At 55.2% G+C, this 57,671-nt stretch carries 54 protein-coding genes and 1 tRNA gene (2 of these 55 running past the window's edge); 18 read left to right on the top strand and 37 right to left on the bottom strand.

The features are described from left to right. Positions 1-1,234 carry the 3' portion of a MobV family relaxase gene (gene mobV / locus ACWI0H_RS19885; protein WP_485874327.1) on the top strand. 137 nt of this gene lie to the left of the window's left edge, so only the last 1,234 of its 1,371 coding nucleotides appear in the window; its start codon lies beyond the left edge, outside the window; the stop codon is at positions 1,232-1,234. Positions 1,235-1,246: 12 nt separating this feature from the next. Beyond that, positions 1,247-1,468 (top strand): helix-turn-helix transcriptional regulator, encoded by a 222-nt coding sequence (locus ACWI0H_RS19890; protein WP_485874328.1) that lies wholly within the window; start codon positions 1,247-1,249, stop codon positions 1,466-1,468. 136 nt (positions 1,469-1,604) lie between these two features. Here the strand turns inward: ACWI0H_RS19890 and ACWI0H_RS19895 are convergent, their stop codons facing one another. From ACWI0H_RS19895 to ACWI0H_RS19905, 3 genes are all read right to left on the bottom strand, one after another. Then, a complete protein-coding gene (locus tag ACWI0H_RS19895; protein ID WP_485874329.1) occupies positions 1,605-2,330 on the bottom strand; it encodes a hypothetical protein in 726 nt (241 codons plus the stop codon). Between the two features lie 11 nt (positions 2,331-2,341). Then, on the bottom strand, positions 2,342-3,241 hold the full coding sequence (locus tag ACWI0H_RS19900) for a hypothetical protein (protein ID WP_298969083.1): 900 nt from the start codon (positions 3,239-3,241) through the stop codon (positions 2,342-2,344). A 351-nt stretch (positions 3,242-3,592) separates the two neighbouring features. After that, positions 3,593-3,669, bottom strand: a tRNA-Arg gene (locus tag ACWI0H_RS19905). A 145-nt stretch (positions 3,670-3,814) separates the two neighbouring features. Here ACWI0H_RS19905 and ACWI0H_RS19910 point away from each other — a divergent pair. The 3 genes from ACWI0H_RS19910 to ACWI0H_RS19920 are packed head-to-tail and all read left to right on the top strand — an operon-like array spanning position 3,815 to position 6,594. Next, entirely contained in the window at positions 3,815-4,810 is a 996-nt protein-coding gene (locus ACWI0H_RS19910) for a TRAP transporter substrate-binding protein (RefSeq protein WP_485874330.1), read from the top strand. Next, entirely contained in the window at positions 4,811-5,335 is a 525-nt protein-coding gene (locus ACWI0H_RS19915; protein WP_485874331.1) for a TRAP transporter small permease, read from the top strand. Continuing rightward, positions 5,332-6,594 carry a TRAP transporter large permease gene (locus ACWI0H_RS19920; RefSeq protein WP_485874332.1) on the top strand — a complete coding sequence of 421 codons (1,263 nt, stop codon included), beginning with the start codon at positions 5,332-5,334 and terminating at the stop codon, positions 6,592-6,594. Before ACWI0H_RS19915 ends, ACWI0H_RS19920 begins: the two co-directional genes overlap by 4 nt. An 82-nt stretch (positions 6,595-6,676) precedes the next feature. Here the strand turns inward: ACWI0H_RS19920 and ACWI0H_RS19925 are convergent, their stop codons facing one another. Beyond that, positions 6,677-8,470, bottom strand: a complete 1,794-nt coding sequence (locus ACWI0H_RS19925; protein WP_485874333.1) for a methyl-accepting chemotaxis protein — start codon at positions 8,468-8,470, stop codon at positions 6,677-6,679. A gap of 429 nt (positions 8,471-8,899) precedes the next feature. Between ACWI0H_RS19925 and ACWI0H_RS19930 the strand changes: the two genes are divergently transcribed. After that, on the top strand, positions 8,900-9,826 hold the full coding sequence (locus ACWI0H_RS19930; RefSeq protein ID WP_485874334.1) for a YihY/virulence factor BrkB family protein: 927 nt from the start codon (positions 8,900-8,902) through the stop codon (positions 9,824-9,826). Positions 9,827-9,911: 85 nt separating this feature from the next. Here ACWI0H_RS19930 and ACWI0H_RS19935 read toward each other — a convergent pair whose 3' ends face one another. Further along, positions 9,912-10,619: a GntR family transcriptional regulator gene (locus tag ACWI0H_RS19935; protein WP_176303885.1), complete on the bottom strand. Its 708-nt coding sequence runs from the start codon at positions 10,617-10,619 to the stop codon at positions 9,912-9,914. Between the two features lie 439 nt (positions 10,620-11,058). Further along, positions 11,059-12,360 carry an IS1380 family transposase gene (locus tag ACWI0H_RS19940; protein ID WP_444676419.1) on the bottom strand — a complete coding sequence of 434 codons (1,302 nt, stop codon included), beginning with the start codon at positions 12,358-12,360 and terminating at the stop codon, positions 11,059-11,061. A gap of 155 nt (positions 12,361-12,515) precedes the next feature. Between ACWI0H_RS19940 and ACWI0H_RS19945 the strand changes: the two genes are divergently transcribed. The 3 genes from ACWI0H_RS19945 (at position 12,516) to ACWI0H_RS19955 (ending at position 16,303) form a co-directional block, all read left to right on the top strand. Further along, entirely contained in the window at positions 12,516-13,280 is a 765-nt protein-coding gene (locus ACWI0H_RS19945) for an SDR family oxidoreductase (protein ID WP_176303886.1), read from the top strand. Positions 13,281-13,363: 83 nt separating this feature from the next. Then, positions 13,364-14,356 (top strand): TRAP transporter substrate-binding protein, encoded by a 993-nt coding sequence (locus ACWI0H_RS19950; protein WP_176303887.1) that lies wholly within the window; start codon positions 13,364-13,366, stop codon positions 14,354-14,356. Positions 14,357-14,437: 81 nt separating this feature from the next. Continuing rightward, positions 14,438-16,303, top strand: a complete 1,866-nt coding sequence (locus ACWI0H_RS19955) for a TRAP transporter large permease (RefSeq protein ID WP_485874335.1) — start codon at positions 14,438-14,440, stop codon at positions 16,301-16,303. Between the two features lie 60 nt (positions 16,304-16,363). On the opposite strand, the gene ureG is transcribed toward ACWI0H_RS19955, so the two are convergent. The 18 genes from ureG to ACWI0H_RS20045 form a co-directional block, all read right to left on the bottom strand. Then, positions 16,364-17,020 carry an urease accessory protein UreG gene (gene ureG, locus ACWI0H_RS19960; RefSeq protein WP_035555244.1) on the bottom strand — a complete coding sequence of 219 codons (657 nt, stop codon included), beginning with the start codon at positions 17,018-17,020 and terminating at the stop codon, positions 16,364-16,366. 45 nt (positions 17,021-17,065) lie between these two features. Then, positions 17,066-17,797, bottom strand: coding sequence for an urease accessory protein UreF (locus ACWI0H_RS19965; RefSeq protein WP_485876282.1), 732 nt, complete (start codon positions 17,795-17,797; stop codon positions 17,066-17,068). After that, on the bottom strand, positions 17,787-18,320 hold the full coding sequence (gene ureE / locus ACWI0H_RS19970; protein WP_485874336.1) for an urease accessory protein UreE: 534 nt from the start codon (positions 18,318-18,320) through the stop codon (positions 17,787-17,789). Before ureE ends, ACWI0H_RS19965 begins: the two co-directional genes overlap by 11 nt. A gap of 155 nt (positions 18,321-18,475) precedes the next feature. Further along, positions 18,476-20,191 carry an urease subunit alpha gene (gene ureC / locus ACWI0H_RS19975; RefSeq protein ID WP_485874337.1) on the bottom strand — a complete coding sequence of 572 codons (1,716 nt, stop codon included), beginning with the start codon at positions 20,189-20,191 and terminating at the stop codon, positions 18,476-18,478. Further along, positions 20,188-20,508, bottom strand: a complete 321-nt coding sequence (locus ACWI0H_RS19980) for an urease subunit beta (RefSeq protein WP_101146931.1) — start codon at positions 20,506-20,508, stop codon at positions 20,188-20,190. The genes ureC and ACWI0H_RS19980 overlap by 4 nt, the downstream gene beginning before the upstream one ends. Positions 20,509-20,546: 38 nt before the next feature. Beyond that, entirely contained in the window at positions 20,547-20,849 is a 303-nt protein-coding gene (gene ureA / locus ACWI0H_RS19985; RefSeq protein WP_298968613.1) for an urease subunit gamma, read from the bottom strand. A gap of 27 nt (positions 20,850-20,876) precedes the next feature. Further along, positions 20,877-21,761 carry an urease accessory protein UreD gene (locus tag ACWI0H_RS19990; RefSeq protein ID WP_485874338.1) on the bottom strand — a complete coding sequence of 295 codons (885 nt, stop codon included), beginning with the start codon at positions 21,759-21,761 and terminating at the stop codon, positions 20,877-20,879. A 228-nt stretch (positions 21,762-21,989) separates the two neighbouring features. After that, a complete protein-coding gene (locus ACWI0H_RS19995; RefSeq protein WP_485874339.1) occupies positions 21,990-23,351 on the bottom strand; it encodes a diguanylate cyclase in 1,362 nt (453 codons plus the stop codon). A 136-nt stretch (positions 23,352-23,487) separates the two neighbouring features. After that, positions 23,488-24,195 (bottom strand): urea ABC transporter ATP-binding subunit UrtE, encoded by a 708-nt coding sequence (urtE, locus tag ACWI0H_RS20000; RefSeq protein ID WP_485874340.1) that lies wholly within the window; start codon positions 24,193-24,195, stop codon positions 23,488-23,490. Next, positions 24,195-25,031 carry an urea ABC transporter ATP-binding protein UrtD gene (gene urtD / locus ACWI0H_RS20005; RefSeq protein ID WP_290701871.1) on the bottom strand — a complete coding sequence of 279 codons (837 nt, stop codon included), beginning with the start codon at positions 25,029-25,031 and terminating at the stop codon, positions 24,195-24,197. The genes urtE and urtD overlap by 1 nt, the downstream gene beginning before the upstream one ends. Then, a complete protein-coding gene (gene urtC / locus ACWI0H_RS20010) occupies positions 25,028-26,197 on the bottom strand; it encodes an urea ABC transporter permease subunit UrtC (protein ID WP_485874341.1) in 1,170 nt (389 codons plus the stop codon). Before urtC ends, urtD begins: the two co-directional genes overlap by 4 nt. A 3-nt stretch (positions 26,198-26,200) precedes the next feature. Next, positions 26,201-27,820 (bottom strand): urea ABC transporter permease subunit UrtB, encoded by a 1,620-nt coding sequence (urtB, locus tag ACWI0H_RS20015; protein WP_485874342.1) that lies wholly within the window; start codon positions 27,818-27,820, stop codon positions 26,201-26,203. A 108-nt stretch (positions 27,821-27,928) separates the two neighbouring features. Continuing rightward, positions 27,929-29,290, bottom strand: coding sequence for an urea ABC transporter substrate-binding protein (gene urtA / locus ACWI0H_RS20020; RefSeq protein ID WP_485874343.1), 1,362 nt, complete (start codon positions 29,288-29,290; stop codon positions 27,929-27,931). A 412-nt stretch (positions 29,291-29,702) separates the two neighbouring features. Next, positions 29,703-31,232, bottom strand: a complete 1,530-nt coding sequence (locus tag ACWI0H_RS20025) for a tripartite tricarboxylate transporter permease (RefSeq protein ID WP_485874344.1) — start codon at positions 31,230-31,232, stop codon at positions 29,703-29,705. Next, positions 31,232-31,684, bottom strand: coding sequence for a tripartite tricarboxylate transporter TctB family protein (locus tag ACWI0H_RS20030; RefSeq protein ID WP_290701859.1), 453 nt, complete (start codon positions 31,682-31,684; stop codon positions 31,232-31,234). Before ACWI0H_RS20030 ends, ACWI0H_RS20025 begins: the two co-directional genes overlap by 1 nt. Next, complete coding sequence (locus tag ACWI0H_RS20035) at positions 31,684-32,676, bottom strand: Bug family tripartite tricarboxylate transporter substrate binding protein (protein WP_485874345.1); 993 nt, start codon at positions 32,674-32,676, stop codon at positions 31,684-31,686. Before ACWI0H_RS20035 ends, ACWI0H_RS20030 begins: the two co-directional genes overlap by 1 nt. Positions 32,677-32,876: 200 nt before the next feature. After that, positions 32,877-33,608 (bottom strand): response regulator, encoded by a 732-nt coding sequence (locus ACWI0H_RS20040; protein ID WP_485874346.1) that lies wholly within the window; start codon positions 33,606-33,608, stop codon positions 32,877-32,879. Between the two features lie 55 nt (positions 33,609-33,663). Next, positions 33,664-35,337, bottom strand: a complete 1,674-nt coding sequence (locus ACWI0H_RS20045; RefSeq protein ID WP_485874347.1) for an ATP-binding protein — start codon at positions 35,335-35,337, stop codon at positions 33,664-33,666. Positions 35,338-35,460: 123 nt separating this feature from the next. On the opposite strand from ACWI0H_RS20045, the gene ACWI0H_RS20050 reads away from it, so the two are divergent. Further along, complete coding sequence (locus ACWI0H_RS20050; RefSeq protein ID WP_485874348.1) at positions 35,461-36,207, top strand: DUF481 domain-containing protein; 747 nt, start codon at positions 35,461-35,463, stop codon at positions 36,205-36,207. Between the two features lie 27 nt (positions 36,208-36,234). Here ACWI0H_RS20050 and ACWI0H_RS20055 read toward each other — a convergent pair whose 3' ends face one another. From ACWI0H_RS20055 to ACWI0H_RS20070, 4 genes are all read right to left on the bottom strand, one after another. Next, on the bottom strand, positions 36,235-36,981 hold the full coding sequence (locus ACWI0H_RS20055; RefSeq protein ID WP_101146832.1) for an outer membrane protein OmpK: 747 nt from the start codon (positions 36,979-36,981) through the stop codon (positions 36,235-36,237). A gap of 73 nt (positions 36,982-37,054) precedes the next feature. After that, on the bottom strand, positions 37,055-37,825 hold the full coding sequence (locus ACWI0H_RS20060; RefSeq protein WP_101146833.1) for an ABC transporter permease: 771 nt from the start codon (positions 37,823-37,825) through the stop codon (positions 37,055-37,057). Positions 37,826-37,885: 60 nt separating this feature from the next. Then, complete coding sequence (locus ACWI0H_RS20065; protein ID WP_101146834.1) at positions 37,886-38,668, bottom strand: ABC transporter ATP-binding protein; 783 nt, start codon at positions 38,666-38,668, stop codon at positions 37,886-37,888. Positions 38,669-38,670: 2 nt separating this feature from the next. Further along, positions 38,671-39,729 (bottom strand): ABC transporter substrate-binding protein, encoded by a 1,059-nt coding sequence (locus tag ACWI0H_RS20070; RefSeq protein ID WP_232774920.1) that lies wholly within the window; start codon positions 39,727-39,729, stop codon positions 38,671-38,673. A gap of 391 nt (positions 39,730-40,120) precedes the next feature. Here ACWI0H_RS20070 and ACWI0H_RS20075 point away from each other — a divergent pair, with 391 nt between their 5' ends. After that, positions 40,121-41,674 (top strand): BCCT family transporter, encoded by a 1,554-nt coding sequence (locus ACWI0H_RS20075; protein WP_485874349.1) that lies wholly within the window; start codon positions 40,121-40,123, stop codon positions 41,672-41,674. Positions 41,675-41,699: 25 nt separating this feature from the next. Here ACWI0H_RS20075 and ACWI0H_RS20080 read toward each other — a convergent pair whose 3' ends face one another. Next, on the bottom strand, positions 41,700-42,521 hold the full coding sequence (locus tag ACWI0H_RS20080; protein WP_485874350.1) for a flagellin N-terminal helical domain-containing protein: 822 nt from the start codon (positions 42,519-42,521) through the stop codon (positions 41,700-41,702). Between the two features lie 74 nt (positions 42,522-42,595). Then, the gene (gene folK, locus ACWI0H_RS20085; RefSeq protein ID WP_101146838.1) at positions 42,596-43,042 is read right to left on the bottom strand and encodes a 2-amino-4-hydroxy-6-hydroxymethyldihydropteridine diphosphokinase; all 447 of its coding nucleotides are present in this window, start codon (positions 43,040-43,042) and stop codon (positions 42,596-42,598) included. A gap of 173 nt (positions 43,043-43,215) precedes the next feature. On the opposite strand from folK, the gene ACWI0H_RS20090 reads away from it, so the two are divergent. Next, entirely contained in the window at positions 43,216-43,962 is a 747-nt protein-coding gene (locus ACWI0H_RS20090; RefSeq protein WP_336273487.1) for an SDR family NAD(P)-dependent oxidoreductase, read from the top strand. A gap of 122 nt (positions 43,963-44,084) precedes the next feature. Here the strand turns inward: ACWI0H_RS20090 and ybiO are convergent, their stop codons facing one another. The 5 genes from ybiO to trhO form a co-directional block, all read right to left on the bottom strand. Then, the gene (gene ybiO / locus ACWI0H_RS20095) at positions 44,085-46,472 is read right to left on the bottom strand and encodes a mechanosensitive channel protein (protein ID WP_485874351.1); all 2,388 of its coding nucleotides are present in this window, start codon (positions 46,470-46,472) and stop codon (positions 44,085-44,087) included. 119 nt (positions 46,473-46,591) lie between these two features. Further along, positions 46,592-47,023 (bottom strand): YqaA family protein, encoded by a 432-nt coding sequence (locus tag ACWI0H_RS20100; protein WP_485874352.1) that lies wholly within the window; start codon positions 47,021-47,023, stop codon positions 46,592-46,594. A gap of 16 nt (positions 47,024-47,039) precedes the next feature. Further along, on the bottom strand, positions 47,040-47,861 hold the full coding sequence (locus ACWI0H_RS20105; RefSeq protein ID WP_101146842.1) for an IclR family transcriptional regulator domain-containing protein: 822 nt from the start codon (positions 47,859-47,861) through the stop codon (positions 47,040-47,042). Between the two features lie 147 nt (positions 47,862-48,008). Then, entirely contained in the window at positions 48,009-48,830 is an 822-nt protein-coding gene (locus ACWI0H_RS20110; protein ID WP_485874353.1) for an enoyl-CoA hydratase, read from the bottom strand. A gap of 87 nt (positions 48,831-48,917) precedes the next feature. Next, a complete protein-coding gene (gene trhO, locus ACWI0H_RS20115; RefSeq protein ID WP_336269361.1) occupies positions 48,918-49,871 on the bottom strand; it encodes an oxygen-dependent tRNA uridine(34) hydroxylase TrhO in 954 nt (317 codons plus the stop codon). 185 nt (positions 49,872-50,056) lie between these two features. Between trhO and ACWI0H_RS20120 the strand changes: the two genes are divergently transcribed. After that, the gene (locus ACWI0H_RS20120) at positions 50,057-50,746 is read left to right on the top strand and encodes a pirin family protein (RefSeq protein WP_339883300.1); all 690 of its coding nucleotides are present in this window, start codon (positions 50,057-50,059) and stop codon (positions 50,744-50,746) included. A gap of 84 nt (positions 50,747-50,830) precedes the next feature. Here the strand turns inward: ACWI0H_RS20120 and serA are convergent, their stop codons facing one another. Further along, positions 50,831-52,075 carry a phosphoglycerate dehydrogenase gene (gene serA / locus ACWI0H_RS20125; RefSeq protein ID WP_339883052.1) on the bottom strand — a complete coding sequence of 415 codons (1,245 nt, stop codon included), beginning with the start codon at positions 52,073-52,075 and terminating at the stop codon, positions 50,831-50,833. A 250-nt stretch (positions 52,076-52,325) separates the two neighbouring features. Here serA and ACWI0H_RS20130 point away from each other — a divergent pair, with 250 nt between their 5' ends. The 5 genes from ACWI0H_RS20130 to ACWI0H_RS20150 all read left to right on the top strand — a co-directional run bounded on the left by ACWI0H_RS20130 (position 52,326) and on the right by ACWI0H_RS20150 (position 57,036). Beyond that, positions 52,326-52,616: an exodeoxyribonuclease VII small subunit gene (locus ACWI0H_RS20130; protein WP_101146847.1), complete on the top strand. Its 291-nt coding sequence runs from the start codon at positions 52,326-52,328 to the stop codon at positions 52,614-52,616. Next, positions 52,610-53,503 (top strand): farnesyl diphosphate synthase, encoded by an 894-nt coding sequence (locus ACWI0H_RS20135; RefSeq protein ID WP_485874354.1) that lies wholly within the window; start codon positions 52,610-52,612, stop codon positions 53,501-53,503. The genes ACWI0H_RS20130 and ACWI0H_RS20135 overlap by 7 nt, the downstream gene beginning before the upstream one ends. A gap of 76 nt (positions 53,504-53,579) precedes the next feature. Continuing rightward, the gene (gene dxs, locus ACWI0H_RS20140; protein ID WP_485874355.1) at positions 53,580-55,505 is read left to right on the top strand and encodes a 1-deoxy-D-xylulose-5-phosphate synthase; all 1,926 of its coding nucleotides are present in this window, start codon (positions 53,580-53,582) and stop codon (positions 55,503-55,505) included. Between the two features lie 58 nt (positions 55,506-55,563). Continuing rightward, positions 55,564-56,328, top strand: coding sequence for a co-chaperone DjlA (gene djlA / locus ACWI0H_RS20145; RefSeq protein ID WP_101146850.1), 765 nt, complete (start codon positions 55,564-55,566; stop codon positions 56,326-56,328). Between the two features lie 84 nt (positions 56,329-56,412). After that, positions 56,413-57,036, top strand: coding sequence for a glutathione S-transferase family protein (locus tag ACWI0H_RS20150; RefSeq protein WP_101146851.1), 624 nt, complete (start codon positions 56,413-56,415; stop codon positions 57,034-57,036). Here ACWI0H_RS20150 and trhA read toward each other — a convergent pair. Next, positions 57,033-57,671, bottom strand: the 3' portion of a protein-coding gene (gene trhA, locus ACWI0H_RS20155) for a PAQR family membrane homeostasis protein TrhA (protein ID WP_485876284.1). It continues 39 nt past the right edge of the window; only the last 639 of its 678 coding nucleotides appear in the window; the start codon falls outside the window, past its right edge; its stop codon occupies positions 57,033-57,035. The genes ACWI0H_RS20150 and trhA overlap by 4 nt on opposite strands.

A 57,671-nucleotide genomic window follows, 5' to 3' on the forward strand; every position in this document is an offset into this window, starting at 1 on the left:
TGAAGACTGGCGACTAGTTTCATCGCCAGAGGAATTGCGAGTAGCTACAGAAAATCGTATTGCTCTTGCTGATCAGGTAAGAAAAAACTCAGTTCTTTTAATTGAATATATTGTTTCAGCAAATCACGATGCATTTATTGAAAATGGAGGCACTATTGAGTGGAAAGAATATTTTAAATCTTCGCTTAATTTTTTCGAAAAAATGCACAAAAAAGAAAACATCATTGCCGTAAACGTACAGTTAGACGAGCACACACCCCACCTTGTTATCTATGCTGTACCGTTAATTGAAAGGCCTTCTTCACAACGTCAAAGAAACGTTATTATCAAAAAAGAGGGCGGCAAGATAGTTCGTGAAAACAAAACTTACAACATCCCTGAAAAAACATCATTAAGTGCTTACCACTTCATCGGCAGTCGTGAAAAGTTAAGAAATCTGCAAACAGAATTTTCTGAAAAAGTTGGCATAAAGCACAATTTAAAACGCGGCCTTAGACACTCAGCAGCAACTCATGTTACGACTAAAAACTTTCATCAGGCACTGATAAAGGGGCTTTCAAAAAACATCGAGATATCCCCAAAAGAACTAAACAAAAAGGGATTTTTAATTAATAAAGAATCGGATGATGAATACGTTGAGCGTATTACCAACCTGATTCATGAGCACTATAAGCCTGCTATTGCTAAGTCCTCTCTTCATGACATCGAAAAGCAACGTGCGACCGAGATGGCTGAAACCGCTCGCCGCGCCGAGTCAGCACTCGAAAATGAGCGAAAACAGCATTCAAAAACCAAGTTAGTTCTTAACAACTTAACTGCCGGGCTTTCAACTGATGAATTTAACAAAATACAAAAAATTGCAGATAACATTAGAAAAACAAAAGAGTTTTTAAAAAAAGAAAAAGAACAACACGAAAAAATAAAAAGGAAAGAACAAGAAAGCTACATTGAATTCAAAAATGAAAGAAAGGCCTTCGAAATTAGAATGATATCAGCCAAACAACTTGCATTACTGGAGAAAGATGTACGCAAGTCCATCTGGAGATTTGCTATAAAGCGGAACGATCTCGCTTTCACATTAGACAAATGGATGGATAGTGGTCTTTTTGAGCCCAGCGGCGAATTATCTTCGATTGGCAAAAGAGAACTCGCTCAGAAACATGAAAATACGAAAAGCCAGACCCTGAAAAAAGAAAATATAAGAAAAAACAAACTCAATGGACCACAACTATAAGGAGGTATAGTAATGAAAAAACTAATTAAAAAGAATCAAGTACTTCAAATGTGCGGTATCAGCACATCAACTCTATACCGCCTAATAAAATCGGGAAAATTTCCACAAGCAGTTAAAACCTCAGAGCGCGCAGTAGCTTGGATTGAAAACGAGGTTGCTGAATGGATTGAGACGCGAATTTTTGAGCGTGACTCACAGCTAAATTTTCCATCAGGGATAGAAAATGATAAATAAAACATTTCTAAATGAGTTTATGGCAAATTACAGACGCCTTAAGAGGCTAGTAGCTGCGACCGTGCGCTGTATGATGAGTCAAAAAACACATTAAAAGCTTCTGCGAAGAAACGCCTAATTTAAAAGCGTCAATAAATTAGGCGTTTAACAACGTACTAGAAGCAAACTGTCTTTTGACTAAGTTAGGTACGTACCCAGTTTTAGCTGGCTGATCATCAAGACCAAGGAGCTGATAAACTTGCCCACCAATGCCCGGCAGGACAGTTCCATCTAACTGATGGGAATCCAAGGCAAAGTAAGAAAAATGAAACTTCTCAGAGATCGAAGCCGGAAATTCAGATTTAAGCTTATTTTTTGCATCGACATGCATTACCGGTGAAGCGACATGCACATTTTTCAACAAATTCTTATTATGAGACATCAATCTCATCAGATTTGTTTTTACGACGCAACTGCCTGAAATAATAGACTTAACGATCACCAAAGAATCGGCATTTTCATATCCATCTTGATAATAACTATTAACCACTGGCGCTATGCTTTTATTGTTTGGTAAGGAGGAGTGATTATTCCAGAAAACAGCGTACCGAATATCATGCGAATGACTCAGAGCTTTGATGACACCGCTGGCTAAGAAGTCAGCATCTTCTGCTGTGGATACGACAAGCACTGTCTTGGCAGAAGCCAAACCTGGGCTTTTGGCAAGATCCTCTCCTAGTAAATTACCAAGATTGTACATAGCGGTCTGATAGCCTTGAATATCGCGGCTGTTACTGGTGTTAAGCAAATCCTGCAGAGCCTCGCGCGCAGCAAGAGTAGCGGTATCGCTGTAGCTCCGTCCTTCACGCTTTGAGTTTTGCATATAAAACTCCTCTACAGGTTTGCCTTACTGGATAACCAAAATAGCAGCTCTACTAGCTCCTGCTCGTCACAAACGTCCCTGATCTCATCAGGAACCTTTTCCAGAGCCAGTGAGCCTGGCAACCTCACTGTTAGCCCTTTGAGACTCACCATAAAATCACCAGACTGCATCTTTATACTAGCAGAAGGAAACCGATCAGTGATATCCAATAGCCACTGGGGAGGTTCTTTTCCGCCTACCTCTTTAAAAACATTAGGCCTTGCGTGCCGTTTGGCTTCTGCCAACAATTCACTGACCCCTATAGGTGTAGCAGCCGGCTGATTCGCCCACTGGGCCATTATCGCCAACAAAGCAGTCTGCATTTCATCAAGGTTCGGCTCCGCACAAAGGTCGGATATAGCCTCTATGGTCGGACTGTGTTCAAAGAGAATATGTGTAGCTGGGTCGACAAAAGGAAAAAATTCACAAGATGCGAACACAGTCATGTCATTAGGTATTTTTTCCATATTTTTCTGAAACTTACTTTTACAACTGACAAGCAAAACTTGCTCAGCCTCATTAAAATCATGATATTCCGTATCTATGACTTGCTGCTTAGAGAAGCGCTCCGATAGCTCTGGGGTCCAGCTGGCGGCATTCCCTGCTGAGTTTTTCGCTTGGTAATTAATTTTGCGCTGATCGCTAATACGCACACATATATCGTCTACCCAAGCTTCTTCCTGAGCACTGACACTTACTTCGTGCCCATACCCTCCCGTCTCATGCTTCGCGATCAAGAAGGCAGCGAAAAGAGCCTCATATCGGCTCCCTTTGTCATTGTTGTCTCCCCCCATCCTCACGTGATCAATCTTGGTAACGTCTTCTTTACCCCATCTTGCCTCGATAAAATCACACAACGACGAATCATGCACCGAGCACGCTCCAGCAACATAAGCTTAAATTAAGATCATCTTATAACTCTTTCGCAAGCTAAGGCGCAAATGAAGTGTTCAAACTCTACCCGTTTAATCTATGGCCAGCTCAAGCTGTATTACGAAGGCTTTTGTGGATAAAAACTGGAAAGGGCAGGAAATACAAAATGCAAAAGCTGTGACGATGCGCAACGGACTGTCCATTGCCAAACTTTTGTGGCTAGTACTGGTACCGAATAACACCGATACGTAACGATTTTGGGATTGCCTTTTGTGGTTACTAGTGTGGTTACGACAACCAGTGCCACAAAAAATAAGGGCCTACGCGTTAACGTAAGCCCTTGATATATATGGCGCGCCCGGCAGGATTTGAACCTGCGACCCTCGGCTTCGGAGGCCGATACTCTATCCAACTGAGCTACGGGCGCTTGTGGGTGCGTATCGTAACCGTGCAGGGCGGCTGTGTCCAGCCGCGAAGCGGTTTTGCGGGCTTGTTCAATTGACCCTTTTCCCTTCTCTAGTGCATGCTTTGGAAGCACTTCTGCACCTTAGAAAAATCGGGAACACAATAATATGAAAACTTTTGCACGTAGCACGCTGGCACTGGGTATCTCTCTGGCGCTGGTGAGCGCCGCGAACGCCGCTGATTTTGCGGATATGGACCCCGTTACCCTGCGCTTGGCCCACGTGGTTAATGAGCAGGATGGCTTCCATATCGCCGCCACCAAGTTTGAAGAGCTGGTGGAAGAACGCACCGACGGCAAGGTCGATATCGAGATTTTCCCCAACGCCACCCTGGGTGACGAGCGCACGCTGCTGGAAGGCATGCAGATCGGCACCGTGGATATGGGTGTGATCACCAACGGGCCGGTAGCCAACTTTGTGGAAGAAATGGCGGTGTTTGAACTGCCGTTCCTGTTCCCCTCCCCGGAAGCCGCTTACGAAGTGCTCGATGGCCCGATTGGCCAGGAGCTGCTCGATAAGCTTTCTGAGGTGAACCTGAAAGGCATGGCGTACGCCGAGCGCGGTTTCCGTAACCTGACCAACAGCGAGCGGGCGATTAATACGCCGGAAGACCTGGATGGCCTGCGCATTCGCGTGATGGAAAACCCGGTTTACACCGATACCTTCCGCGAGCTGGGTGCTAACGCCATTCCCATGGCATGGACTGAAGCGCTTACCGCCATGCAGCAAGGCACCATCGACGGCCAGGAAAACCCGGTGAACGTGATCCACTCGTTCAACCTGTATGAAACCCAGAACTACGTGACCCTTTCGCGCCACACCTACGCCCCGGCGATTTTTGTGATGGGCATGCCTGTCTGGAATCAGCTGCCAGAACAGGCCCAAGAGGTACTGCTAACGGCCGCCCAGGAAGCCGCAGAGCATGAGCGTCAGGTGAATGCTGAGATGGAGAGCGAACAGCTGCAAGCGCTGCGCGATGCAGGCATGGAGATCAACGATAATCCGGATATGGAAGCCTTCCAATCCGCCGTGGCGCCGGTGTATGAGAAGTACGGCGAACAGTTCGGTGATTACCTGCCGCGCATTCAGGAGGCGCTCAAGTAAGTGACCACCACGACTCAACCGCTGTTAAAGCTGCTGCGTCGAATCGAGCGCGGGCTGGATGCCATCATCCAGCCCGTGGTCTTTGCGGGCATGGCGGCCCTGATTGGGGTGATTACCCTGCAGATCGTCTCCCGGGTGCTGTTCACCGCCGTCGGCTGGACGGAAGAGGTCGCCCGCTTTCTATTGGTGTGGATCACCTTCCTGGCCGGTACCCTGGCGTTTCAGCGCGGGCGGCACATTGCCGTGACCTTTGTGGTGGATGCCCTGCCCGGCCGCCTGCGCCAAATCGCGCGCATCGCGGGCCTGCTGATCGTGTTGGCATTTATGATCACCCTGATCGTGATCGGTTATCGCTACATGCAGGTGCAGAGCTTCCAGAAATCCGCCTCGCTGCGGCTTTCTATGACCTACGTCTACGCAGTGATGCCGATCTGCGCGGCGATCATGGCGTGGTACGCACTGGTCGATATCATTGAACTGCTGCTGGGCGACGAGACGGATCACGCTCAGGAGGAGCCGCTATGACGCTGCTGCTCTTCGGGCTGTTCTTCCTGTTTATGCTGCTGGGCGTGCCGATTGCCTTTGCGATTGGCGCCAGCACGCTGTATGCCCTGCACCAATCCGGCGTGCCGCTAATGGTGGTCACCCAGCAGATGTTCCAGGGCATCAACTCCTTCGCACTGGTCGCGATCCCGATGTTTATCCTCGCCGGGGATTTAATGGCCCAGGGCAAGGTAAGCGAAAAGCTGGTCAGCTTTGCCGACTCGCTGGTCGGCTTTATGCGCGGCGGGCTGTCGGTGGTCTCGGTGATGGCAGGCATGTTCTTTGCGGCGATCTCCGGCTCTGGCGCAGCGACCACTGCGGCGGTGGGGTCCAGCCTGGTGCCGGAGCTCAAGCGCAAAGGCTATGACCCGGCCTCAGCGGCCAGTTTGATCGCCGCCAGCGGCACCATTGGAGTGGTGATCCCGCCCTCGGTGCCAATGATCATCTACGCCGTTATCGCCCAGCAGTCGGTCTCCAAGCTGTTTTTAAACGGCTTTTTGCCGGGGCTGGCGATGGGACTGGGGTTGATGGCCATTGCGATTGCCCAGGCCTACAAGCGCCAATATCCCAAGGGCACACCGCTCTCGCTGACCACCATCTGGCATACCTTTAAAGACGCCAGTTGGGGGTTGATGACGCCGGTGATCATTCTCGGTGGTATCTTCTCCGGGATCTTCACGCCATCAGAGGCGGCGGTCGTGGCAGTGAATTACGCCATGTTGGTGTCGCTGTTTGTCTATCGTGACCTGAACCTGCCGCAGATTTACAAGCTGCTGATCCGTTCGGCGATGACCACCGCGGTAATCATGCTGGTGATTGCCATGTCGGCGGTGCTGAGCTGGACGCTCTCCAGCTGGCAGGTGCCGGGGGCGATTGCTCAGGCGGTGCTGTCGCTCTCGCCTAACCCTTACGTAATCATGCTGCTGATCGTGGGGATTATTCTGCTCACCGGGGTGTTTATCGAAACCGCCAGTGCACTGATTATCCTCACGCCGGTACTGTTACCGCTGGTGCTGCAGCTGGGCATTGATCCGATCCACTTTGGTTTGATTATCGTGGTGGGGCTTTCGATCGGCATGATTACCCCGCCGGTGGCGATCAATCTCTATGTGGCCTCTTCGATTACTCAGCTGCCGCTGGAGCGCATTACCCGCGCCATCATTCCTTACCTGCTGGGGTTGATCGGGGTGTTGCTGCTGGTCGTCTACGTGCCGATTTTATTAGGCTGGTCAGGTGGTTAGCCACGCGCTTTCTGAGGGCGGTAAACGCAACGGGGCTTGCCACTTGGCAAGCCCCGTTTTTTTACTGATGGCTAAGCAACCGTTAGAACGCTTCCCACTCATCCTCTGCCTGATGGCTAGATGACGGCTGTGACGAAGGTTTTGCAGCAAGCGCTGGGCGTTTCAGCCCGTTGGCATTGCCGCGCGGGGAGGCAGATGGCGAGGCCAGCGCCTGATGCCGCTGTGTGGGCTCATCTTCACCTAACACAAAGGAGTTGATCAGCTGGTTCAGGTGCTCCGCATGGCGGCGCATGTTGGTGGCAGCGGTAGTGGACTCCTGCACCATGGCGGCGTTCTGCTGGGTCATGGTATCCATTTCAGCCACGGCGGTGTTGATCTGGCCAATACCGCTGCTCTGCTCCTTGGCACCGGCGCTGATCTCGCCGATCACATCGGTGACTTTCGCCACGCTGGAGACAATTTCGCGCATGGTGTTGCCCGCGTTGCGCACCAACTCCGCCCCGGAGTGGGTGTGCTTCACAGAGGCATCGATCAACGTGCGGATCTCTTTAGAGGCATCGCTGGAGCGGCTGGCCAGAATTCGTACTTCCTGGGCCACGACCGCAAAGCCACGGCCATGCTCACCAGCACGCGCGGCTTCCACCGAGGCGTTAAGCGCCAGGATATTGGTCTGGAAGGCGATGGCATCAATCATGCTGATGATGTCGCTGATGCGCGAAGCGGAGTCATTGATATCGCGCATGGTGCTTTCCACCTGCCCCATCGCGGTTTCACCCTCGCGGGCCACTTCTGCGGTGGATTGCACCAGCTTGTTGGCCTGCTGGGCGTTGTCGGCACTGTGATTGACGGTGGAGGTAATCTCTTCCATCGAAGCAGACGTTTGCTGCAGGTTGGCCGCCGCCTGCTCGGTGCGGGTGGCGAGTTCTTCAGAGCTCTGCGAGATTTCGCCCGCCGCTTGATGCACGCTTACCGTGCTGCTGCGTACGTCACGTAGCGTATCCTGCATACGCGCTACAAAGGCGTTGAACTGAACGCCAAGGTCGCCGATTTCATCGCCGCTTTCTACTGCCAAGCGACGGGTTAAATCACCGCGCCCCTGGGCGATATCGTGCATCGCCGAGGCGGTACGCTTGATCGGCCCCAGTGTACGGCGCACAAAACCATACGCCACCAAGGCAATCACGCCGAACAATACCAGCGCCAACAAGGATGAAATCATAATCGACTGGCGCAAATCGGCAGCCGCATCGGCTTCCAGCTCGGCCATGGATTGGTCAACGTCGGTAACATAAACGCCTGCGCCTACAATCCAGCCCCATTTTTCCAGGCGATCAATATAGGAGTGTTTCTGTTCCGGCTCTCCGCTGCCGGGATATTCCCAGGGGTATTCATAAAAGCCACCGCCATCTTGGCCTACCTGGATAAAATCACGCACGATGTAAGACCCATCAGGCGCTTGAAGTCCGCTTAAGTCCTGGCCTTCACGCTCCTGGGAGTGCGGGAGTACCACGTTGGTGCCATCGTAGTCGTAAACAAAAATGTAGTTTTCACCCTCGAAGCGCATCGAACGCAGCATGTCAGCAGCGCGTTCCTTGGCTTCGCGGTCGTTGGCATCGGCGTCGTTGTAGATGGGCGCGATAGCGGTAGTCGCCATCTGCACAATGTCGCGCACCGAGGCTCGTCGCTCTTCAATCAATTGTTCGCGCTGTTCCACCAGCGCCTCACGGGTATCTTGGGTACTGCTAAAGGCGTCAAACCCGACCAAGGCGACCGTGACCAACAAAAGCGGAAACAAAACCAGTATCAACACCTTGGTTTGCAAGCCAAGGCCTGACTTAGGGGGAGACGTATTAGAATGGATAGGCAGAGTGGGCATTGTGTGTCTTCCAGGTTCGATCTTGAGAAGGGTTTTAGCGTATAGACTAAGTATATATCGACTAAAAGTGTGTCAACTTTAACCACTTTTTTAGCTTTTTTGCTTTATAGGCAGCTATTTAGCTAAAAAGCTAACGATCCATAACCTAGGTTAAGGTAAAAACACACTAATCCATTCATGGTGGGGAAGTGGTGGCCAGGGATGGCCCGTTTTAGCAAGACGCTAACACATGTTCTTCGGTTGCCTTGATCTTTTCTACCGCCTGATCAGGGCGACCTTTTTATTGCTAATGTCTTTCTTCCCTTCTCTTAATAACCTCGTTATCTACTCTCGATCTAACATTTCCTGTCGTCCTTGTTATATTGCGCTTGTTACTTGCTATCGCCAGCAGCGTATCATGGCGCTAGTACACAAGGAGTATGGCAAGCCATGATTCGTAATTCTTCTCTGTTTAACGCGGCCTTGCTCCTGCTTCCTCAGTTGGTTCATTTTTCCTGGCGCGTACTTCGTAATTTTCTGAAAAACCACGGCGTCCTGCTGGCGGGCGGGGTGGGCTACAATATTTTGCTCTCCATCGTGCCGTTATTTGCTGTACTGGTGGTGCTGTTAACTCAAGTCGTGGATCAGCAGCATCTTCTCAATGTGCTCGCTATCCAGGCCCGGCATATGGCACCCGCCCACGCCGAGGTATTGCTTGAGGCCGTGCGTAGCCTGCTTGATTCGCGCGATGTCATCGGCATTCTGAGCTTTCCCGTTCTATTACTGTTCAGCTCCTTTGCCTTTCGCATGCTGGAAGACGCCCTGGCGATCATTTTTCATGCACCGGAGAGCCCGCACATCAAGCGCCGTGTCTGGGTGTCAGTGATGCTGCCTTATGCCTTTATGGTGGTACTGGGGGCAGGCTTGATGGCACTGACGCTCGTGGTCACCCTGGCCAGTTCACTCAATACGTTGGTCTTTTTATTATTCGAGCGCGAGCTGCCGTTGGCGAGCTTTTCAGAACCCGTGCTGAACCTAGCCAGTTTCATTGGGGTTTTCCTGCTCTTTAGCGCTATTTATAAAGTGCTGCCGGTGGTGCGTATCGCCTTACGCCGTGCGGTAGTGGGTGGTTTTGTGGCAGCGCTACTCTGGGAAGGCGTACGGCTGTTACTGGTCTACTACTTTGCCAATCTATCGTTCGTAAACGCCGTTTACGGCTCGCTGGCAACACTGGTGATCGTGCTGATTAGTTTGGAAGTAGGGGCCATTATTTTACTGCTGGGCGCCCAGGTGATTGCCGAACTGGAACGCAACTCGCGCCTCGGCCTACCCTGGCATCTCGACCCTAGCCGCCAGCCTATTACACGGGTTAAATGAGCAACCTGGGGCGGCTGACGCTCCCTGCGCGTGCTTGGCGTGATGGTAAAAAGACAGCCAAACGACGTGGCAAAAAGCCCTCAAATCAAAAGGGCTTAATATTAATATCAAGATAAGAAGGGGCAAGGTCCCGCTCAAGCGGCACGAACATCTCTTCCATAAAATCCATCAGCAAATGCGTCGCTTTTAATGCATTAGGAGTGTCACGCTCAATGATCGCATCGAGCATATCGATGTGCATCTGGATATTTTCCTGCACGGTGCGCTCGCTCCCCAGGTGGCTCTGATAAAGATACCCCAACCGCCGAAACGTCGTGTGAAGTGGCCGCAATGTCCGTTCCACAAACGGTTCGTCGGCAGCCTCCAACAGTAATTGATCCATCCGCTTATCGAGCTCATTGAAGGGGCGAATATCACTGCCTGACTTTAATTCTCGAAGCATGCGGGCTAGTTGGTTCAGCTGACTTCTTACCAGACCACTGGCGTTATCAATGGCCAGCTCAACGACAAAACTCTCAATGTCGCGCCGAATTCTTAACAACCGGCGTTCGCGATGCAAGTCAATGGGCGTAATCTTTACCCCGCGCCCAGCGCGTACTTCCAAAAGGGTGTCGTCCGAAAGCTTGCGAATCGCTTCAAGCACGGGAGTGCGGCCCAGCGATACCCGCTCCTGCAAGTCGGCCATTGTCATGGTCTCACCGGGCTTGAGTTCCATGTGAGCGATTAATGACTCAATTCTCTCGTAAGCCTGTTCTCCTTGGGACATCCCGTAAGACGATGTTTTATTGACCATTATTTTTTAATCCCGATAAATTAGTGCCTTATTAGACATAAGTATCATGGTATATCAAGGTATATACCAATATATTTCTAATCAGAACACATGTGATGGATACGTCAATAACGCTTAAGTAGCGCATCACTTGATTGTTTATTTAATGTTTCCTTAAAAAATAAGTTTTCAATAAAGGTGGAAGCAGAGTCTTGTGACTAACACATCTTTAACGCTGCTTACTTGTAGCTTTCGCCGCAACGTTAATAGCCTTCAAAAAAACGCTTAATTCACTCTAGCCCGGATTTCTCACTGCACCTCAATGAGCTGCATAAATAGGTCGTAATACCGCCAACGGCCTATGACGACTGCTCAGATTGTCTACTATTTAACCAATTTCCACCGTCCAGACACACTTCCCCCTTCCCCCCATTGAGTCGGGCCGGGGGAGCCCGAGCAGTCAGCCCGGAGCCAACCGCCTGACGAGATCGGATAGTTCCGCCTTGTAAGGGTAGCTGTCACTCATCAGCACCCGGATTCGCCGGGTGTTGCGGATAATGACGGCCCCCACCTTGATCAGCTTGAGCCGCAGATTGCTCGGGCTCATACGCGCGAAGGGCGTCTTTTTCAGGTGTGTTCGTAATCGCTCGAACAGCGTATAGGCAAAGCCCGATAAGATCAGACGCCACTGATTGGCCCACCAGTGCGTGCTGGAGGTACGATCAGCAAACAGGCTCAGCTGTTGATCTTTAATCCGGTTCTCCATGTCGCCCCGAGCGCAGTACTGCTCGTAGTAGAGCTTGAAGCCGTCGTCATAACGGGAACTAATGATAAACCGGGGATTAGAGCCCAGTTCGCCTTCTTCCAGACGGGCCACCACCCAGCGTGGATACTTCCAGGCGTGTGCTTGATATTGGAAGCGGAACGTCTCTGCCACTTTCCCTCCCACCTGCCATTGGGTCTTGCGCACCAGCATCATGGGCACATCCACTTCCTTGAGCAGCCGACTGTTCTTGCCGATACCCACGATATAGTCAACGTGATGCCGATCGCACCAGTTGAGCATCCGGGAGCGACAAAAGTGACTATCACCTCGTAACACAAGGCGCGTATCGGGCCAGTATTGACGGATAAAGCGCACCAGTAACGCCAGGATGGCCCAGCTGTGATGGCTGTCGCTGTGGTCACTGGTACGCAGATAGCTCACTAGCAGATGGCGGCCACAGAAGACATACAGCGGGAAGTAGCAATGGTGGTCGTAGTAGCCGTTGAAGAACTTGCCCGGCTGCTCGCCGTGAACCGGGATATCGGTACCGTCAAAGTCCAACACAATTTCCGCCGGTGGCTCCTCGTGCTGCTCGATGAAGTGGTGCCAAAGTAGTTGATGGGCCTTCACTATCGCCTGCCGATCCGCCTGCTGCTCCATCCGGCACAGCGTGGACTTGCCTGCCAAGGAGTCGTCCTGGCCAACCGCCGTTTGCAGCGCTTGATCAAAGCGAAGGGCTTCATGATCGTTCAGGTCTTCGTATCCAGCGGCCACGCCAAATACCCGTTGACGAACCATGGTGTCTAGCCGGTGGCGAATCTGTTCTGGATCCCGGGGATCGTGAAGTACCGAGGCTAGTCGGCGAGTCAGGCGATGTTGTTTATCGACCTCGCGCAGCAAAAACAGTCCGGCATCGGAGGTGATGTGACCGCCGGAAAAATCGGCTTCAATTTGACGGCGAGAGAGTGGCGAGAAGGTCAGTTTTTCAGGTACCATTTTGGATAGCGGCTGTTGGTGTTTTTTCTGGTGTAACGTCCTGAAATAATAACACTTTCAGCCGCTTTCTATTATCCCCTGTGAGAAATTCGGGCTAGAAAGTAGCTAAACCCTAAAATTCTTTTCACACAACAATGATACAAGAGGTGAGAAAGATGACCTTGTTCGATCTAACGGGCCGCACGGCACTTATTACCGGTTCATCGGGTGGGCTGGGGCTCGCAATGGCCCGCGGATTGGCTCAGTCGGGCGCTCAAATCATTATTCATGGTCGTAATCGCGACAAACTCGAAGCAGCGCGTGATGCCCTTTCCGAGGAAGGGCATAGCGTATTGACCACATCGTTCGATATTACCGACGAAGCTGCCATTGAGCAGGCGCTGGCAGCGCTTGATGCCGATGGCGTGACTATCGACATCCTGGTCAATAACGCTGGCATGCAGCTTCGCCGCCCGTTGGTCGAGCTCGAACGCGACCAGTGGGACACCGTGATCAACACGAACCTGAGCAGCACCTTCCTGCTGGGTCGCAACGTTGCCCGTCAAATGATTGCGCGCGGAAAGGGCGGCAAAATCATCAATATCGGCTCACTGATGAGCTCAGTCGCACGCCCAACCGTGGGCGCTTATACGGCGTCCAAGGGCGGCGTGCGTTTGTTGACCCAATCCATGGCTGCGGAGTGGGCTGAACATAACATTCAGACCAATGCCATCGGCCCAGGCTACATGATCACGGAGATGACCCAGCCACTGGTCGATGATCCGAAATTCAATGACTGGATCGTTGGCCGCACCCCTTCCAAGCGCTGGGGTGTTCCCGAGGATCTCGTCGGCACGGTGGTCTATCTGGCATCCCCGGCGTCGAGCTACGTAAATGGCCAGATCATTTACGTCGACGGCGGCATGCTGGCCGTTCTTTAACGGCAATTTAAAACCCGAGAAAGACAACCACACCGGTATGACCGGATGAACGACCTATATAACAACATACAAGGATTAGGCTCATGCAAATTAAACACGCTTTAACCACAACACCCGCTGTGCTGACGGCATTGGCGCTCGCCATCAGCAGCACGTCCGTTCTAGCAGCAGATTACAATGCCAAGCTCTCGCTCGATGTGCCGGAAGGCAATACTAAATATGTAGCGGCGCAGCAGTTTGCCGACCTAGTGCGTGAACGCACAGATAATAATGTTGATATCCAGCTGTTCGCTAACAGCGTGCTGGGCGGAGAAAGCGAATCTGCCGAAGGCATCCGGCTGGGCTCGGTACAGATGGGCATCATCACCAGCTCTGTACTGACCTCTTGGATTCCCGAGGTTCAAGTGCTCGATCTGCCTTATTTGATCGATGGCGAAGAACAGGCAACTGCGCTCAGCGAGCCATTGACCGAAGAACTCTCGGCCAACTTTGAAGAGCAGGGGTTCCACCTGCTTGGCTTCTCCGTCAATGGTATCCGTCAGTTGATGAGCAGTTTCCCGATTGATTCGATTGACGACATCCAGGGCAAGAAGATGCGCGTCATCCAGAGCCCGTTGCACGTCGACGCCTGGAAAGCAGCTGGCGCCAACCCAACGCCAGTTCCCGCACCTGAAATCTATAACTCCATGCAGACAGGGGTTATCGACTTCTTTGATAACACTGCGACTAACTATCTGACCAACCGCTTCTATGAGGTGGCTCCGTACTACGTGAAAACCGATCACATCTTCGCCATGGGTACCTGGGTAGTGTCACAGAACTGGTGGGAGCGTCTGCCTGACGACTACCAGGAGGTGATCACTGAGGCGGCACTGGAGGTTCAGGCAGAGCTACCCGCAATGCGTAAGAGTGACGACCAGGCGGCACTGGATGAAACCGTGGCCGATGGTGCGACGATCATCGAAATCGAAGACAAAGGGCCATGGCAAGAAGCTATGAAGCCAATCCGCGACGAATATGTTGAAAAAATCCCGAATGGCGAAGCACTTGTTTCGCTGATCGAAAACGCGGAATAACAACCCTGTCGGCCCCACCGCTACGGTGGGGCCGAGTGTTTGTTGCGTCTTCACTGGCGCCGCCCTTCTGGAGCGTATCGGATGTCTGCCTACCGTTTTTCCCTTGCAACCTCATCATTGGGCATCGGCCGCGCCGCCACCGGGCTGGAAAGCCTGGTGCGTTTCCTCGTCTTTGGCATTTTGCTGGCCATGACCCTGGCGGTGCTCGCTGGTGTCGTTTCTCGCTATGTTTTTAACGACTCCTTTTCGTGGACCGAAGAGTTCGCGATATGGTGTTTTACTTGGTTAATCTTTCTCGGCGCGGCGTTAGGGGTACGCCAACAGCGCCATGTTGCGGGTGACTTTCTACCTAAAGATCTGCCCGCCTGGCTCGCCGGTGTACTGGGCTTCACCCAGAATCTTATCCTTTCGCTGACGCTGATCATGATGCTGTTCGGTGGCTACCAACTAGCCGACATGGTAGGAGGCACCAGCGCCAGCTTACAGTGGCCTACGGCTATCAAGTACGCTGTCATTCCCATTTCCGGTGTCATCGCACTGGTCTTCTTGCTCGCTCGCAACGCTGACCATACAGGTATTCTACTCCGCAACTTGGCGGCGATAGTCATCGCTGGCTTGATCTATGCGGGGCTGGACCAAGGCCTGTTGGGGCCCTTACAAGGCGTCTCACCGAGCATGATCATGCTGGTGGTTTTCTTTCTGGCACTTGGCGTTGGTGTGCCAGTATCGTTTTCGTTGATGTTCGGGGTGTTTCTGGCCAGTTCGGCCTCGTTTATTCTGCCAGCGCCAGCGGTGGTTCAGAACATGGTCACCGGCTCGACTAAGTTCATCCTGCTAGCGATTCCCTTCTTTCTATCTACCGGTTACCTACTTAACCTTGGTGGGCTTTCGACTCGCTTAATTGATTTCGCCACAAGCCTGGTCGGCCACCTGCGCGGTGGCTTGGCCCACGTCAACATCCTCAACAGCCTGATGGTTGGTGGTATCTCAGGCTCTTCGAGTGCCGATGCGGCCAGCAGCACCAAAATCCTGGTGCCTGAGATGGTCAAACGCGGTTACTCGCCAGCGTTCTCCTGCGCGGTCACCGCTTCATCGGCTATTCTGCCCAACGTGGTACCTCCAGCCATCGCCATGTTGGTCTATGCCTCGGTCGCCAACGTTTCTATCGCCCGCATGTTCATGGCCGGTATCGTGCCTGCACTGATGGCTGCCGGTGCGTTGATGCTGGTCGCTTATTGGATCTCCGTGCGACGTCAGTACCAGACAGCTACCGCGCGTGCGCCAATGGCTACAATCTGGCACACCTTCGTGCGGGCGCTACCGGTGTTGGTGATCACCGTCGGTGTACTTGGCGGGATCCGCTTTGGGGTTATTACCGCCACCGAGGCGGGTGTTGTGGCGTTGCTCTGGACGTTCGTGCTTGGCAAACTGGTATTCAAAGCGTACGACTGGAAGCAGTTTTACCGCTCCTTCGTTGAGTGCGGGACGGACGCCGCGCTGGTCGGTTTTTTGATCGCAGCCTCGGTACCGTTCGCATGGATATTGATTGCTGAGCAGGTACCCCAGGAAATAGTCGGCTGGGCAGGCACGGCGGCTGACAGTCAGTTCGGGTTGTTCATCATCCTTTTAGTGGTACTTGCCGTGGCCGGCATGTTTCTCGACCTGACACCAGCGATGCTGATCATCGCTCCCCTGTTTTTACCGATGATGACCAATGCTGGCGTCGACCCGGTGCAATTGGGGATCGTGATGATTATTACCTTACAGCTAGGGGGGATATCCCCACCCGTGGGGTTGTTGGTATTTATCACATCGCAGATCGCCAAGGTATCGCCTTCCGCCGTGTTTCGTGCGGCGGTACCTTTCATCGCTGCGACCATGGTGATCGTCCTGCTACTGTGCATGTTCCCCGCACTCACCATTGGCCTGTGGAACCTGTTGGAATAATAAGCCGCTAAACAACAAAGGCCGCCAAACATTTGGCGGCCTTTGTGCATCGCGGACTTACTAAATTGCCCCTGTACTCACGGCAGCCGCTTTATCAGCCTGCGGGCGCCGCTCATCCAGCATCCCTTTGTCGAGAATAAAGCGGATGATCTCCTCAAGCCCTACCCCGTCATAAAGATTGGTAAACACGAAGGGGCGTTCGCCGCGCATTTTCTTCGAGTCGCGTTCCATCACTTCTAGCGAAGCGTGAACATACTCGGCGATATCGATTTTATTAATGATCAGCAGGTCAGACTTGGTGATACCCGGCCCGCCTTTACGGGGGATTTTATCGCCTGCGGAAACATCGATGACGTAAAGCGTCAGATCGGAAAGCTCGGGGCTGAAGGTGGCCGAGAGGTTGTCACCGCCCGACTCGACCATCACCAGCTCCAGCTTCGGGTGCCGCGCCTGCAACTCGTCGATGGCTGCAAGGTTCATCGAGGCGTCTTCGCGAATGGCCGTATGCGGACAGCCGCCGGTTTCCACGCCCAGAATACGATCCGCTGGGAGGGCGTCGTGCTTGAGCAGGAAGTCGGCGTCTTCTCGGGTATAGATATCGTTGGTGACCACGGCAATGTCGTAGTAATCCCGCAGCGCTAAACAGAGTTGCTTGAGCAGCGCGGTTTTGCCGGAGCCTACCGGGCCACCCACACCAACGCGTAAACAGTGAGTCATCGTTCTCTCCTCGTTAACTTCTAAGCTTTTCAATTTATGAGCTTTTTAACTTCTAAACAGGCGCGAATATTGCGTTTCATGCAAGGCGCTGGCCAGTGCTAGGCCGGGCAGCACCGGGCCTAGCTCGTCATCTTCCAGCGTTAGCGCTTGGTTAACGGCATCCACTAGCGCTGGGCGCAGCTGCTCAATCACGCGCTGAGCAGCTGTATGGCCCAGCGGAAGCGCTTTACAGGCCACCGCCAACTGGTTCTCTAGCCACGCCCAGGCAAATCCCAGCAGGGTTTGGCGCACGGACACGCCACGCAAGTGAGCCGTGTAGGCAAACAGCGTCACATAGCCTGCCTGATGTGGGAGCAAAGGCGTTAGTAAGTCCTCACTTGGCAGCTGTTGGTTTCTTGGCAATAAATCCAAACTGCCCAGTAGGCGCTTAAGCGAGGCGCCTAGGCGGCTGTCTTCAGCGGCCAGCTCGGCGGTTTCCCGGGTGGCCGCCAGCCACTCATCCCATGCGGCAATCGATGGGCTATCCGCTTGGTCGAACGCTTCATGCAGCCGCGCCAGCACGGGCAGCTCGCAGCGGGTCAGGCCATCTTCCAGTACGCCGCTTAACCACTCGGCAAGGCTCGCTTCATCGCGGACCCAGTCCAGCTCGAAGGCGCTTTCCAGGCCTTGTGAAAAGGCAAAGGCACCAATCGGCAGCGCGGGGCTCACCAGTTGCATCAACCCCAGCAGCGCCAGCTCGTCGCTTTGGCCTTCTAATGCGGTAAGCTCAGTGTGCATGGTGGTGCTCATGCGGGTGGTCATGATCGTGATCGTGATCGTGTGAATGGTCATGACCGTGGGAATGCGAATGCCCGCCGCCCACTTGGTTATAAGCGCCTGGCTCTGGGTCGAAGGTGGCGTTGTGATGCTCTAGTTCGGCACCTAGCAGCTCGGCGAGTTCTTCCAGCACGTGATCCGGCGGGAAGCGCACCCAGCCTCCCTTTTCGTCTTCACCAAGTGCCAGCTGTACGTGGCGATTGCCTAGGTGGTAAGCGAGCCGCGCCAGGGGTAAGCCAGTACTCACTCGCGCGGTAACCACCGGTTCTATGGCGGCACAGACACGCACCACTTCGCCGCTTTCGGCTTTCAGGCCTTCGCCGCTGCGCAGCACCGGGCCGCGATCGAGAAACAGGCCCAGCTCGCGGCCGCTATCGCTTTGCGCTTTTAAGCGGCCACGAATGCGCAGCTCGAAGGGCAGCGTCAGCGTGTCGCTGGCTGCGCTCTCCTCCACTGGCCCTAAACGTTCTATTAATTTCAGCATTGCTCTCGTCCCTTCGCTATCTCTGCGGCTGTGCCGCGGGTAGGCCTACGAGAGGGCGCTGTGAATACCTCCCTGTACGCTACTTTTGCCATCCTTGGCAAAAGACCCTCTCTACGGCCTACCCCCGTCACCTCTAACTAATGAAATAGCCTCAATTAAAACAAATGATAACGCTGAGCCAGCGGCAGTTCGGTGGCGGGCTCGCAGGTTAAAATTTCACCGTCGCAGCGCACTTCGTAGGTTTGCGGGTCGACGGTCAAATCGGGGCAAGCATCATTGAGCTTCATATCCTTTTTGCGCACTTGGCGCACGTTTTTACACGCTGCTAGCTCGCTATTAAGTCCCAGGGTCTCTTTAATGCCTGCATCCAGCGCGGCCTGGCTGACAAAGCTGAGCCGGGTTTGGCTCGCTGCGCGGCCAAAGGCACCAAACATATAGCGGTAGTGAACCGGCTGCGGGGTGGGAATCGAAGCATTGGGGTCGCCCATGGGCGCCGCTGCAATCATGCCGCCCTTGATCATCATCGCCGGTTTCACGCCAAAGAAGGCCGGTTTCCACAGCACCAGATCCGCCAGTTTACCGACTTCGATGGAGCCCACTTCATGGGCGATGCCGTGGGTGATCGCCGGGTTAATGGTGTACTTGGCGATATAGCGCTTGGCGCGCAGATTGTCAGCGCCCATAGCTTCGTCTTCCGGCAGCAGGCCGCGCTGCACCTTCATTTTATGCGCTGTTTGCCAGGTACGGCAGACCACTTCACCGACCCGCCCCATGGCCTGGGAATCCGAGGCGATCATCGAAATCACGCCCAGGTCGTGGAGGATATCCTCGGCGGCGATGGTTTCGCGGCGAATGCGTGAGTCGGCGAAGGCCACGTCTTCGGGGATATTGGGGTCAAGGTGGTGGCACACCATCAGCATGTCGAGGTGTTCGTCGATGGTGTTGACCGTGTAGGGCCGTGTTGGGTTGGTAGAAGACGGCAGCACGTAGGCCTTCGAGCAGGCCGTGAGAATGTCCGGCGCGTGGCCGCCGCCTGCACCTTCGGTGTGGTAGGTGTGAATGCAGCGCTCTTTGAACGCGGCCAGGGTGTCTTCCACAAAGCCTGATTCGTTCAGTGTGTCGGTGTGGATCGCTACCTGTACATCGTAGGCATCGGCCACGTTGAGGCAGTTATTGATCGAGGCAGGCGTGGTGCCCCAATCTTCGTGCAACTTGAGGCCCATGGCGCCCGCTTCTAGCTGCGCTTCCAGTGCTTCCGGCAGGCTGGCATTACCTTTGCCTAGCAGGCCAATATTCATCGGCAGGTCGTCCACCGCCTGGAGCATTTTGCCAATGTGCCAAGCGCCTGGCGTGCAGGTGGTGGCGTTGGAACCTGTCGCCGGGCCGGTGCCGCCGCCGAGCATGGTGGTTACACCGCTCATCAGCGCTTCTTCGACCTGCTGAGGGCAGATGAAGTGGATGTGGGAGTCGATGCCGCCCGCGGTCAGAATCTTGCCTTCCCCGGAGATGATCTCGGTGCCGGGGCCAATCACGATCTCCACATCGGGCTGTACGTCGGGGTTACCCGCCTTGCCAATCGCGGCGATGCGACCTTTCTGAATACCCACGTCGGCTTTGACGATGCCCCACCAATCCAGAATCAGCGCGTTGGTGATGACGGTATCCATGACCGTGTCGTCGGCACGCTGGCTTTGGCCCATGCCGTCGCGGATGACTTTGCCGCCGCCGAACTTCACCTCATCACCGTAGTGGGTGGCGTCTTTCTCGACTTCGATCCACAGCTCGGTATCGCCCAGGCGAACGCGATCGCCCACCGTGGGGCCATACATATCGGCGTAGGCTTGTCGGCTGATCTTGTTGGTCGGCTTCATTGTTTATCCCCCTCTAGCGCGCCCATCACATCACCCCGGAAGCCGTAAATTTCGCGCTTACCCACAAAGGGAATCAGCGTGACTTCCCGGGTTTGGCCGGGCTCAAAGCGAATCGCTGTGCCGGCGGCCACATCCAGGCGAAAGCCTCGGGATTTGTCGCGATCGAAAACCAGCGCTGGGTTGGCTTCGGCGAAGTGGTAGTGGGAGCCGATCTGAATCGGGCGGTCGCCGGTATTGGCCACTTCGACACTAATTCGCTCACGCCCCACACACAGCTCGATATCACCCTCTTTTAATTGGTACTGTCCTGGAACCATTGGGCCGGGAATCATGATGCTCTCCTGGTTGCTGACAACTAGTTGATAGGTGTGTGGACAGTGACCAGCTTGGTGCCGTCGGGGAAAGTGGCTTCGACCTGCACTTCGTCAACCATGTCAGCCACGCCCTCCATCACATCGTCACGGCTAAGAATCTCGCGGCCGTAGCTCATCAAATCAGCCACACTGCGGCCATCCCGGGCGCCTTCCATAATCTCGAAGCTAATCAGCGCCACCGCTTCGGGGTAATTCAGCTTCAACCCGCGTGCCTTACGTCGCTCGGCCAGTTGAGCAGCGGAAAAAAGAAGCAGCTTGTCTTTGTCTCTTGGGGTTAATTCCATGGGGCGTTTCTCCAGCAATCTATTCGATTAGGTTAACCAAATACGCGGTGTGTGGGCGTCTCGCTCGATCCATAGGGGGCGCAAAAGTTGCCAAGCCTGTTCGCATAATGCCCAGGCTTCATTACGCGCGTTACCCAAGTAGCGTAATAGCAGCACGCCATGGCGGACGGTAACCGCCCAGCGCGGGTTATCCGGCAGCGCTTCACGTAAGGCTTCAATGGCTACAGGGGCGTCGGTAATCCCCACCGCCCAAAGCGTGGCTTGTACGGTGGCGCCACCCTGGCCCCAACGCCCCTTAAAGCGGGGGTGCAAAGGATCGAGGGGCTGGCGTTCTAGCCACAGCGGTTTGCCGTCCAGGGTTAAGCGGAAGTGCTGCTCAATACGCCCGGAAACATAGGGTAAGTCGCTGGCGGGGCGGCCTAGCGCCATCACTTCCCAGCCCAGGCAGCGGGCGCTGCCATGCAGCTCGATATGGGTGCGCTGCTCGCCTTTCGAGCCATCGAAGGCGATGGTCTCCTGGGGCAGCCACTCCAGAGTGGCGCCATCTTCAACGCTTAGCCGGGTGTGCTGAGTCCAAGCCACGCCCTGGCTATCAGCTTTGTAGAGTTTATTGGCAGCAGGCGTTGTGATTAGCGCATGGGCACCGCCCGCGACATGAGCGCTAATGGTGAGCGCATCGCCGCTCACCAGTCCGCCCGGCGGGTGCAGCACGTACACATGGCACGCCTCATCGCGGCCCTCTGGGTAGAATGGCCGCTGCACCCGCAGCGGCCCCTGGTGGCGAGCCTGTACCATGCGAGTAACGCCGTCACGTTGGGCAAACGTCAAGGCCAACGAGGCCGCCCAGTGGCGGCCTTGATCGAAGCGGTGGCCAGAGGCAATGTGTGGTTTGGCAAGTTCGCACAGGATCATGGGTTGCTATCGCTTCCTTTTTCACTAAGCCTTTGACATAGGTAAGCAATTAATGCGCCAAAATGGTGAAAAGCCTTGTTGTGCGGTCAATGGCAGGGATGAACGGCGGTGACTTGCAGTGCTACGCATCTAGACGCACCAATAAAGCACGACACTAGGCCTCATATGCACCAAATAAATGCACTCACTACTTATTTAGCGCTCAGCTTGCACTCACTTTTCACACCATTACTGCATAAAGACCCGGTTACGCCCGCCGCGCTTCGCTTCATAAAGAGCTTGATCAGCCCGCTGCAAGGAGTGGTGATAGTCCGGGTGGCCATCGTGAAGCGTTACACCCACGCTAATCGTCACGTTAAGCAGCGTATCGGCGCCAGCGAGCATCGGCTCTTTAGCCACCGATTGGCGTAAACGCTCAGCAAATAACCGGCTGCCGTCATGGTCAGTATTGACCAGCACAATCAAAAACTCCTCGCCGCCCATGCGAAACACGTAATCACCCCCACGGGTGGAGCGATCAAGGATGCTCGCCACCTGCTGCAGCACGTTGTCGCCAGCGTCGTGCCCATGAGTATCGTTGATCGATTTGAAGTGATCGATATCTACCATTAACAGCGCAAAGCAGTGCTCCGAATGGCGAGCAATGTCTATTTCGCGGTTAAGCACCACTGACAAAAACTTGCGGTTGAGCAACCGGGTTAAGCTGTCGCGCCCTGCGTCCAAACCGGAGGCACGCTCTATCACATTGTCGAGCAGCATCAACACCGTGCGGGCGGCATCACGAATCTCGCTCAGCGCCTTAAGTCGCTGGCTAGCATCTTCATGATGCAGCACTGCCAGCCACTCACTATCCACTTGCTGAATATGGCGTGAAATAGTGGCAATCTCTGGCACGCCCTCGAACGCATGGCACGCTTTATGGAAGTACCACAGACCAAAATCGGAATTCGACAACCGCGGCAGCGTGGCGATATTCTGCTGGGCGGCTATGGCAAACATCAGCGCATTCTCCCAATTCAACAGCGCCGAACGCTGGCGTTCACGCTCGTCGCCGATGCTTTGCGTAAGGGAAAATAGTTTGTACGACTCTTCGGTGCGCGCATTACGGTCACTGGCCACCGAGTAGGCGTGGCTCATGATTTCCATGGCCATATCGATATGATCAGAGACATACACCGCGGCATCCCCCGGCGATAGCGGACTTTTGAACGTGGCGTTGAGCTGCTGATAAAACGCCTGCTTCAGCTGCCGTGCCCCGTTTAGCACCAGGTTGACCGGAATATCGATGCGAGCATGCACCTGCCCCACTTTTTCCTGCTGCTCAACCAGGGATTCAAAATCGGCGTGCTCAACGGCAAACATGGCCTTCAGCCAGCGCCGCATTGAGGGGTTTAAGCGCAGTGCCACTTGATCGTTGGAGAGAAACAGCGAGGCATGCGGATCTTCCAGCATCACCCGATAAAAGTGGTCAGCAAATTTTTGGCAGTGGTGCTCGACCAAGGTCTCGACTGCTTGCCGCAACGGCTTGGGCGTGCGCTCCATAAGCGCTTGCCACTCGGCGGCGAGCTGTTGTTTATCTTTATAGCGCATACCCCACCTGCTTTTTATTGATCAACAGCCGATATTACACGCCAAGCAGTGCTGTCAACCGAACACAGAACAGGGTTTTAACGAATAAGCCCGCCGAAGATTTAAGTGGCGGGCTTGATGACCAGCTGTGGATAACTTAAACCGTCAAATGCTGCTTGATCAGCTCATTGGAGAGCTCGCTGATCTCGCCTTTGGCCACCGGTCGGCCGCGATCCATGATCACAAAACGGTCGGCGTACTTACGGGCGAAGGGTAGCTTCTGCTCCACCAGCAGTACGGTTAAACCATCCTCGTTGATCAACTGACGAATCACTTGACCGATCTGGGCGACGATATTGGGCTGAATGCCCTCCCCTGGTTCGTCCAAAATCAACAGCTTGGGTTCGATGACCAGCGCGCGGCCAATCGCCAGTTGCTGCTGTTGCCCGCCGGATAAATCACCGCCACGGCGGTTTTTCATCTCCTTGAGCACGGGGAACAGCTCATAGACGCGCTCGGGAATCTTTTTCAGCCCGTCGCTGCGGGCGGCAAGGCCGGTGCGCAGGCTCTCCTCTACGGTCAGCAGCGGAAATATCTGCCGCCCTTGGGGCACGTAGCCAATTCCCAACCGCGAGCGCGCCTCAACGGCTTTTTTAGTCAGCTCGATCTCGCCTGCCTCGGCGGTGTAGCGCAGCTCGCCACTTTTGACGGCCACTTCGCCCATGACAGCTTTCAGCAGCGTGGTTTTACCCACGCCGTTGCGCCCCATTACGCAAGTGCACTGACCTCTGGGCACATCAAGGTCCAAATCCCACAGGGTGTGGCTTTCGCCGTAGAACTGATTGAGCTTTTCAATCGCTAGCATTAGGCAGCCTCCTCGTCATCGGCACCCAGGTAGACCTCGATTACTTTGGGGTCGTTGGAGACTTGATCCATGGTGCCTTCCGCCAGCACGCTGCCTTGGTGCAGCACAGTCACTTGGCGAGCAATGGAGCGCACAAACCCCATATCGTGCTCGACCACCACCACCGACTGCTTGCCTGCAAGCCCGGTGAGCAGCTCGGCGGTGCGTTCCATCTCCTGTTCGGTCATGCCCGCGACAGGCTCATCCACCAGTAATAGACGCGGGCGCTGCATCAGCAGCATGCCGATCTCCAGCCACTGTTTCTGGCCGTGGGAAAGAATGCCTGCGGGCTGATGGCGCAGTGCCGTCAGGCCGATGGTTTCCAACACTTCATCGATGCGGTCTTTGATCTCGCCGGTCATGCGGGCGGTCAGGGTGGGAAAGATCCGCTTGTCGGCGGCCATTGCCAGCTCCAGGTTTTCAAATACCGAGAGCGCTTCGAAGACCGTCGGCTTTTGGAACTTGCGGCCAATGCCCAGGCTGGCGATATCGGGCTCGTTCATATGCAGCAGGTTGTGGCGGCTGCCGAACCATACGCTGCCGCTATTGGGCCGGGTTTTGCCGGTGATGATATCCATCATGGTGGTTTTGCCCGCCCCGTTGGGGCCGATAATGCAGCGCAGCTCACCGTCGTTGATGGTCAGGTTAAGGTTATTGATGGCTTTAAAACCATCGAAGCTGACGGTGACATCTTCCATATACAGAATCGGCCCATGGCGAACGTCCACCGGTGAGGCTTGAGGCGCCATAAAATCGAACACCCGGTCACGCTGGGTCAGCGATTGCAGCAAACTCATGCGGAGGCCTCCTTGGATGTCTGTGATTGGTCAGGGTTAGCCGAATCGTCGCGCTTACGACGCTTGAGATAGCCAAACAGCCCCGCCACCCCCTTGGGCAGAAACACCGTGACCAGTACGAACATCGCGCCCAGGGCAAACAGCCAGGCATCGGGCATAACGCCGGTAAAGATGGTTTTGGCGTAGTTGACCAGAATGGCGCCAATCACCGCGCCATACAGCGTGGCGCGACCGCCCAGTGCGACCCACAGCACAATCTCGATGGAGAAAATCGGCGAGAATTCGCTGGGGTTGATGATCCCCACTTGCGGCACGTAGAGCGCCCCGGCTAGGCCCGCCAGCATGGCCGATACCACAAACACAAACAGTTGAAAGCGCTCGACCCGATAACCAAGAAAACGCGTGCGCGCTTCAGCGTCGCGGGTGGCCACGCTCACCCGACCCAGCTTGCTGGTGACAATCGCACGGCAGAGAATAAAGCCCAGCGCCAGCGCAACGCCGGTGGCTAGGAACAGCCCTAGGCGGGTGGCGTCGCTGCGCAGGTCAAAACCAATAATTTCGCGGAAGTCAGTCAGGCCGTTATTACCGCCAAAGCCCATCTCGTTACGAAAGAAAGCCAGCATCAGGGCAAAGGTCAGCGCCTGGGTGATGATCGATAGATACACCCCGGTGACCCGAGAGCGGAACGCCAAGAAGCCAAACACCAGCGCCAGCAACCCAGGCGCCAGCAGTACCATGGCAAAAGCGAACCAGGCCATATCGAAGCCGTGCCAGAACCACGGCAGGCTGTCCCAGTTCAGGAACACCATAAAGTCGGGCAGTACAGGGTGGCCGTAGGTGCCGCGATCGCCAATCTGGCGCATTAAATACATGCCCATGGCGTAACCACCGATGGCGAAGAAGGCGCCGTGGCCGAGGCTTAAAATGCCTAGATAGCCCCACACCAGGTCCACCGCGACGGCCAGCAGCGCGTAGCTTAGGTACTTGCCAAACAGATTGACCGTATAGGCGCCCACATGCAGCGGGTTATCCGGCGGCACTGCCACGTGTAGCAGGGTGACCAGCGCCAGCGCGGCCAGTAGCACGCCGAGAAAAATCTGGGTGGAGCGTTCACTGAACGGGCGTGTTAGCCAAAAGTTCGTCGAAGATTCGGTCGTTAGTGACATCGTTTAGCCCTCCGCAGCCCGGCCCTTCTGCGGGAAGAGTCCACGCGGGCGTTTCTGAATGAATAGGATGATGAAGACCAGCACGATGATCTTGGCCAGTACCGCGCCTGCCCAAGGTTCCAGCACTTGGTTGATGACACCCAGCGATAGCCCGGCCACCAGCGTGCCCCACAGGTTACCCACGCCGCCGAACACCACCACCATGAAGGAGTCGATGATGTAGTTCTGCCCCAGGTTGGGGCCGACGTTGGTAAGCTGGGAGAGCGCGACACCGGCAAGCCCTGCCACACCCGAACCTAATGCAAAAGTCATGATATCCACGCGAGTGGCACGAATGCCCATGGAGCGGGCCATGGCGCGGTTCTGGGTGACAGCACGTACCTCTAGCCCCAGCCGTGTACGGCGCATGATCAGCATCAGGCCCGCAAACACCACCAGCGCAAAGCCGAGCACGTACATGCGGTTGAGCGTTAATGACAACGCATCGTTGACCACTAGGGAGCCGCTCATCCACTCAGGGGTGATGACGGTGCGGTTGAGCGGAGAAATCACCGTGCGTACCAGCTGCTGCAGAATCAGGCTGATACCGAAGGTTGCCAGCAGGGTTTCCAGCGGGCGGCCTTTGAGGAATTGAATCACGCCGCGTTCGATCGCCACGCCCGCTAAGGCGGCAACCATAAAGCCTGCGGGAATCGATAGAATCAACGCCAAGCCCGGCTGGCCAGGCAATAGTTGCTGCATCGCCCAGGTGGTGTAGGCGCCCAGCATCATTAGCTCGCCGTGGGCCATGTTGATCACGCCCATGACGCCAAAGGTGATCGCCAAGCCAATGGCGGCCAGCACCAGCACCGAACCAAGGCTCAAGCCGAAATAGAGGGTTTCCAGGCCGCGGTTGATCTTGAGCTGCTGCTCGATGCCCGTCAGTGAAGCGGCAGCGGCATTGGCGACGACGGGATCATCGCCATTGGCTGCCCGACTCAACGCCACACGCGAGCGCGGGTGCAGGCTGCCGTCCAGCGCTTCGACCCCGGCCATTTCACCGGCTTCAGCGCGGTAGATCGCCACGGCTTGAGTCAGGCGATAGCGCACCTGCTCGTCCTCTTCCTGCTCGATCAAGTCATCAAGCGTGGGCACCAGTTCACCGTCTACTTCACCTAGCAGACGCTCGGCCGAGGTACGGCGGCGCTCCACGTTAGGCGAGTAGAGGTCAACGACCGCGATGGCACTGCGCAGTTGATTGCGCAGGTTGTTGTTGATACCGATACGCTCCAGGTCACGGCGGGACATCTCGCCCAGCGCTTCGCCGGTCAAGACATCGGCCACCGACCAGTCGCGGCCGCGGTTCTCGAGTACCAGTACAAAGCGGCCGTCTTCGGTGCGCTGTAAGCGGCCATCCAGCAAGGCCTGCAGCCAGTCTCGTGCGCGCTCATCATCGCTTTGTAAAATAGCGGTAATAGCTTCGCCTTTGGCGGTGTAGGACTCAACGTCTAGCGCCTCTAGCAGTTCGAGCGCGGCCGCATCATTAGTGGAGCTGCTGCTGGCGTCTGTTGATTGTGCTTGTGCGTGGAGGGTAATCCCCAACAGCAGGAAGCAGAGCAGCGCCAAGGAAAGGAAACGCCTCATGGGGTTCTTCCTTTGGTTATTTAAAAACGGTTATCTAAGAGGGAAAGATAGCGTGCTCCTTGCCGCGCCAACCATCGAACCACGGCGCGGCAAGGGAGGTGTTATGCCTTACTCAGCGAGTGCCGCTTCGGCTTCTTCTGCTGCGGTGCTGCCACCGCACGAGCCGTTCACGACGTTAAAGTTGCCGCACTCCATCGGCTTGCGCCAATCGGCAATCAGGTCACGCGAGCCAGGCAGGTAGTCAGACCAAGCATCGCCCGCCACGGTAGAAGGCGTCTGCCACACGATGTCGAACTGGCCGTTGTCCTGAATCTCACCGATCAACACCGGTTTGGTGATGTGGTGGTTGGGCATCATCGCCGCATAGCCGCCGGAGAGGTTAGGCACGGTGACACCAATAATGGCGTCTTTAACCGTGTCGACGTCTGTCGTGCCCGCTTTGCGAACCGCTTCGGCCCACATGTTGAAGCCGATGTAGTGCGCTTCCATTGGGTCGTTGGTGACGGCCATATCGTCGCCGGTGTACTCAATCCAGGCATCGATAAAGTCGTAGTTGTCGTCGTTATCGACGCTCATAAAGTAGTTCCAGGCAGCCAAGTGGCCCACTAGCGGCGCGGTATCGATACCGGTCAGCTCCTGCTCACCCACCGAGAAGGCGATGACCGGAATATCGGCCGCGTCGATGCCCTGGTTGGAAAGCTCGGTATAGAACGGCACGTTGGCGTCGCCGTTCACGGTCGAGATCACCGCAGTGGGTTTACCCTCTTCGCCGAAACGGCGAATTTCGGCCACGATGTTCTGCCAATCGGAGTGACCGAACGGCGTGTAGTTGACCATGATGTCCTCATCCGCGATGCCGTGTTCGTCCTTGAGGAAGGCTTCAAGGATACGGTTGGTGGTACGCGGATAGACATAGTCAGTACCCACTAGCGCAAAGCGCTCGATACCCACTTCGTTGATAAGGTATTCAACCGCAGGAATCGCCTGCTGGTTAGGCGCTGCGCCGGTGTAGAAGACGTTTTCAGAGGACTCTTCGCCTTCATACTGCACCGGGTAGAACAGCAGGCCGTTGAGTTCCTCAACGACGGGCAGTACCGATTTACGCGATACCGAGGTCCAGTTACCGAAGATGACGTCGACTTCTTCTTGTGCCAATAGCTCACGAGCACGTTCGGCAAACAGCGGCCAGTTAGAGGCAGGATCCACCACCACGGCTTCCAACTGACGGCCCAGCAAACCACCGGCTTCGTTCTGCTGTTCAATCAGCATTTCAACGGTGTCTTTAAGAACCGTTTCACTGATCGCCATGGTGCCAGAGAGGGAGTGCAGGATACCGACTTTGATTGGGTCATCATCTTGGGCGACGGCTTGGGTGCTGGCACCCATAACAGCGGCAGTCAGCAGAGCGGTCGCGAATCGGCCACCTGACAGCAATGAGCGCGGGTGTGTCGAGCGATTGAGAGTGTTCATTGTTAATCTCCTTGCACCCCTTATGGCTGGGGTTTGTTATGACCGGGGCTTGATGATTGGCTTCGCACTTGGGGTTGTTGTGTTAGCTCCCCCCAATACGTCCACTAGCCTTTAACACTTGCAAGGGGTGCGCCAGATTGGCACAAAGATCATTTATACTTACCCAATCAGTGACTTAGTTAAAATTTAATATTCCTAATTGTCGCCAAGCGCACCAAAATAAAGCATAAGCTTGTTGCTGAAGCACTTTATCAATGCACCAATAAGATTCAACGCACCAACTCGGCACTTAGATTAGCCATATACAATTTAGAAACTTTCCAATTACTCTGCAGTTATAAGAAATACAAGAAGAAAAAAGGGGCGCCGACTTTCGTCGGCGCCCCGTTGCTCAACATTACTGCTTTACGTATTAATCGCTTTCAGGCGAGCCTGACGTAGGCTTTGCTCCCTTCATCCCACGACGCAGGAGGGGGCCCACGATATAAGGCAAGATCAAGCCCAATCCAGCAAACACCCAAAGGCCGATAGCTAGGCCGCTATCCCAAAGAATCATCCAGTCGCCATCGGAGATATCCATGGCATGGCGTAGGTTCTTCTCCATTTCGGGCCCCAACAACAAGCCAAGAATCACTGGCACCAGCGGAATCTCAAGCTTACGCAGGACATAACCACCCACCCCAAAGGCCACCATGAAGTAGAGGTCAAAGATGGTGTTACTGATCGAGTAGATACCCACGAAGGCAATCATCGTGACGATCGGCAACAAGTACATCGGCGGCACGGACAGCAGCTTGACGAAGATGCCCACCAACGGAATATTAAGGATCAGCAGCAAAAAGTTACCGATCAATAGCGCTGCGATCACGCCCCAGACGATGTCGGCATTCTGGGTGAACATCAGCGGCCCAGGGGTGATGTTGAGCGAAATCAATAACGCTAAGAGTACTGCGGTAGTACCACTACCCGGCACACCCAGCGTTAGCATGGGAACCAGAGCACCGCTCGAAGCGGCGTTGTTGCCAGCTTCAGGCGCCGCCACACCGCGCGGGTCGCCTTCTCCAAAATTACCCTTTTTACCCAACACACGTTTTTCAAGGGTATAGCTGATGAAGCTACCCAACGAAGCACCGGCACCCGGTAGCACGCCGGCAACAAACCCCAACACCCCTCCACGGAAGCTGGTGGGTAGAATGTCGCGGATATCCTTCCAGGAAAGCGAAAGTTTATTGACCTTCATCTTTTCCTTACCACCGCCTGCACGCTCCTCAATGAAGAACAGCAGTTCGGAAATGGCAAACAGGCCGACGATAGCAATGATGAAGTCTACGCCTTCAAAAAGTTCGAGTACCCCGAAGGTGTAGCGCTGCACGCCGGTATTGTCGATACCCACCGTGGCGATCATTAAGCCAATACTGGCGGCGACTACCGTTTTGATAGGGTTTTTGCCGGTGATGCCGCCTAAGGTAGCGAACGCCAGCAGGAAGAGTGCGAAATATTCTGCCGGACCGAACGTCAGGGCAAAATTAGCCAGCAGTGGCGCCAGCAGAATCAAACCAATCGTGGCGATCAGACTACCGATAAAGGAGGCCACGGCAGAGATTGCCAGTGCCTCGGAAGCCTTGCCCTTCTGGGCCATAGGATACCCGTCAAGACAGGTCATCATGGCCGGTTCATCGCCGGGAATATTCAACAGAATCGATGATATACGCCCACCGTACATGGCACCCGCATACACTGACGTCAGCATAATCAGAGCCGTTTCTGGGGCGAGCCCCAAGCTAAATGCCAGCGGTATCAGAATGGCCACGCCATTGGCGGGGCCTAACCCCGGCAAGGCGCCAATCAAGGTGCCCAGAAAAGCACCTAGCAAGGCGAACATCAGGTTATGGGGCTGCAGAGCAACGCCAAAACCATCCATTAGGTAACCTAGAGTTTCCATCAGTTCACCTCCAGGAATGACAACAGACCCAGCGGTAAGGCGAGATCAAGTGCAAAACTAAACAGAAAGTACACCACCACTGCCGAGACTGCCCCGGTCATGTAAGCATTGAGCGGCCGAGCCCCCATGCGCCAGCAAAGCGTCCCCACCGCCAACGTGGTGCTAATAATAAAGCCCAGTGGCTGAAGCAGCATGGCGTAAAAGATCAGCACCACTACGGCGATAATCAGCTCAATACCGGTACGGCTCCATGGCCAGGCATTGTCAGGGTCAGGGCGTACAATCAGATAAAGGCTGGAAATGGCCAGCACCACGGCCAGCAGCTTCGGAAAAGTGTCAGGACCGACAGCCTCGGCCCCACCAAACGGCTCCGGGAACTGAGTGGCGGCCCAGCCGTACGCGACGGCCAGGACGATCATCAAGACCCCAAAGATGCGGTCGTTAAAGGTCATTACTGAATCAACCCGATATCTTTAGAAAGCTGTTCAATGTCACTGATCTGGTTGAGTACAAACTCTTCAAACTCACCAGCAGTCATGTGGAAAGGCATCAAACCGTTTTGAGCCATGACGTTCTGCCACTCTTCACTCTGGTAAATAGTGTCCATGGCATCGGTCCAATACGTTTCAGCTTCTTCGGAGACATCCGCAGGCATATAAAAGCCGCGCCAGTTGGGGCCAAGGGCGTCGATGCCTTGCTCACGGGCAGTGGGGATGTCGGCTAGGTCGCCGGGCAAACGCTCTTCGGAAAGCACAGCCAGCACGCGCAAATCGCCGGACTCCATAAACCCTTGGGCTTCAGTGATATCACCGGTAAAGGCATCCACGTGCCCACCGATCACCTGGGTTAACGCTTCGCCACCATTGTTGTAAGAAAGGTAGGCAATGCGGGGAAGGTTTTCGACATCGGCTGCTTGAGCGGCAATCAGAACTTTAAGATGATCCCAGCCACCCTTAGCGCTACCGCCAGCGAACTTAACACTGCGCGGGTCTTCTTTGAGCGATTCCATCAGTTCATTGAGGTCATCAATCTCGGAATCAGCGGCCACGGCGATAATCCCGTAATCCGCCCCTAGGGCACCGATCCAATTGACCTGATCGGCAGTCAACCCGGGGAATTGCCCTTGAGCCAGACGAGTGGTCGTGGCGGTAGATGCAGCCACCAGCAGATGGTCGTCGCCAGCGCGCTTGCTGACGGTATGAGCAAACGCCACACCGCCACCAGCGCCAGCCATGTTGATGGTTTGTACATTCGCTGGCACTAGATCAAGTTCTTGCATGACATTACCCACACTGCGACAGGTAAAGTCCCAGCCGCCGCCCGGGTCAGAGGGCGCAATACACTCTACTTTACCTTCAGGCTCGAAGGCTGAAGCGGTACTGGAAAAGGTGGTAACAGCCGCTAGCGGCAGGGCCAGCAGAGTTAGGAGTTTAAAATGAGTCATGGCGTTCTCCACGTATCAGTGTTGTTGTGTGGGTACGGTTGTATTGATGTTGTTGTGTGAGGCGTCTTATTGTGAGACTGCACGTCGCGAACGTTAGAAGACCACTACCCTGACCGACAAGCTTGTGCGCATAAAAGACAAAAAGTTCTTTACGGGCATTTTGTTCATTTTGTTCACGCCTGTTTGCTTGCAGTCAGCACTTATAGAGCATCTAGCCACTTGTGTGCCGTTGCTAACAATCGGTAGCGTCGCTCGGGCCGCCCTACATCACCATAGCCCAGCTCGGCACTCACTGCCTGCTCGGCGACCAGGAACTCTAAATACCGCCGCGCGGTTGAGCGGCTAGCGCCCATGGTGCGCGCCATCTGCATGGCGGTAAGCGAGTCGGGGGCGGCAGCCAGTGAGTCGATCACCCGGCGCAGCGTCAGCCGATCAATCCCTTTGGGCAATGATTGAGTTTTAGCACGCGGCGTTTCGCCGGGCTTCAAGCGCGCCAGTACATGATCCAGCTCGTCCTGATTCATCTCGGCACGGTTGGCCAACGCCTCTCTCTCGCGACGAAAGCGAGTCAGCATCTGGGTCATCCGCGAGGCTTCGATGGGCTTGATCAGATAGTCGAAAACCCCGCCGCGCAGCGCTTCGCTGATGGTTTCCACTTCCCGGGCGGCGGTGACCATGACGATATCCACATGTACATGGTCACGGCGAATCGCCCACAGCAGCTCTAAACCCTCCACATCAGGAAGATAGGCGTCTAATAAAATCAATTGGATGCTGGAAGCGCGCTCCGCCATTAGCGCTTTAGCTTCACTACCGTTGCGCGCCATGCCAGCCACATAAAAGCCGTCACTCTGCTCAATAAAAGCTCTGTGAATATCGGCAATGCGAAAATCGTCTTCAACGACCAAAATGCCGTACTGCCCATCAGACATTACTTCCCCCTAGCCGTTGTGGTCACTGTTTTTGAAATTGTTGTTGAGACGGTAGTCAATATTGCTGCGCGCACAACGAGCGGTCGAGTACTGCGGTAAAGCAGGCGCCACCCAGTTCGCTCTCTTCAAGCGTCACTGCGCCGCCGTGCTGGCGACAGAGCCTCGCTACCAGCGCTAGGCCAATGCCCTGGTGCTTGCCAGTTTTGGTCGAGAAACCCTCCTGGAAAATCGACTCGGCAAATTGAGCGGGCACCCCCGGCCCGTTATCTTCCACTTCGATTAGCAGCTGCTCGCCCAAATCAGTGAAAAACAGCCGCACGTTGGGCTCTTCGCTTGGCCCATTCAGCGCGGCATAGAAGGCGTTGTCCAGTAAGTTACCCACCACGCTCATCATTACCTCTTGCCCGGTGGGCGTTAGCGGGCAAGAGAGCGAGCTTTGCTCGTCAATTTCCAGCGTCACGCCGAGCTCCCGCGCGCGGGTTAGTTTACCCAGCAGCGTGCCGCTAAGCACGGCATCAGCCACGTTGCGCATTAAAAAGCTCATTTGTGCCTGGGCGCGTTCGGTCTCCTGGTGGATCAGCGCCAAGGCTTCATCAATGCGCTGTAACTGCAGTAACCCAGAGATGGTGTAGAGCTTGTTGGAAAACTCGTGGGCCTGGGCGCGCAGCATATCTACATCTCGGCTGGCCTGGGTTAGCGCTTGGGAGAGGTCGACTATCTCGCGGCGGCTACGGAAGGTGGCCACCGCTCCTTCAATCTCTCCCTCGTACAGAATCGGCACCCGGTTGACGACAACAGGATGATCACCCAGCCACATCTCCTGATCGAATTCCTGTTCACCGCGCCGGAGTACCTCTAGCAGCCTGGAATTAGGCACCACCTCACGAATGGGTTGCCCCAGCAGCACATGTTCGTCATCCAAGTTGAGAAAGCGCCGCGCCTGCTGGTTGACCAGGGTGATATGTCCTTCCCGGTTAACCGCCAGGATGCCTTCGTGGATCGACTGCAAAATGGCTTCTTTCTCCATCGCTAGTCGGGCAATCTCGTAAGGCTCCAGGCCGAGAATGACCTTTTTAAGGTGCTGCGACAGCCAATAGGCTCCGGCAAACCCCAGGCAGATCATCAGCGCTACCAGTACCCAGCCAACGCTGTTGTAGCGCGCCACGTCCATCTCGACGCGATCCATCATAAAGCCGACGGACACCAGGCCAATAATATTGCCCTCTTCATCCCAAATGGGCGCTTTGCCGCGCATGGCGGTGCCTAGTGAACCGGTCGCCTCAGAGACATAGAACTGACCATGGATCAGCGCTTGATCGTTATCGCCGCCCACCATCGGTTTCCCAATCCGCTCGGGCAACGGGTGGGAGTAGCGGATGCCTTGAGCATTGCCAACCACGACATAGCGCGCCCCGGTTTCATGGCGAACCCGTTCTGCCAGCGGCTGAATAATATAGGCGGGGTCAGGGATCTCGAACGCGTTGATAATTTGCGGCATTGACGCCACTGTTTTGGTCACCGCCAGCGCGCGTTCGCCCATCTGCTGGCTAATAATTTCCGCTTTGCGGAGATTGAGATACGTTCCCTGGGCCAGTAGCATGCCCGCCAAGAGCAGCCCGACCAACAGCATCACCTGCAGGCGAAAACTGCGTTTATACCAACTGCGCCTCGCACGGGTTCGCCGCCAGCGCTGCAGTTCGGCTAATGTTCGGGGGCGAGGAACGCTCATAAGGAGACTCGAAATGCGTGACCGCACCATTATGGCACGCGCCAGCAAACGGCGTTAATTGCCATCACTCGTGTCATCGTTCGCTGATATAATACTGCGCTGCCAAAACCAAGGAGGGATGTAGTGGCAATCGTTCGATGGATTTTTGTGTTGGCCTGTTGGCCACTGTGGTTAACCGCGGCTTATGCCAGCCCGTTTTACGCCCCACCGCCGCCCCAGGAAGATGCGCCCGTATTCAGCGGCGATGCCGAGCTAGGGTTTACCCACCTTTCAGGCAATACCAATAGCCAAACGTTGATCGGCAAAACCCTGCTGACTTGGTTAACCGGTAAGTTTACCTACTCGCTACGCGGTGAAGTCCGCACAGTCAGTAAAGATAACGAAACCAGTGCCGAGCAGTACCTGGTTGCCGGGCGTGAGCGCTATGAGCTAGACGGCCCGCACTATCTTTTTGGCTTTGCCCGCTGGGAGAAAGACCGCTTTGCCGGTTATGACCAGCAGTTGTCTGCGATTGGGGGTTACGGGCGCCAGATTCTGGAGAATGGCACCCATACGCTGTCGTTAGAAGCAGGCCCTGGCTATCGTCACGACCGGCTGCGCGAGTACGAAGATGAACGCTTAATGGTGACCTACACGGCGTTGGATTATCGTTGGGGATTTTCTGACTACGCTGATATTGAGCAGGAAATGTCGGTGGAGTATACCGACCAAAACACCACCTCTCGCTCGTTAACAGCACTTACCGCCAGGCTCAACTCGAAGCTGTCGCTGCGCTTATCCCATGAGATTAAACACAACTCCCAGCCGCCTGACGAGACCAGTGAGCGAACCGACAGTACCACCAGCGCTTCACTGCTTTATCGTTGGTAGCGCCTGGGCGGCGCTTCCCCTTGACGATCAGAAGTGGAATTTAACCAGCGCGCTGACGGCGCTTTCGGTGTCCATGACATCGTCGGCAAGGCCATATTTATGGTGCCAGTACGAGTACTCGATCCCGGCGTAAAGTACGCCTGGGTGGCCGCGATAGTGGCCCAAATCAAGTTTCAACTGCGGATTGAAATGAAACTCTGCGGCATGATCCGACGCCGCCGACGAGTAATCGATGTAGCCATCAAACAAGAAGCGCGACGCCCCTACCTCGAAAGGCGCTCCCCAGGTTAGCGTCAGCTGCAGGTCATCGGCGATTTCACTGTTGTTCACGTAATAGAACGTGCTATTGAAATACTGGGTTCCTGGCACGTCCCAGGCAAAGCTAACGCCCGTCAGGATATTGGTGGCATCGGTGCCGCCGCCAAATTCGTAAGTGCCCGCCAGCGATACGTCTTTAAGCAAACCCCGCTGCAAATCAACGCCGCTCAGCCAGCCAAGGCTTAACGCCGGGGAGAATTCGCCGTACAGGTCGTCGTCGCCATCGGCCCTGCCCCTCCCCTGATTGCGATCTACAAACAGAAAGGTGCCACCCCAGTCGTGCGCGGTGACGTTCTCAAACGTCACGTAAGTATCGGTGCGTTCCTCTCTGCCAAATGCTTGATACTGATCGCTATACAGCAGTGAGATACTCGAGTCTGAAAATAACTTCTCAGCCGATGCAAACGGTGATATCAACATGGCAGCGACTAAACCGGCTGTGGATAAATAATTCATGCGTTCCCCTCGTTCATAAAAGCTGACAATGCCAGCGAGTCAATACCACAACGATACGTTGCCGCTGCGGCAGTTAACGCCCCTGACCACGATGGGCCCAGGCGGTCATGCGTTTTTCTAATTGGGCAAACAGTTCGTACATCACCATCGCCATGGCGCTAATCACCAGCAGCCCGGCAAATACCAGCCCCATGCGCATTTGCGAACCTGCGCTCATCATCAAGTAGCCGATACCTTGATTGGAGGCGACGGTTTCCGACACTACCGTGCCTACAAAGGCCAAGGTAATCGCCACTTTTAGCGAGGCAAAAAAGTACGGCAGCGAACGCGGTAAACCGACCTTCAAAAGCACATCCATACGCCGCGCACCCAGTACGCGCAGCACGTCTTCCATCTCAGGTTCCAGCGTTGCCAGGCCAGTCGCGACGTTGACCACAATGGGAAAGAAGCAGATTAAAAAGGCGGTAAGAATCGCCGGTACCGAACCGATGCCAAACCAGACCACTAAGATAGGCACGAACGCCACTTTGGGAATGGCATTAAAGCCCACTAGCAGCGGGTAACAGGCGTTATATAGAAAGCGTGACGAGCCGATAATAAAGCCCAACACCAATCCCACCGCGACGCCCAGACCAAAGCCGATCAGCGTGGTCCAGAAGGTCTGCCAGGAATGCATAGCGATAGGCCCGGCGTAGGTCACCAGCGCTTGGGCGGTTTCCAGGGCGCTGGGGAGGATAAAGCTAGGCACATCAAACACCCGCACCGTGACTTCCCAGATGACGACCAGTGCGACCACTGCAATCCAGGGCGCCAGCCTTTCAATTAACTGATTATTTTTCGTCATAAGTGCGCCTTTCATTAAGTGCTACGTACGTTTATTAAGTACGGTTATTAACTACTGCCATTAAGTACTGCGCACTTCGCCAATCTGGGCGCGCAGTTCCTGCACCAGATCAATAAAGGGTTTTTGGTAAGTGGTTTCCAACGCCCTGGGGCGAGGAAGCTCGATTTGGCGACGCTCGATCACTCGCCCTGGGCGACAGCTCATGATGTAGACGGTATCGGCGAGAAAGGCTGCTTCGCGCAGGTCATGGGTTACCAACACCACGGTGAAACGCTGCGCTTCCCACAGGTCGCGCAGCACGCACCACAGCTCTTCACGGGTAAACGCATCCAGCGCACCAAACGGCTCATCGAGCATTAATAAGCGCGGCTGGTGAATCAGCGCTCGGCAAATCGACGCACGTTGCTGCATGCCACCGGAAAGCTGCCAGGGGTACTGGTCTTCGTAGCCTTCAAGCCCGACCGTTTTGAGCAGCTTGCGTGCCCAACCGACAAACTCTTCCCGGCGTTTGCGAAACTGATAGCGGTAGGGTTTAACGATTTCCAGCGGCAGCAAGATATTTTCAAGGGTAGTGCGCCAGGGCAGTAGGTTAGCGTTCTGAAACGCCATGCCCGATATTTTAAGCGGCCCGGTCACTGGCTCACCATCCACATTAATGGCGCCGCCAGTGGGCGACTGAAGACCCGTACACAGCTTCATGAAGGTCGACTTTCCACACCCGGATGGGCCCACGAAGGCCACAAATTCACCCTCGTGGATGCTCAAATCGATCGCTTCAATAGCATTGCCGCTGCCATCGTAGGCGTGACTCACGTTGTCAAAAGTAACAAAACCAGCCGCCATTCTTATTTGCCTTCTTGATCGAATAGTTGGCGTTCATCGCTCGGCGGGAGGTAGTGTGAATCGAACACTTGATCAGGCGATGGCAGCGTCGGCAGGTCGTAGGCATCGGCAACCAGCTGAATAGCTTCACGCAAGCGCTCTTCATCAACACCGCCAACGCCATACTCGCGTGCATCCGGGGTGTCTACCACGCTATCCAGGGCCAGTTTCAAGCGCCGGGTTTCCATGTCCACATCGATTAAACTATCGCGCTCTCGCACATACTCAATTGCCGCTTCTGGGTCTTCAAGTGTTTCCCCCAGGGCGCGATTGAAGGCACGCAAAAAGCCCTGCACGGCGTCAGGATGCTCCTCAGCAAACTCATCGCTGGCGATAATGGCATTTCCGTAAAGCGGCACCCCATAATCGGAGAATGGCATGATGGTGAGCTCATCTTCACTCATGCCACGCTCTTCAAGGTTGAGCAGACTGGTGAAGTAGAAACCGGTAATGGCATCCACATCACCACGGCTCAGCAGCGTTTCGCGTAGAGAGGGGTCGACGTTCTGCCACTCAACGGCGTCGGCTTCGAGATCATTGGCCTCGGCAAAAATCCCCCAGGCACGGTAGCCGGTATCAAAAGCGGGCGCGGCAATGGTTTTACCGGCTAAATCCGCCGGGCTTTCAATACCGCTATCTTTACGGGCAAAGACAGCCGCAGGCGTGCCGTCGTATACAATATAAACACCGCTGATGCCGGGGCCATCAGGGTTTTCGGCTAAAAACTCCACCAGCGCATTAAGATCACCAAATCCCATTTCGTAAGCACCAGAGGCAACGCGGTTAATCGCCCCCGCGGAGCCGCTACCGGAATCAATTTGTACATCAAGACCTTCATCTGCAAAGTAGCCGCGGGCTTCAGCCATTAGAAAGGGCGCCGCTGGCCCTTCAAAGCGCCAATCTAGTTGGAAGCGAATCGTTGTCTCTTCGGCCTGCCCCAGAGTAGGCAGCCACAAAAAAGCACTAGCGCCTGCTAGTGCAGTGCGTTTCAACCCTCGAATAACTGACAATGAAGCGTTCATAGCGAGCTCACCTTGTATACAAAAAACGTGCTGTATACTTAGCATGGACACTGCCAATTTTTAATAAAACAATTAAATTCAAATAGTTAACAGCCAGTCATATTAACTAATTGAGTATTTAGAAGATTTTTCATGCCCCAGTACTTGCTCCCAATGTCCCACATGCTTTATTAGGGTGCACTTAAATAGCATTGCGCACCAAACTAGTAACTTTATTAGACGTTGGTCTATATTGGCGTTATACTGTGCTTAGTTTCCTGTCCTCGCGCCATTCATTGAATGGCGCTTTTTTTTATCCGTAATTTCTCTGTGTTCGTGCATGACATGCTTAACGACGCACTTTGATAGGCTAGATTTCCGCTCCTTCCTGCTCCCCATAAGGTAATTTGATATGACCCAACCAAGCCCCAACGCTGAGGGCTCTCAACGGTTTTCGCTTGGCGATCCTATTGTGCTGATCTTGAGTATCGGCTTTATTGTCGCTTTTCTGGCGCTGTCGTTTTACGACGTAGCGCTGGTGGCGGATAGCATCAGCGCAGGCTTCGCGTGGACGGCGTTAGTTTTAGGTAGCTACTTTCAGCTACTACTTTTGATGACGTTCTTTATTGCCATCGGTTTAGCCATGACGCCAGCTGCAAAAGCGAAAATCGGCAATTTAGATGCACCAGAAATGAGCACGTTTAAATGGCTCTCGATCATTTTGTGCACTCTGTTGGCGGGTGGTGGCGTATTTTTTGCCGCAGGTGAGCCGATTTATCACTTTGTAGTAACGCCGCCCGCCTTTGATAGCGAAGCGGGCACTGCCGAAGCTGTTTCTGGTGCGCTAGGCCAATCCTTTATGCACTGGGGTTTTATGGCCTGGGCGGTACTGGGGTCATTAACCGCAGTGGTTCTCGCGCATGCGCACTACGTAAAAGGCCAGCCGCTGCAACCACGCACGCTGCTCTACCCGATACTCGGTGAGCGCTTAATGCGTGGCCCACTGGGCGGTTTAGTCGACGCCTGCTGTGTGATTGCGTTGGTGGCGGGCACGGTGGGGCCCATTGGCTTTCTGGCCACTCAGGTTAGTTTTGGTCTTCATGAGCTGTTTGGCCTGCCGGAAGGCTATACCGGCCAACTGATTATTCTGGGCATACTTGCCAGCATCTACGTGCTCTCCTCCATGAGCGGCGTACACAAAGGCATTCAAATACTCAGCCGGTTTAACGTGCTGCTGGCGTTAGGTATTGGGGCAGTGATTATTGTCTTTGGCCCAACGCTGTTCCTGGTCAATAGCTACGTTTCCGGTATGGGCGCTTATGTCAGCGAATTCTTTACCATGGCGACCATGACCGCTGAGACGGCACCAGCGTGGTGGATGCAGTGGTGGACGGTGTTTTTCTTTGCCTGGTTTATCGGCTACGCACCGGTGATGGCCATTTTTGTGGCGCGAATTTCCCGCGGTCGCAGCATTCGCGAAATGATTGTGGCGGTGGCGATTCTCGCCCCTATCGCCACTACCGTTTGGTTTACCCTGCTCGGTGGCTCGGGTATCTATTACCAGCTCACTGGCGTGATTGATTTAACCGAAGCACTTAATAACTTTCAGTTTGATGTCGCGACGCTGACCGTCGCCCAGGCGCTGCCCGGCGGCACCTGGATGGCACTGGCAATTTTAATGCTGACGACGATTTTCGTAGCCACCACCGGCGACTCAATGAGCTATGCCATTGCTGTGGTCGGTGCGGGTCATGACAACCCCAGCCCGGTAATGCGAGCCTTCTGGGGCATCGCTATGGCGCTCATGGCGGCGGTACTGCTCTATATGGGTGCCGGTCAGATTGGCGCGTTGCAGCAGTTTATCGTCATCACCGCCATTCCGGTGTCGTTGATACTGCTGCCATCGCTCTGGAATGGCCCTCAAGCGGCCTACGCCATGGCCCGCGAACAGGGCATTATTGAATAGGTAAGCCGCTCTGGCCCTGGCTAATTTATAATCCTTCCAGTAGGCGCAAAATCATCTGCGGCTGCTGGTTGGCCTGGGCCAACATAGCGATACCTGCTTGCTGAAGGATCTGTGCGCGAATCAGGTTTGAGACTTCCTGGGCGTAATCGGCATCCTGAATACGCGAGCGGGCGGCGGAGGTATTGATAATATTGCTATTGAGGCCATCGATAACGCTCTCAAAACGGCTCTGCACGGCGCCCATATAGCTGCGTTGACGATCTAGCCGCTTAATCGCCTCATCCACCCTATCAATAGGTTTTTCCGTCCCATTGCCATCATCCAGTACGCTTAAGCCTTCCAGCGCCAACCCCTGCAAGTCCATACCTTCAAAACGCACCGCGATGCTATCGCCAGCGTTCGCGCCAACCTGAATGTTTAATGATTTAGTCTCATTAACCAGTCCAATGCCATTGAAGTTACTCTGCTCGGCGATGCGGTCAATCTCTTCCAAGCGCTGGTCAATCTCGTCCTGAATCGAGACAAGATCATCAGACGAGTTGGTGCCGTTGGCCGCTTGTACGCTTAGTTCGCGAATGCGCTGCAGGTTATCGTTAATCTGATTGAGCGTGCCTTCCGCCGTTTGCACCATGGAGATGCCGTCATTGGTATTGCGAATTGCCTGAGTCATACCGTTGATTTGCGCCGTCATGCGGTTGGCAATCGCCTGTCCCGCCGGGTCATCTTTAGCACTATTGATATGCAGCCCGGATGAGAGGCGCTGCATAGCGGTCTGCATGGCTTGCTGACTGCCGCGCAGGTTATTTTGCACGGTAAGCGACATCAGGTTGGTATTAAGGCTGAGCAACGCACGCCTCCGGAGGAAGTTAACCGACCCAGACGCTGGCGGCTATAACGTTACTATCGGCCTAGCCATAAAAATCATAAGCGTTTTACTGGCTCAAGGGTGCGGCCGCTGCTAGCGAGAACTTCGTCGACCGGTACTTTGACATAGTCATGCTGGTAGTAACCCTCATCCACAACTTCCCCATCCCACGCCACCATATCGAGATCCATCGTGCGTGGCCCCGACTTAATCGCGCCGCGTACTCGACCCAACCGGTCTTCCACTTCCTTGAGATAGGCACGAAACGCTGCTTGCTCAAGTGAAGTGCTGACTAATAGTGCAGCATTTAAGAAATCAGGCTGCTGCTGATAACCTACCGGTGTTGTGCGTATCGCTTTTGAGCGCGCCAAGAGCTTGCACTCCTGGCTAAGAATCGTTAGCGCCTGATCAAAATAGTGCTCAGGGTCGATATTGGACCCCAGGGAGATCAAACATTCATGAAGGGAGACAGCCTGTTCGCTAGGCAATGTCGTGGGGGGCATGGCGACATCCTATGTTAGTGGCGTTTTCTAGGAAACATGGAACTACCCTATTGTGAGCCAGCGTTATAAATACCTCCAGGCCCCTGCCATGTTCAAGCTCTGTATAAGTTATTGACAAACGCTGCACTCACGCAGAGAGTTTTGCATATCCATAAAACGATAGGGAACGCTTTATGCATCAACAAGCTGCTTTGGTCACCGGCGGTGCCACTCGCTTGGGCCGATACTTTTCTGAAGCATTGGCCGACGCGGGGTATGACATTGCACTGCACGTTAATCGCTCCCGCGAAGAGGCTGAAGAGGTCGCCAGCGGTATTCGCGCCAAAGGACGAGAGTGTGAAATATTTCACTGCGATTTTTTAAACGACGACCTAAACGTCTTAATACAGTCGGCAAAGCAGCGTTTCCCAGGGCTTAATTTGCTGCTGAATAGCGCCTCCGCCTATGAGCCTGCACCGATTGCCGGGACGGATCTGGCGATGCTGGAAGCTCAGTTCCGAGTCAATATGTTTACCCCGCTACTGCTGACGCGCCACTTTGCCGAGGTGGTTCAAGAGGGCCAGGTGATCAATATCATTGATAACAAAGTGGCCTATCATCAATACCCGTACGCAGCGTATTTATTGTCGAAAAAGAGTTTAGCGGAGATGACCCGCATGGCGGCGCTTGAGTTCGCCCCGCGTATTCGCATTAATGGTCTTGCCCCTGGCGTGGTGCTGCCTGCCTCCCAGCGCACCAGTGACTATGTGCAGTGGCGTATTGAAGGCATTCCGCTGAAACAGCAGGGAGAACCCGCCCATCTTGTACAAGCACTGTATTACTTGTTGGACAATACTTTTGTAGCTGGGCAAATTCTGTTTGTCGATGGCGGGGAATCAATCAATATTGAGGGGCGTCACTCGGAAAACTATACATTATAAGCATGCGTTATAAGCCGATGCTTCTTTAAGAAGCGGCAGCCCCTAACAATGAGCGTCGTTAAAACGCAACGAGGCCGCCCTAAGGCGGCCTCGCTTATGCTTACGGTGTCGTCAATCACACACTACCTTTCATCGACGTCATCGTGGTCAGGCTTAAGATGATCAGGTTCACGGGTTTGCTGAACACTCGCCTGGCTATCACTCTGAACAATGGGCTTCTCTTCCACATCCTTCTCTTTAGCGGTTGACTCCAAGACACGCACATTGGCAGGTGGTGTCTTCCCATTTTTGGTCTCACCAAAGTAGAGCGTGGTGTGTGGGAAGGGAATTTCAATACCCGCCGCATCAAAGCGCAACTTCACCAAGCGATTATAAGCGCGGCCAACACCCCACTGGTCGCCCGGCGTGGTTTTGATCACCACACGAATGTTCACGGAGCTATCTGCCAGGGCCACCACACCAGCCACGGTTAGGTCAGCGAGCAGCTTATTCCCGTACTCTTCGCTGGCTTTGAGATCTTCAAAGGCCAATTGGAGCTGCTCAATAGCTTCGTCGATGCTCTCGTTATAGCCAATACCGTATTCGCCCACATGGTTGCCGTACTCACGCATGTAGTTGGAAACGGTGTCCACACTCGAGAACGGCACGATGTGATAGGTGCCAGACAAGTCGCGGATGCCGACCGAGCGAATGCTGAGCCGTTCGGCGGTACCTGTCACGCCACCCACCGTGACCACGTCACCGGTGTTCATGGCATTTTCTACCTGAATAAACACCCCGGTAATAACATCTTGCACCAGCTTCTGCGCGCCAAAACCAATCGCCAGACCGAGTACACCAGCACCGGCGATCAGCGGGCCAATATTGATGCCGATTTCCGACAGCACAATCATGCCGGTAATGGTCACCATGGCGATGGCCAGCGCATTACGGAACAGACTAAGCAGCGTTTTCGCCCGCGCGGAAGGTTCGCCATAGCCGGTTTCCGGGTTGAGTTTATGCTCGATCAGGCTCGCCAGCCCCAGCCACACTGCTAGCGCGACAATCAAAATTACCGCGACACTGATCAAATTGCCGACCAAATTGGCACCACGTTCAGAGGCATACCAAGCGGCTAGATCAAACGCGCCCCAGGCGTTCAACACCATCATGATGACCACGATCAGAATGACGGTACGCAGCACACGCAGTGCATTGGGAACGTAACTATTCAGACGCTTTTCAAGCAGCGGCAGTTTGCGCCGCAGGTCGTCTGACAGCGTGATACGGCGGCCAATGGTCTGGGTAAGGAAGGACGACACCAGCAGTCCGACCACGATGGCGGCCAGGGACTTCAGGGTGGCAAACATCACAAAGGGTAGCGCATCGCCGGGCCGCGTTAACGTCAGCACAAACACGATTAAGAAATACAGCAGCGCGAACAGGTGCCAAGTGCGGGCAAATAGCTGCAGGGAAACACGGCTGGCGGTTAAGGTTGATTTTGCCGCCATATCATTCAGGTTATTGCGTAGGCGGAGGCGGTTCTTAAGCACCACAGCCACGGCATAAATAAACGCCAACAGCATGATCAGCGTGCCGACTGCCTGGCCTAACGACGCCGCCACATAGAAATTAATCAACGGCACCACGACCATCAGGCCGTAACCTACCATGCCAATCAAGCGCGCCAACCAGCGGTTCCAATAGGACGCTTCCTGGGTCGAAATAGGCAGTAGGCGCAGCCCTTCATAGTGTGAAGAGAACAGCATCCGCACCCCGGCTTTGAGCAACTCGATCACCAGGAAGGCATTTAAGAATAGGGAGGCGCGGGTAGACAGCTCACCCGCTTCACCAATCGCAAAGGTAGCTAATAGATTGCCACCTACGTAGGAAACGCTTACCAGCAGTACATCTATCACCGCCGCAATGGCCACACAGGTAATCAAGCGCAACACGGGTGTTAAGTTACTACCGTTCAGCGACCAGCCACTGATTTTCGTAAACAGCGGCTTCGCCAAGCGCCTGAAAATCATAAACATCGCAAAGGTCGCGACAATCACCAGGCCCAGATTAATCGCCGCACTGGTGAACGCGGCCATGTCAAAGACACTATCGGCTTCTTGACCGGCGAACAGCCCGCCTACAATGCCAACCACTTGCTCAAACTGCCCGCCCACGTCGCTAACCACACGACTAGTGAGTTCGGCTAGCTGGCGCGGCAACGAGACATCCTCCGGCGCTATCTCACTGCCTTGAGCGGCAGCTTCTGGCGAAAGCTCATTGGCAATTCCCTCGGGCAGCGCTGAGGCTTGACTGCGCAACATCTCAATCAACTCTTGGCGCGACTGCTCATCTTCCAATAAATTGGCCAGCGCCTCGTAAGATGTCGGGGCCGAGGCTTCTGATGATGCCGTGCCTTCGGCGCTGGCCGATTCACTCGGCGTGCTCTGTGCCATGGCTGGCGTGGCCAATAGGGCAATCATTGCCAACAGCCAGACACCTAGCCAGGGTAGTAAACGAAGTGGCTTCACACCTTAACCTCCTTTTGGGTGAGTGTTCTTTTCAATCTAACGGCTGCCTACACTCTACACTGCCTGTGCAGCTTGTTAAAAAGTTGTACAGGGTAACATGCCTTAATTAATAAGACGTTTTATTGGCACAGTGGCGCTAGCCAGTAGTGCGCGAGCAGTAATACCACAGCGTAGCGGGCGCCCTTAGCGATCACAATCCACGCCAGCGACCGCCACCAGGGCAGCCGGAACACGCCGGCCAACACGGTAAGGGGGTCGCCAATAATCGGCGCCCATGAAATCAGTAGGCTTAGCTCACCAAAGCGGTGATACCAACCCTCTGCACGGGCTAGGCTACGTGGCGAGGCAGGAAACCAGCGACGGTCTTGAAACCGGCGGGCATAGCGGCCTAATGCAACGTTGATCATGCTGCCCAGGGTATTGCCGGTAGTGGCGACTAGCCACAGCGCCAGCGGTGGTTCGCCCATACACCACAGCCGCGCCAGCCACACTTCCGACCCGCCGGGTAGCAGCGTCGCGCTGACGAAGGCGACAAAAAAAAGGCTTAACATAACTCAGCGGCCCGCGTTAGCGTGGCACCTGCCCACCCAGCTGTTGGGTGATTTCATCGGCCGTTTGGCGAACCAGTGCGCCCAGCGTTAACAGACGCGCTTCAGGGATACGCGCCATGGGGCCTGAAACGGAAATTGCCGCCAGCGGGGTACTGTGTTCGTCAAAGACGCAGGCGGCCACGCAGTGCAGGCCGATCGCATGCTCCTCACGGTCACAGGCAAACCCCTGAGCGCGAATTTGCTGGGTTTCCTCTTGCAGGGTCTCGGGCTGATAAAGCGTATTAGCGGTCACTCTGGCAAGCTCGCGGCCATCCAGCAATTGAGCGCGCTCATCATCAGGCATCCACGCCAGCAACGCTTTACCGACACCGGAGGCGTGTAACGGCGCGCGGGAGCCAAGACGGGTGATCATGCGCATCATCTGGGGCGACTCATGCTGGGCGAGAAACACCGCCGTCTCCCCATCGCGGATACCCAAGTTGGCAGTTTCGCCGGTTTCGGCCGTTAGGCGGCGCAAAAATGGCCGGCTGGTGGCCACGACATCGCGCGCTTCAAGGAAGCTATTGCCGATGCGGAAGGTTTTGACATCGATTCGCCACAGGCCCTGCTCGTTCTCCTGGGTGACAAACCCCTGGCTTTGCAGTGCTTGTAACAGGCGATGGGTGGTCGATGGCGCTAATTCGGCCATTTCCGCCACTTCCGAAAGGGCGAGCCCAAGGGGGCTCGCCGCAAGATACTCCAACAGCGTTAAGCCGCGTACCAGCGACTGGCTGTGCCCGCCGCTGGCTTTGGCGGTATTCGCCGGACGACCGACCGTCCTGCGCTTGGCTTCACTCACCTGGCGATCTCCTAAAAGGCGCTCCTACCTGAAAACGCCTTTGCTGACGGCGCCTTCCCTGAAAACATAAAGGGCGTCAGGATAACGTGCCAACACGGCCGTTGTCGCGTTTACGGAAACGAATTCCATTCATTCATTGGCGTTATCTTAGCGATGTCGCCATTGCGGTGGCCGCTTAGCCATAAACGCATCAATCCCTTCGCCCACATCCTCGGCTAACATGTTGCAGGCCATGGTTTCTCCGGCGAAGGCGTAGGCTTCATCAAGCGGCATAGCAAGCTGACGGGCAAACATGGCTTTTCCCGTTCGCACCGCCACGGCGCTTTTCGCGCAGATACTAGCGGTCAGTTCTTTCGTTGCCTCATCCAGCGCATCATCTTCGGCCACACGATTAATCAGCCCCCATTCCGCCGCCTGCTCGGCGCTAATAAACTCGCCTGTCAGCAGCATTTCCATGGCGCGCTTACGTGAAACGTTACGCGACAGCGCCACCGCTGGGGTGGAGCAAAACAGCCCAACGTTGATACCGGAAACCGCAAAGCGGGCGCTGCGCGCCGCCACCGCCAGATCACAGCTCGCGACCAGTTGGCAACCCGCGGCAGTGGCGATGCCCTGAACTTTAGCAATCACCGGCACAGGAAGATTCACAATGGCCTGCATCACTTCGCCACAGCGGGCAAAGAGCGTTTGGTAATAGGCTTTATCGGGGTTAGCGCGCATCTGCTTAAGATCATGGCCAGCACAGAAGGCTTTGCCTTCGGCGGCAAGTACCACACAGCGCACGCTGCTATCGTCGGCAATATCAGCTAAGGCATCGTGGAGGGCTTGCAGCATGGCTTCCGAAAGCGCATTAAAGCGCTCTGGCGCGCTCATTGTCAGCGTTGTGACGCCCTGCTGGTCAAGGCGTTGCAGGATGGTGGCAGGTGAAGATAGCTCTTCAGAAAAGGATCCGTCAGAGGTGGTGGGCATGGTGAACTCCTGAATGTGAGTAACACAGTGCCCATCAGTCTAGCGCACAAGCTTTGCGTGCAATGCTTGTGCGCTACACCATTTTTATCAGGATTTTTTCATCAAACGGGTATCGCGACCCAAGGGGTGCGGTTCGCCGCGCGCTTTGGCGAGGTCAATCTGGCGCTGGCGCTCACGCGCAGCGTTGCGGGTCTTCTCCGGCAGCGAATCGATGCAGTGGGGGCAGCTAATGCCCGGCTCATACGCAGATGACTGCATATCCTCGGCGGAGATTGGCATACGGCAGGCGTGGCACTGCTCAAACTCGCCTTTGCTCAAGTCGTGGCGAACCGTCACACGGTTATCGAACACGAAGCACTCACCGCGCCAAAGCGACTGCTCTTCCGGGACTTTTTCCAGGTAGTTCAGCACACCACCTTTCAGGTGATAAACCTCTTCAAAGCCCTCTTTGAGCATAAAGCTGGAGGCTTTTTCGCAACGGATGCCGCCGGTGCAGAACATCGCTACTTTTTTGTGCTTTTCCGGGTCGTAGTGCTCGCGCACGTACTCGGGAAATTCGCGGAAAGTGGTGGTCTTAGGGTCTATCGCCCGCTCAAAGCTACCTATCGCCACTTCGTAATCGTTGCGGGTATCGATCACCAGCACTTCCGGGTCGGCGATGATGTCATTCCAGTTTTCCGGCTCGACGTAGGTGCCCACGGTGTCGTTGGGGTCGATATCCGGTACGCCGAGGGTAACAATCTCTTTTTTGAGTTTGACCTTGGTGCGGTAGAACGGCGTTTCGTCGCAATAGGACTCTTTATGATCAATATCGGCCAGACGCGGGTCGGCTGTCAGCCAGGTAAGCAGGCCGTCAATGCCTTCGCGACTGCCCGCCACCGTGCCGTTGATGCCCTCTTTAGCGAGCAGCAGAGTGCCTTTAACACCGTTATCGAGCATGGTTTGGTGAAGCGGTTCGCGCAGCGCTTCGAAGTCGTTCAGGGTGACAAATTTGTACAGCGCCGCGACCACAATGGGCGGCATTTGGATGGGTACTGACATGTAAAGCTCCAGGTAGTCATCCTCGTAAAGGACGGACCGGGTTATTAAGACGCGCATATTCTAGCGCAACCTGGCGCTGAAAACGTCGATTTATTCGACAGAAACGTACTGAAACCTTCACCCCACGCGGCGTCAACGAGGCGTATATTGTCACTATTCCACATCACATAATCTCGGAGTACAGCATGATTATTCGTCGTTCAAACGAGCGCGGCTACGCCGACCACGGCTGGCTACGCTCATTCCATACCTTTTCATTTGCCAACTACGTTGACCGCAACCATATGGGCTTTCGCGCCCTGCGCGTGATCAATGAAGACCGCGTCGCGGGCGGCCATGGCTTTGGTGCCCATCCTCACCGGGATATGGAGATTATCTCCTACGTGCTGGAAGGTGAGATGGAGCATAAAGACAACATGGGCAATGGCGAGGTAATGCGACCGGGCGACGTGCAGCGCATGTCAGCGGGTACCGGCGTGCTGCACAGCGAGTTCAATCACTCCAAGACAAACGAGCTGCACTTCCTGCAGATTTGGATTGAACCCAAGCAGCTCGGCATTAAACCCAGCTACGAGCAGAAAGCGTTTCCTACCGCCGAGCGTCAAGGCCAGTGGCGTTTAGTGGTTTCTGAAGAGGGCCGCGAAGGCTCCGTGAGCATTAATCAGGACGTGAACCTGTACTCGGGCCTGTTTAACGCTGGCGAACAGCCAACCGCGCCGCCTTCGCGCCACGCTTGGCTGCATGTAGTGAACGGTGAAATGGAAGTGAATGGCGAGACGCTAGGCGCAGGCGATGCTGCGGCGTTTACGCCAGATGAGTCGATTAGCCTCACCGGCAAAGAAGCAGGCGAAGTGCTGCTGTTTGATTTGGCTTGATCACCGCGTTGACTAAACCGCACCAACCAAAACGGCGCCTCTTGCGAGGCGCCGTTTTTACAGCCAACTTATTTAATAAAGGCTTTAGCTGTTTTGTGACGAGTAGAGCGCACGAATTTTCAGCGTGTGATCGACTTCACGCAACGCTTCCAGCGCCTGTGGGCCATAAGCTTTATCGACATCGATAACCACATAGCCAACTTTCTCGTTGGTCTGTAGGTACTGACCCGAGATGTTGATGCCATTTTCAGACAGCACGCGGTTAATTTGCGACAGCACTCCCGGCACGTTGTCGTGGATGTGCAGTAAACGGTGCTTGTCGGGGTGCGCAGGCAGCGCCACTTCGGGGAAGTTGACCGAGGTCACCGTGGTGCCGTTGTCCGAATACGTGATCAGTTTTTCTGACACTTCGATACCGATGTTCTCCTGGGCCTCCAGGGTAGAACCACCGATATGCGGGGTCAGGATCACGTTTTCCAGGCCACGTAGCGGGCTTTCGAACTCTTCTTCGTTGCCTTTCGGCTCTACCGGGAAGACGTCAATCGCCGCACCGTTGAGATGGCCCGCTTTAAGCGCTTCGGCAAGCGGTTCGATTTCAACAACGCTACCGCGGGAGGCATTAATAAAGATCGCGCCGGGCTTCATGGCGGCAATCTCTTTGGCGCCGATCATCCAGCGGGTAGAGGCAAGATCAGGCACGTGCAGGCTGATGACATCGGAGCGACCCAGCAGCTCTTCTAGGCTTGCGACCTGGCTGGCGTTACCCATTCCCAACTTGGTGATCACATCGTAGTAAATTACGTTGAAACCCAATGACTCCGCCAGCACGGAAAGCTGCGCACCGATGCTGCCGTAGCCCACGATGCCTAACGTTTTACCGCGCGCTTCATGTGAGTTCTTGGCTGATTTCAACCAACCGCCCTGGTGGGCACGGGCGTTTTTCTCAGGAATACCGCGCAGCAGCATGATTGCTTCTGCCAGCACCAGCTCGGCCACCGAGCGGGTATTGGAGTACGGCGCGTTGAACACCGCGATACCACGCGTAAGCGCGGCGGTTAAATCGACCTGATTGGTGCCGATACAGAAACAGCCAACGCCGACCAGCTTCTCTGCTGCCTCGAACACACGCTCAGTCAGCTGTGTGCGGGAACGGATGCCGATGAAGTGAACGTCGCGAATCTTTTCGATCAGCGCTTCTTCATCAAGCGATGTGGGCAGATGCTCGATATTTTCATAACCGGCGTTGTGAAAATTGTCCACCGCACTTTGGTGGACGCCCTCGAGTAGCAGGATCTTGATCTTGCTCTTGTCCAGGGACGTTTTGGCCATGGCTGAATCAACCTCTATGGTCGGCGGCATGCGCCGTGTATCGGTTCACGGGAGGCGCATATCGTAGCACAGGCAGCCCCGGTCACGCCGGGTCAAGATGATGAAAAGTGTGCGTACTGACAATGAATGAACCGCAAGTCGTTACCACAAGCGTAGGCTGAAAGGCAGACGCCACCCCCAGGCGTCGGTGTATACTGTGGGCCTATTTCAGCTTATTTTAAAAAACATACCGGTTTGCAGGCACACCCCAATGAGCGACACGACATCACCTCCGCAGGATTTTGCCGCGACGGTTGAGCAACTCGAAACCATCGTTGAACGTCTTGAGTCAGGCGAGCTCTCATTGGAGGATGCGCTGACCGCGTTTGAACAGGGCGTGCGGCTAACCCGCGATGCCCAGCAGCGGCTGGATAGCGCCGAACTTAAGGTGCGTGCACTGAGTGAAGACAGCGAAGGCCGCTTGAATGTGGCGCCTTTTGCTGGCCCCGACGACCCCAAGGATGCGGCCGACGAAGAGAGCAAGGAGACGCCCCCATGGTAGCCACCCAGCCGAGCCAGCTTGCCACCCTGCGCCACCGCAGCAATAGCCGCGTAGACGCCACCCTGGCGGCCCTATTCGATAGCCGCCCGGCGGTAGCGCCACGGCTTGAGGCGGCCATGCGCCACGGCTTGCTAGCCGGAGGCAAGCGCCTGCGCCCACTGCTGGTGTACATGGCCGGTTATGCACTTGGGGCAGACGACGAAGCGCTGGATGCTCCCGCCGCGGCAATTGAGTTAATCCATGCCTACTCGCTGATCCATGATGATTTACCCGCGATGGATGACGACGACCTGCGCCGCGGCCAGCCCACCGTGCATAAAGCCTTTGATGAAGCGAGCGCGATTCTGGCTGGCGATGCTTTGCAGGCGCTAGCCTTTGAAGTGCTGGCCGGTACCGCTCATCCTCGGCTGTGCAGTTTAGTCCATACGCTTGCCTCAGCCGCTGGCCGCGACGGCATGGTGGCAGGGCAGGCACTGGATTTAGACGCCGTTGGTGGTCACCCGGATGTCGATGCTCTTGCCCACATGCACGCCCATAAAACCGGTGCGCTGATTGTTGCCGCTGTGCGCCTCGGCGGCTTAGTAGCCGTTGCCGACGATGACCCCCGTTTAACCGCGCTTATTCGCTACGCGCGCGCCATTGGTCTAGCCTTTCAGATTCACGATGACATTCTGGATGTAACCGGCGACACCTTGACCTTAGGCAAAACGTCAGGCGCCGATGCCGCCCGAGCCAAGCCCACCTACCCAAGTCTGCTGGGATTAGAGGGCGCTCAACGTAAAGCGCACAGCCTGATTGACGAGGCTATTGCCGCACTCGCCCCTCTGGGCGAACGTGCTGCACCGCTGGCCGACTTAGCCCACTATATGATTGAGCGTGACTACTAAACGATGTCCTTGAATACGATGTCTTTGAATACGATGCTCTTGAATACAATACCCATGAAAACATGCCTATGAAAACATGCCCATGAAGCTGTTCGACGAGATTCCCCGTGAGCGCCCCGCGACGCCGCTGCTCGACTCCTTTGATCACCCCGCTGCCCTGCGGGCCATGAATGACCAACAGCTCGCCCAACTGGCTGATGAGCTGCGTGCTTACCTGTTATATAGCGTGGGCGTGTCGGGTGGTCACTTTGGCGCCGGGCTCGGCGTGGTCGAGTTAAGCGTTGCCTTACACCACGCCTTCCATACCCCCCATGATCGTTTAGTTTGGGACGTTGGCCACCAGGCTTATCCGCATAAGATCCTGACCGGCCGTCGTGAGACGATGTTGAGTATTCGTCAGCACGGCGGTTTAGCAGCGTTTCCGCGCCGCGCCGAGTCCGAGTACGACACCTTTGGTGTCGGCCACTCCAGCACGTCGATTTCGGCGGCGTTGGGTATGGCGCTGGCGGCCAAGGCACAGGGAAATAAGCGGCGCGTGTGTGCAATCATTGGCGACGGCGCGCTAACCGCCGGCATGGCCTTTGAAGCCCTGGCCCACGCAGGCCACGTAGACGCCAACCTGCTGGTGGTGCTTAACGACAACGAAATGTCGATTTCCGAAAACGTCGGCGGCATGGCTACCTATCTTGCCCGCGTGCTCTCCAGCAAGCCCTATCTCAAAATACGCGAAGAGGGCAAAAAAGTGCTTTCTCACCTGCCCGGCGCGCTTGAGCTTGCCCGGCGCACCGAAGAGCACATGAAAGGCATGGTCAGCCCCGCCACGCTGTTTGAGGAGATGGGGTTTAACTATGTTGGCCCCATTGATGGTCACGACCTCAACGCGCTAACCGATACGCTTGAAAACCTGCGCGACCTCGACGGCCCGCAGTTCCTGCATATCAAAACGGTAAAAGGTAAAGGTTTCTTGCCTGCCGAGGCCGACCAGATTGGCTATCACGCCATTACCAAGCTGGAAAAGCCCAGCGCTGCTGCCAGTAACGGCGCCGCCAAAAAACCCATTATTAAACAAGCCGCAGCCAAGAAAAAATACTGCAATGTGTTCGGTGATTGGCTCTGCGATATGGCTGCGGCCGATTCGCGCTTGATGGGCATTACCCCCGCGATGCGCGAGGGCTCCGACCTGATTCGCTTCTCTAAAGAGTACCCGCAACGCTATTTCGATGTCGCGATTGCCGAGCAGCACGCCGTCACGCTCGCGGCAGGTATGGCCTGCGAAGGCATGAAACCAGTGGTGGCAATTTACTCTACCTTTCTACAGCGCGGCTATGATCAGTTGATTCATGATGTGGCGGTGCAGAATCTGGATGTCACCTTTGCCATTGACCGTGCAGGCTTAGTGGGCGAAGACGGGCCCACGCACCACGGCAGCATGGATCTCTCATTCCTGCGCTGCGTGCCCGGCATGGTGATTATGGCCCCAGCGGATGAAGCTGAATGCCGCGCCATGCTCAGTGCTGCCTACCATCATCCTGGCCCCGCGGCGGTGCGCTACCCACGCGGCACCGGCCCCGGCGTGGAGATTCCCGCCCACCTTGAGCCGCTAACGATTGGCAAAGCCGAGGTACGCCGAAACACCTCAAGCGACGGCGTTCGCATTGCGCTGTTGGCGTTTGGCAGCATGAATAGCGCTGCCGCCGACGTCGCCGAACGGCTCAATGCCACCCATATCAATATGCGCAGCATCAAGCCACTCGATCGGGATGCGGTGCTACACGCCGCCGACGAACATGAACTGCTGGTAACACTGGAAGAGAACGTGATTGCGGGTGGCGCAGGCAGCGCTGTCAATGAGTTGCTCCACGCCGAAGGCGTTCAGGTGGAAGTGCTTAATCTCGGCTTGCCTGACGCCTTTGTCGAGCACGGCACGCCAGCGCAGCTACTTGCCGACTGCCAGTTGGATATTGAAGGCATCGAGCGCGCTATTCGTGTCCGGCTGCCCTAAAACTTATTGCTATTCGGTTGCCATCAGGCATTACCTTTAAACTACTTTTGAGATTTATATGCTACTGCTTATTGTTATTTTCGGCCTGATCGGTCTTGCGTTTGGTGGCCCGGTGGGGCTTCTGATTGGCGGCGGCTTGGGCTGGTGGTTGGGGCGACGCATCAGTCGTCGCTTGAATATCGCCCGAATGCGTATTCAGGAAGGTTTTCTTGAATCGATCTTCTCGGTCATGGGCTGCCTGTGCCAAGCCGACGGTAAAGTAACCGATGGCGAGCTGGATGTAGCCGAGAAACTGTTTGATCAGATGCATCTGCAGGGTGAACAACGCGCCAAGGCCCGCGCCGCCTTTGAGCGTGGCCGCGCCGATGACTTCAACTTAGACGCCGAATTGGCCAATGTTAACCGCCTCACCCAGCGTCAACCGGTGCTGCGCCAAGTATTTATCCAGGTTCAGCTCTCCGCTATCGCCGCTGACGGCGTGCTCCATCCGGCTGAACAAGAGATGATCCTGCGCGTTGCCCGTGGCGTGGGTTGCAGCGATACCGAACTACAGCAGATCGAAGCGATGCTACATGGCGCTGCTGCTAACTCCCAAGGCGCCAGCGAAGAAGCGCTAAAAGATGCTTATCGCGTACTGGGGGTTTCGGACGATGCAAGCGATGCTGAGATCAAGAAGGCTTACCGTCGTCTAATGAGCCAAAACCACCCCGACAAATTGGCGGGTAAAGGCCTGCCCGACAGCATGCGCGACATTGCCCAAGCGCGTACCAGCGAAATCGGCAACGCCTACGAGCGTATACGTACGGCGAGGGGCAGCGCCTAAAGGCAGCCTTAACAACAAGATAATCGACAGGTTCGCTAACGCCCGCTAGATTGAAGCATCGACTGTTTTCGTCAGGAGCACGCCATGATCACGCTGTATAGTTTCCCCCAGTCGCGCTCGTTAAGAGTGGCGTGGGTACTTGAAGAGCTTGGCCTTGAGTACCAGTGCCAGCACGTGGCGCTGGATAAAGGCGAGGGCCAAACGGTCGAGCATTTGGCGCGCCACCCGGACGGCAAGGTACCGGTCATTGAAGATGGCGATGTGCATCTATTTGAGTCGGCGACTATTTGTCGCTATCTGGCCGAGACCTATGGCGATGGCACACTGCTGCCCAGCGACCCCGCGGCCCGTGCCCAAGTTGATCAATGGCTCAGCTTTATCGTGACGGAAATTGAGCAGCCGCTGTGGAATCAGGCCAAGCATAAGTTTGCCTTGCCCGCTGATAAGCGCGTTCCTGCTATTTTGCCAGTTTGTGCCTGGGAATTTCAGCGTGCAATAAGTGCCCTGGCGCGCCGTTATAACGGTCAGGAATATCTGGTAGGTAACACCTTTACTCTGGCGGATCTGTTTCTGACTCATACCCTTTCCTGGGCGGCCAGCATGAAGCATCGCCTGCCCGAGCCGCTACTAGCTTACCGCGAGCGGCATATCAAGCGTCCCGCCATGGCTAAAGCCGTCGCGCGTGAGAAAGCCGCCGCTGAGGGTTAAGCAGACGTAACGGGGAGAACCGCGCTATAAATAGCAAAGTAGTGGCAGACGCTTCCACCTATTACAAATAGATGCCAAATAGCGTGGTTATAGGGGATGGCACGCACGGCGTAGAAGATAACCCCGAGCGTGTAGGTGATGCCGCCCGCGGCCAGTAGGGTGATGCCGGTTGATGACAAATTGGCCGCCATTTCTTCTGCGGCGAGTAATATCATCCAACCCATCAGCAAATAAATCGTGACGCGCAATACCGCAAAGCGATGCGGCCAACATAGTTTGCAGACAATGCCCGCCAACGCGAGCGACCATACAGCAGTAAATAGTATCCACCCGGTGGGGCCGCGCATGTTCACCAATAAAAAAGGCGTGTAAGTACCCGCGATGAGGAGATAAATCGCGCAGTGGTCAAGTAGTTGAAAACGCAGCTTCCAACGCCGATGCGGAATGCCGTGATAAAGGGTCGAAGCGGTATACAGCAGTACCAGCGTAGTGCCGTACAGGCTAAGGCTAACCACCTTCCATGGGTCGACGTGTGCCGCTAGGCTCGCCACTGCGAGCAAGACCACCATGCCTACCAAACTAAGCGCGGCACCAATCCCGTGGATAATGCTGTGCAGCCACTCTTCAATAACGCT

The organism is Halomonas sp. NYA30, from assembly GCF_976980765.1.

Bases quoted from the DNA above. Each gene is read 5' to 3' on its own strand.
- ACWI0H_RS19940 (WP_444676419.1), bottom strand. From the start codon at position 12,360: ATGGTACCTGAAAAACTGACCTTCTCGCCACTCTCTCGCCGTCAAATT.
- ACWI0H_RS20100 (WP_485874352.1), bottom strand. From the start codon at position 47,023: ATGTTAAGCCTTTTTTTTGTCGCCTTCGTCAGCGCGACGCTGCTACCC.
- urtD (WP_290701871.1), bottom strand. From the start codon at position 25,031: ATGAGTTTGCTGCAATCGCTGACCCAGCGTGACCGGGTGTTCGATTTT.
- ACWI0H_RS19955 (WP_485874335.1), top strand. From the start codon at position 14,438: ATGTCTGCCTACCGTTTTTCCCTTGCAACCTCATCATTGGGCATCGGC.
- ACWI0H_RS19990 (WP_485874338.1), bottom strand. From the start codon at position 21,761: ATGATCCTGTGCGAACTTGCCAAACCACACATTGCCTCTGGCCACCGC.
- ureA (WP_298968613.1), bottom strand. From the start codon at position 20,849: ATGGAATTAACCCCAAGAGACAAAGACAAGCTGCTTCTTTTTTCCGCT.
- ACWI0H_RS20040 (WP_485874346.1), bottom strand. From the start codon at position 33,608: ATGTCTGATGGGCAGTACGGCATTTTGGTCGTTGAAGACGATTTTCGC.
- dxs (WP_485874355.1), top strand. From the start codon at position 53,580: ATGCCCATGAAGCTGTTCGACGAGATTCCCCGTGAGCGCCCCGCGACG.
- ACWI0H_RS19935 (WP_176303885.1), bottom strand. From the start codon at position 10,619: ATGGTCAATAAAACATCGTCTTACGGGATGTCCCAAGGAGAACAGGCT.
- ACWI0H_RS19950 (WP_176303887.1), top strand. From the start codon at position 13,364: ATGCAAATTAAACACGCTTTAACCACAACACCCGCTGTGCTGACGGCA.
- ACWI0H_RS20110 (WP_485874353.1), bottom strand. From the start codon at position 48,830: ATGCCCACCACCTCTGACGGATCCTTTTCTGAAGAGCTATCTTCACCT.
- djlA (WP_101146850.1), top strand. From the start codon at position 55,564: ATGCTACTGCTTATTGTTATTTTCGGCCTGATCGGTCTTGCGTTTGGT.
- ACWI0H_RS20065 (WP_101146834.1), bottom strand. From the start codon at position 38,668: ATGGCGGCTGGTTTTGTTACTTTTGACAACGTGAGTCACGCCTACGAT.
- ACWI0H_RS19925 (WP_485874333.1), bottom strand. From the start codon at position 8,470: ATGCCCACTCTGCCTATCCATTCTAATACGTCTCCCCCTAAGTCAGGC.
- urtC (WP_485874341.1), bottom strand. From the start codon at position 26,197: ATGTCACTAACGACCGAATCTTCGACGAACTTTTGGCTAACACGCCCG.
- ACWI0H_RS19930 (WP_485874334.1), top strand. From the start codon at position 8,900: ATGATTCGTAATTCTTCTCTGTTTAACGCGGCCTTGCTCCTGCTTCCT.
- serA (WP_339883052.1), bottom strand. From the start codon at position 52,075: ATGGCCAAAACGTCCCTGGACAAGAGCAAGATCAAGATCCTGCTACTC.
- ACWI0H_RS19945 (WP_176303886.1), top strand. From the start codon at position 12,516: ATGACCTTGTTCGATCTAACGGGCCGCACGGCACTTATTACCGGTTCA.
- trhO (WP_336269361.1), bottom strand. From the start codon at position 49,871: ATGTCAGTACCCATCCAAATGCCGCCCATTGTGGTCGCGGCGCTGTAC.
- ACWI0H_RS19980 (WP_101146931.1), bottom strand. From the start codon at position 20,508: ATGGTTCCAGGACAGTACCAATTAAAAGAGGGTGATATCGAGCTGTGT.
- ACWI0H_RS19910 (WP_485874330.1), top strand. From the start codon at position 3,815: ATGAAAACTTTTGCACGTAGCACGCTGGCACTGGGTATCTCTCTGGCG.
- ureC (WP_485874337.1), bottom strand. From the start codon at position 20,191: ATGAAGCCGACCAACAAGATCAGCCGACAAGCCTACGCCGATATGTAT.
- ACWI0H_RS20055 (WP_101146832.1), bottom strand. From the start codon at position 36,981: ATGAATTATTTATCCACAGCCGGTTTAGTCGCTGCCATGTTGATATCA.
- ureE (WP_485874336.1), bottom strand. From the start codon at position 18,320: ATGCTGAAATTAATAGAACGTTTAGGGCCAGTGGAGGAGAGCGCAGCC.
- ACWI0H_RS20090 (WP_336273487.1), top strand. From the start codon at position 43,216: ATGCATCAACAAGCTGCTTTGGTCACCGGCGGTGCCACTCGCTTGGGC.
- ACWI0H_RS19965 (WP_485876282.1), bottom strand. From the start codon at position 17,797: ATGCACACTGAGCTTACCGCATTAGAAGGCCAAAGCGACGAGCTGGCG.
- ACWI0H_RS20030 (WP_290701859.1), bottom strand. From the start codon at position 31,684: ATGACCTTTAACGACCGCATCTTTGGGGTCTTGATGATCGTCCTGGCC.
- ACWI0H_RS20035 (WP_485874345.1), bottom strand. From the start codon at position 32,676: ATGACTCATTTTAAACTCCTAACTCTGCTGGCCCTGCCGCTAGCGGCT.
- ACWI0H_RS19895 (WP_485874329.1), bottom strand. From the start codon at position 2,330: ATGCAAAACTCAAAGCGTGAAGGACGGAGCTACAGCGATACCGCTACT.
- folK (WP_101146838.1), bottom strand. From the start codon at position 43,042: ATGCCCCCCACGACATTGCCTAGCGAACAGGCTGTCTCCCTTCATGAA.
- ACWI0H_RS20075 (WP_485874349.1), top strand. From the start codon at position 40,121: ATGACCCAACCAAGCCCCAACGCTGAGGGCTCTCAACGGTTTTCGCTT.
- ACWI0H_RS20150 (WP_101146851.1), top strand. From the start codon at position 56,413: ATGATCACGCTGTATAGTTTCCCCCAGTCGCGCTCGTTAAGAGTGGCG.
- ACWI0H_RS19890 (WP_485874328.1), top strand. From the start codon at position 1,247: ATGAAAAAACTAATTAAAAAGAATCAAGTACTTCAAATGTGCGGTATC.
- ACWI0H_RS20135 (WP_485874354.1), top strand. From the start codon at position 52,610: ATGGTAGCCACCCAGCCGAGCCAGCTTGCCACCCTGCGCCACCGCAGC.
- ureG (WP_035555244.1), bottom strand. From the start codon at position 17,020: ATGACTCACTGTTTACGCGTTGGTGTGGGTGGCCCGGTAGGCTCCGGC.
- urtE (WP_485874340.1), bottom strand. From the start codon at position 24,195: ATGCTAGCGATTGAAAAGCTCAATCAGTTCTACGGCGAAAGCCACACC.
- ACWI0H_RS20070 (WP_232774920.1), bottom strand. From the start codon at position 39,729: ATGAACGCTTCATTGTCAGTTATTCGAGGGTTGAAACGCACTGCACTA.
- ACWI0H_RS20045 (WP_485874347.1), bottom strand. From the start codon at position 35,337: ATGAGCGTTCCTCGCCCCCGAACATTAGCCGAACTGCAGCGCTGGCGG.
- ACWI0H_RS20025 (WP_485874344.1), bottom strand. From the start codon at position 31,232: ATGGAAACTCTAGGTTACCTAATGGATGGTTTTGGCGTTGCTCTGCAG.
- ACWI0H_RS20130 (WP_101146847.1), top strand. From the start codon at position 52,326: ATGAGCGACACGACATCACCTCCGCAGGATTTTGCCGCGACGGTTGAG.
- ACWI0H_RS20120 (WP_339883300.1), top strand. From the start codon at position 50,057: ATGATTATTCGTCGTTCAAACGAGCGCGGCTACGCCGACCACGGCTGG.
- urtA (WP_485874343.1), bottom strand. From the start codon at position 29,290: ATGAACACTCTCAATCGCTCGACACACCCGCGCTCATTGCTGTCAGGT.
- ACWI0H_RS19920 (WP_485874332.1), top strand. From the start codon at position 5,332: ATGACGCTGCTGCTCTTCGGGCTGTTCTTCCTGTTTATGCTGCTGGGC.
- ACWI0H_RS19995 (WP_485874339.1), bottom strand. From the start codon at position 23,351: ATGCGCTATAAAGATAAACAACAGCTCGCCGCCGAGTGGCAAGCGCTT.
- urtB (WP_485874342.1), bottom strand. From the start codon at position 27,820: ATGAGGCGTTTCCTTTCCTTGGCGCTGCTCTGCTTCCTGCTGTTGGGG.
- ACWI0H_RS20060 (WP_101146833.1), bottom strand. From the start codon at position 37,825: ATGACGAAAAATAATCAGTTAATTGAAAGGCTGGCGCCCTGGATTGCA.